This window comes from Klebsiella sp. KTE92 (assembly GCF_000398905.1).
Lineage (GTDB): Bacteria > Pseudomonadota > Gammaproteobacteria > Enterobacterales > Enterobacteriaceae > Klebsiella > Klebsiella variicola.
Genome location: NZ_KB976100.1, coordinates 1,755,278 through 1,798,957 on the forward strand (window position 1 = coordinate 1,755,278; position 43,680 = coordinate 1,798,957).

Sequence of the window (43,680 nt, forward strand, 5' to 3'; positions counted from 1 at the left end):
CGAGCGCGCCGTCGGAAGATGAGCTCTACAACATCTTCTGCCAGGCGCTGGAACCCGCTGCCGGGCGCAGCATTATCGTGCGGACTATGGATATCGGCGGTGATAAGCCGGTGGCCTATCTCAACATCCCTGCGGAAAACAATCCGTTCCTCGGCTACCGCGCGGTGCGCATCTATGAAGAGTATCAGGCGCTGTTTCACACTCAGCTACGGGCGATTTTACGCGCCTCGGCGCACGGCTCGCTGAAGATTATGATCCCCATGATTTCATCAATGGAAGAGATCCTGTGGGTGAAAGAGCGACTGGCGGAGGCCAAACAGTCGCTGCGCGCCGAGCAGATCCCGTTTGATGAAAAGATCCCGCTCGGCATCATGCTGGAAGTGCCGTCGGTGATGTTTATCATCGATCAGTGTTGTGAAGAGGTGGATTTCTTTAGCATCGGCAGCAACGACTTAACGCAGTATCTGCTGGCGGTCGATCGTGATAATGCGAAAGTGACGCGCCATTATAACAGCCTGAATCCCGCCTTCCTGCGCGCGCTGGACTATGCGGTACAGGCGGTGCATCGGCAGGGGAAATGGATCGGTCTGTGCGGCGAACTGGGGGCCAAAGGATCGGTGCTACCGCTGCTGGTAGGCCTCGGTTTAGATGAATTGAGCATGAGCGCGCCGGCGATCCCGGCGACCAAATCGCGCCTGGCGCAACTGGATAGCCGCGCCTGCCGCCAGCTGCTGAATCAGGCCATGCAGTGCCGTACCTCACTGGAAGTGGAGCATCTGCTGGCCCAGTTCCGCATGCGTCAGCAGGATGTGCCGCTGGTGAGCGCCGAGTGCATTACGCTCAATAGCGACTGGCGCAGCAAGGAGGAGGTGCTGAAAGGGATGACGGATAACCTGCTGCTGGCCGGACGCTGCCGCTATCCGCGAAAGCTGGAGGCTGACCTGTGGGCCCGCGAGGCGGTGTTCTCCACCGGTCTGGGCTTTAGCTTCGCCATTCCGCACAGTAAATCCGAGCATATCGAGCAGTCGACCATCAGCGTCGCCCGCCTGGCGCAGCCGGTGGTGTGGGGCGATGAAGAGGCGCAGTTTGTGATTATGCTGACGCTGAATAAGCACTCGGCGGGCGATCAGCATATGCGTATCTTCTCGCGGCTGGCGCGGCGCATTATGCACGCGGAGTTCCGTCAATCTCTGGTATCCGCGGAGAGCAGCGAGGATATTGCCGACCTGCTGCGCCGCGAGCTGGAACTGTGATCTGCACACCGGCCAGCGGCGCTGGCCGGAGAGCGAGCTATAAATCCAGCACTAACCGGCCGCCTTTGGCGCGCGAGCAGCAGATCAGCATACTCTGCTGGCTGGCTTTCTCTTCCTCGCTGTAATACTGATCGCGGTGGTCCGCTTCCCCTTCAAGAATCATCGTTTCGCAGGTGCCGCACACCCCTTCGCGGCACAGGCATTCCACCTTCGCCGCTTTGTTATTCTCAATAACCTGCAAAATGGTCATGTCCTGCGGTACGGTAAATTCGCGTCCGGAACGCGCCAGCACCAGGGTAAACGCCTCTCCGCCTTTATCCTCAACGATAAACTGCTCAAAGTGCAGCTGACTGGCGGGCACCTGATGGCGTTCGGCGGCGGCTTTCACCGCCTCGTTAAGCGCCGCCGGGCCGCAGGTATACACGTGGGTTCCGGGCTCGAGGTCGGCGAACAGGCGCGGCAGGTCGAGACGGCTGCCGAGCGCTGATACATGAACATTGACCCGCTCTCGCCACGGCGCGGCGCTGAGCGCATCGACGAAAGCATTATTGTCGGCGTCGTGGAAACAGTAGTGCAGCTGCCAGTTGGCCTGCTGTTGTTCCAGTTCCGGAATATGGGACAAGAATGGCGTGATGCCGATACCGCCGGCGATCAGCAGATGTTTTCGCGCCTGTGGTTCGATGGCGAACAGGTTGTTGGGCGTGGACACCGTCAGGGTATCGCCCGGGCGCACCTGCTGGTGCATAAAGCGCGAGCCGCCTTTGGAAGGCGACTCAAGACGCACCGCAATCTGCCAACTGGTGGTATCCAGCGGCGAGCTCATCAGCGAATAGGCATTGCTGTAGCGCTGCTCGCCATCCTGCATCTGGACGATAATATGGCTGCCGCCGCTGAATCCCGGCAGCGGGGCGCCGGTCGGCGACACTAGCGTAAAACGCTTCACCTGGGCGGTGATCTGTTCAACATCGCGAACGATCGCCTCAAACATTTGATAATCAGACATCGCTGAACTCCATCAAAAATCCCGGCGTGGCCAGCGCCGCCGCCGGGAGAGGACATTTACAACCCCTGGCAGAGATACTTCATCTCCAGGTAATCTTCGATTCCGTGTTCCGACCCTTCGCGGCCAAGGCCGGACTGCTTCACTCCGCCAAATGGCGCGACTTCGTTGGAAATCAGCCCGGTATTGATGCCGACCATCCCGTATTCCAGCTGCTCGGAGACGCGCCAGATACGGGCGGCATCGCTGCTGTAAAAATAGGAGGCGAGGCCGTAGATAGTGTCATTTGCCTGTTCGATGACCTGCTGCTCATCGTCAAATTTCACCAGCGCGGCCACCGGGCCGAAAATCTCTTCCTGCAGCAGCAGTGACCCCGGCTGTACGTCGCCGATAACCGTAGGGGTGAAGAAATTACCGCCCAGTGGGTGCGCTTTACCGCCGGTTAACAGCGTTGCGCCGCGGGTCAGGGCGTCGTCGAGCAGGGACTGGACTTTGCGCCCGGCGTCGGCGTTGATAAGCGGGCCAATCTGTACATCGGACTCGCTGCCATCGCCAACTTTCAGGGCGGCGACGCGGGCCACGAACTTATCGCAGAATTGGTCGTAGACGGCGCGATGAATATAGAAGCGGTTAACGCAGACGCAGGTTTGCCCGGCGTTGCGGAACTTGGCGATCAGCGCTCCCTCGACCGCTTTATCGATATCGGCGTCGTCAAAGACGATAAACGGCGCGTTACCGCCGAGCTCTAAAGAGAGCTTTTTGATGGATTCCGCGCACTGGCGCATCAGCACGCGGCCAACTTCGGTCGAGCCGGTAAAGGAGAGTTTACGCACCCGCTCATCGCCGGTGAACACCGCGCCAATTTCGCGCGACTGGCCGGTAACGACGTTAATAACGCCCTGCGGGATCCCGGCCTGAATCGCCAGTTCCGCCATCGCCAGCGCGGTAAACGGCGTTTCGTTAGCCGGCTTAATCACCATCGTGCAGCCAGCGGCCAGCGCCGGGCCAGCCTTGCGGGTGATCATCGCCGCCGGGAAGTTCCACGGGGTGATCGCCGCGCAGACGCCCACGCCCTGGCGGATCACCATCAGGCGTTTATCCGCGCCAGGGGAGGGGATTATTTCGCCGTTGGTGCGTTTGCCCTGTTCGGCAAACCACTCGATAAACGAGGCGGCATAGGCGATTTCGCCTTCGGCCTCCGCCAGCGGCTTGCCCTGCTCGGCGGTCATGATCTGCGCCAGCGCGGTTTTGTTTTCGAGGATCAGGCGGTGCCAGTTTTTCAATTGCGTGGCGCGCTGAGCGGCGGTTAATGCGCGCCAGGCCGGCAGCGCGGCCGCGGCGGCATCCACCGCCTGCTGCGCTTCCGCCCGACCCATATTAGGGATCTGGCCGAGCGTCGCGCCGGTGGAAGGGTTGCTGACGGCAAGCGTCGTGCCGTCGGCGGCGTCGCGCCAGCTTCCGGCAATCAGCGCCTGCTGGCGAAACAGATCTGAGTGAAACACGGACATGGCTAACTCCTTCAATGATTACGGCTGGAACACCTGGGCCACCAGATTGTGGAAATGGGCGATCCCGTGCTCGGAGATCCCGCTGCCGCTGTTATCCGCCATAATGCGCCCCTGGCCGCGATAGCCGCGGGACTTCAGCCCCTTCTGCACGCTTTCCACCAGGCGTAAATCTTCCGGGCGGAACACGTCGCGATACCACTCAATCAGCGCTTTCTGATCGTCAGTCAGCTCTTCGTTGGTGAAATAGATGTCGTAATTCTGCAGAGTGGTCTCTTCATCCACCGGGAATTCATAGATCACGGTCATCATGCCCTTGATCGGCGTCACGTTGAACATGGTGCACGGCCACAGCCAGAAACCGTGGAACGCGGCGTCGGTACCTTCTTCGAATTTAAACGACTGCTCGGACGGCTTGGCGAAGCCATACTGCAGCGTCCATTTGCCGTGCATGGTGTGCCAGTAACGGTCAACCTGTACGGAATCCGAGAAGCCCGGGTGCGCCGGGCCGCAGTGGTAACATTCCAGATAGTTATCGACGATATTTTTCCAGTTCGCCGGGGTGAGAGTGGTAAAGCGCGCCGCCAGTTTCAGATCATGTACGTCCGGGCAGGCTTCCAGCACTTTGTCCTGCAGGCCCGGCAGCTGCGTTTCCACGCTCTCCGCTTGCGGGTTCATATTGATAAACACAAAGCCGGCATACTCTTCCAGGCGAACCGGCACCAGCGTTGCCTTTTCGCTATCGAAATTCGCCACGTTTTCGCAGTTGCGGGCGTGGGCGAGATTGCCGTCAAGCTTGAAGGCCCAGGCGTGATAGGGGCAGGTAATCACGTTTTTGGCTTTACCTTCACCGCTCAGCAGCTGGTGGCCGCGGTGCGGGCAGACGTTATAGAAAGCGCGCAGAATGTTGTCGCGGCCGCGGACGATAACGATATTTTCGCCAATGATCTCCCGGGTGATGTAGTCGTTCGGCCGGGCGACCTCGCTGCCGTGGGCGACGCAAATCCAGCTATTGGCGAAGATGCGCTCTTTCTCGTGCTCAAACGCCTGGCTGTCGGTATAAAAACGGGCCGGAATGGTCCAGGCATCCTGCGGATTGGCGCAAAAGTTAATCGGCAGAGTAAAGTCAGGGCTCAAATTGCTCATGTAAGGTCACCTTGTGATTATTGTCAGTAAGAGGTTTTACAGCGACTGGCCGTCGCCTTTGAGTACCGTGCCAACCGGTAGCGTCTCGGCTTTAATCATTGGCTCGGGCGTATGGGTTTCTATCTGATTGACCGGCACGTGGGCGTAGTCCTGTTTTAGCCAGCGCACGAAGCCGCCGGTTTTAATCAGTAAAATGGCCAGGAACGGTAGGGCGGTCAGCACCACGGTGGTTTTCATGGTCTCAAGCGAAGCGCCGGTAAACAGAATCGATAGCGGGATGAGGGTGATCACCACGCACCAGAACAGGCGCATGCCGCGATCCGGATCGTCGCCTTCGCGCAGGTTGCGGGTGCTGGTCGCCGCCATGGTGTAGGCCACCGCATCCATGTGCGAGGCGAGGAAAACAATCATCACGAACAGATAGGCGGCGAGGAACAGCTTACCTGCCGGCAGCGACATCAGGACCTGCTGGACGGCGGTTTCGCCGCCAAGAGTCTGCATCACCTGCGGTACGTTAATCACGCCGTTAACGAACTGGTGCATGGCGTAGCTTTCCATCACCCCAAAGAAGAACCAGCAGCCGGCGGTGCTACCAAGGAGCAGTCCCCATATCACCTCTTTGATTTTGCGCCCGCGGGAGACGCGGGTGACGAACATCGCCACGCCCGGGGTATAGGAGATCCACCACAGCCAGTAGAAGACGGTCCAGTTGCGGGTAAAGGCGCCGTCGCCGAGGGGATCGGTAAACAGGCTCATCTGCAGGAAGTTCTGAGTCGTCAGGCCGACGGCGTTAATGATGTTATTGGTGATGAATTCGGTCGGACCAACCAGTAATACCACCAACGGCAGCAGAAACGCCCCCCAGCCGACCATTTTGCTCAGGCGCTGCAGGCCGTTGTTGATGCCAATCCACGAGCTCATGCAGAAAATACCGCCGGAGAGCAGGATCACAAACGCCTGCACGGTGAAGTTATCCGGCAACCCGGTCAGCGCTGACAGGCCGCGGGTGAAGGTGGCGGCAGTGACCACCAGCGAAATGGTTAACGCGCCGACGGTAGCGATCAGGAACATCAGATCGACCAGACGGCCCCAGAAGCCCTGCGGACTCACTCCGGTGATCGCTGAAATGATCCCGGAGAGGCTGAGGCCTTTATTTTTCCGCACGTGGAAGTGATAGGCCATGATCAGCGAAGCGAGAGTGTAGGTCGCCCAGGCGCTAACCCCCCAGTGGAAGAAAGAATAAGGGATGCTGTATTCCAGCGCTTTCGGCGATTGCGGAGCAATGTTCAGGCCCGGGGTCTGGTAGTAATAAGCCCATTCGGCAACGCCCCAGTACAGCGTGGAGGAGCCGAGCCCGGCGCAGATAAACATAAACAGCCATGAGAGGGTACTGTATTCGACTTTACCTTCGCCGAGACGGATATTGCCGTATTTGCTGGTCGCCAGATAGAGCACCAGTCCCAGCGCCAGCAGCACCAGTACCTGTACCGTGGAACCCAGCAGCCGGGTCACGCCGTTAAAAATCGAATCAGCCGCCTGCGCGGTTTGCTGCGGGAAGAGACTTAATGTAGCGGCGATGAAAACAATGGCCGCCAGGCTGATGGCAATCAGCGGCACATCTTTTTTCTTTACGTTGCTCAACATGGGTGATCTCCTGGGCATGATTGCCCGTCGGTGGCTTTAGCCTGTCGTTGTTATCACGCTGTAGGGTCAAGGTTCGTAGCAAAAGCTATTAACAATCGGATTATTTCTTCGTTACATGAATTAAACAATTGGCCGTTTCGTGAAGCAATAAAACACGGAACGGAAATAATAAAAGGTGAATTGGCGCAGGTTCTGTCCTTTCAGGAATTAATAAAGTTCACCGCTGTGATGCGGTCCACTTGTCAATCGTGGGGGATTCTGCATAGCGAAAAGAGAGGGGAGTTGGAGGACCAGGCGCGCGGGTTTTCCCGGGTAGCGGCTGCGCCTTACCCGTGCTTGCTACTCGCGGTGTCGTTTTTTGTCGGGTGGCGGCTAACGCCTTACCCGACCTACGGTCCGTGCCATTGCGAGCTTAAGATCTCTACCTTGTCCCTATGGCTACTGAAACTGCCGGTGTTGGCGGCCTCAACATCGCTGAGACGTTCCCTGCAGGCCGGGGCAGCCCGCAGGGATGCGGGCTGAGGGCCGTGTTTTTACATTATCGTGCCTTTTGTAGCCCCGGTAAGCGCCGCGCCGCCGGGGAGCGGCGGGGTAATTACGCCAAAATGGCCTTGCAGATGGCGTCGCTGACCTGTTGCGTTGACGCGCTGCCTTTCATATCCGGGGTTTTCGGCCCGCTGGCAATCACCTGCTCAATCGCCGCCAGGATGCCGTTGTGCGCGGCGTGATAGCGCTCATCGCCGTTGCCGAGGAAATCGAGCATCATCGCCCCGGCCCACACGGTGGCGATCGGGTTGGCGATATTTTTACCGTAGATATCCGGCGCGGATCCGTGAACCGGCTCGAACAGCGACGGGAAGGTGCGCTCCGGATTGAGATTGGCCGACGGCGCAATACCGATTGTGCCGGTACAGGCCGGGCCGAGATCGGAGAGAATATCGCCGAACAGGTTGGAGCCGACCACCACATCAAAACGCTCCGGCTGCAGCACGAAGCGGGCGCACAGGATATCGATATGCTGCTTGTCCCAGCGAATATCCGGATAGTTTTTGGCCATCTCTTCCACCCGCTCATCCCAGTAGGGCATGCTGATCGCCAGACCGTTGGATTTGGTCGCCGAAGTCAGCGTTTTGCGTGGGCGGCTTTGCGCCAGTTCGAAGGCGTAGCGCAGGATCCGGTCCACGCCGCGGCGGGTAAAGACCGACTCCTGAATCACCACTTCATGCTCGGTGCCTTCATTGGCGCGCCCGCCGAGGGCGGAATATTCGCCTTCGGTATTTTCGCGCACCACGTAAAAATCGATATCGCCGGCCTTTTTACCCGCCAGCGGGCAGGGGACGCCGGGGAACAGACGCACCGGACGCAGGTTGACGTATTGGTCAAACTCACGGCGGAACTTCAGCAGCGACCCCCACAGCGAAATGTGGTCGGGAACGGTATCCGGCCAGCCGACGGCGCCGAAGTAGATGGCATCGAAGCCCTGCAGCTGCTCGCGCCAGTCGTCCGGCATCATCTTGCCGTGATGGGCATAATATTCGCAGCTTGCCCACTCCATCTGCTCGAAGCTCAATGACAGATCCCAACGCTGTGCGGCGGCTTGCAGCACGCGAATCCCTTCAGGCAGAACTTCTTTGCCAATTCCGTCACCCGGGATGGCGGTAATACGATAGGTTTTTTTCATTCCGGTTCTCACTTTTTAGCGATGATGTTTGACCACCTGCCTATCCTATAATTGACTGGTTCATAATTAATCACGCTAACTGGTGAAACATAAAACACAGATCATGAATAATCTGCCGCTGCTAAATGATTTACGCGTCTTTATGCTGGTCGCTCGCCGGGCCGGGTTCGCCGCCGCCGCCGAAGAGCTTGGCGTATCACCGGCGTTCATCAGCAAGCGGGTTTCGCTGCTGGAGCAAACCCTGAATGTGGTGTTGCTGCACCGGACTACCCGCCGGGTCACCATTACCGAGGAGGGGGAGCGGATCTACGAATGGGCGCAGCGCATTTTGCAGGATGTCGATGAGATGATGGACGAGCTTTCCGACGTACGTCAGGTGCCGCAGGGAACGCTGCGTATTATCAGTAGCTTCGGCTTTGGTCGCCGGGTGGTGGCCCAGGCGCTGTCGGCGCTGGCCCTTCAGTACCCGCAGCTGGAACTGCGTTTCGATGTCCAGGACCGGCTGGTGGATTTAGTCAATGAAGGGGTGGATCTCGATATTCGCGTGGGCGATGATATCGCGCCGAATCTGATTGCCCGCCAGCTGGCGGCCAACCACCGCGTGCTCTGCGCCTCGCCGCAATTCCTTGCCCGCCATCCACCGCCGAAACAGCTGAGCGATCTGGCCGCCTTACCCTGCCTGGTGATTAAAGAACGCGATCATCCGTTTGGCATCTGGCAGTTGCACAGCAAAGAGGGGCAGCATGCGATCAAGGTGACCGGGCCGCTGTCGTCCAACCATGGTGAAATTGTGCATCAGTGGTGTCTTGACGGGCAGGGGATTGCGTTACGTTCATGGTGGGACGTCCGGGAGAATATCGCCAGCGGCCATCTGGTGCATGTGCTGCCGGAATTCTTTCAGCCTGCCAACGTCTGGGCAGTCTATGTCTCCCGGTTGGCGACGTCGGCTAAAATTCGCACCACCGTGGAGTTTCTGCGCCACTACTTTCAGCAGCACTATCCGCAGCATGAGCCGACGGCCAGCGCCGTCGGCAGAGGCGATTAAACCCCAAGGCGGTCGCGCAGGCTGTAGTAGGCGGCGCCCATGGCGGTAAAAGGAATGCGCAGGCTGCGGCCGCCCGGGAACGGGTAGTGCGGCAGTTTGGCGAAGGCGTCGAACCGCTCGGCGTCGCCGCGCAGCAGCTCTGAAATCAAGCGTCCGGCAAGGTGGGTACAGGTCACGCCGTGGCCGCTGTAGCCCTGCATGTAGTAAATATTGTTATCGAGACGGCCGAACTGCGGCATCCGCGACAGGGTCAGCAGGAAGTTGCCGGTCCAGCGGTAGTCAATTTTCACCCCCTGCAGCTGCGGGAAGGTTTTCAGCAGCTTCGGCATAATCAGCCGCTCCACGTCGTCCGGATCGCGCGCGCCGTAGACCACGCCGCCGCCGTACAGCAGACGGTTGTCGCCGGTCAGACGGTAGTAGTCCAGCAGGTAGTTACAATCTTCCACACAGTAGTTTTTCGGGATCAGCGAGCGGGCGACCTCTTCCGACAGCGGAGCGGTAGTGACCACCTGGGTGCCACACGGCATGCTGCGTTTCGCCAGCTCCGGCTCCAGTTTATCGCCAAGATAGGCGTTGCCGGCGACGATCACGTAGCGCGCGGTGACCTGGCCGCGCGCGGTGCTGACCACCGCCGGGCTGCTGTGCTGGATGCGGGTGACCGGCGACTGCTCATACACCCGGCCGCCGTTCAGACGAATGGCGTCCGCTTCGCCGATGGCGAGGTTCAGCGGGTGAATATGGCCGCCGCTGTGGTCAAGCAGGGCGCCGACGTAGCGGTCGCTGTCCACTTCACGACGAATGGCCTCTCTGTCCAGCAGCTCCAGTTGGGTGTTGCCGTAGCGTTCCCAGTTGGCTTTCTGCTCTTCCAGGGTTTCCAGCTGCTTATGGTTCATCGCCACGAACAGGCCGCCCGGGCGGTAATCGCACTGGATCTGGTAGCGCTGGATGCGCTCGCGAATAATATCGCCGCCTTCGAACATCATGCTGCCGAGCATTTTGGCCGCATCCGGGCCGTAGTTCTTCTCAATGACGTCGATATCGCGGCTATAGGAGTTGACCAGCTGACCGCCGTTGCGGCCGCTGGCGCCGAAGCCGATGCGCGCCCCTTCCAGCACCACCACGTCGTAGCCCATTTCGGCCAGATGCAGAGCTGAGGAGAGGCCGGTGTAGCCGCCGCCGACAACGCAGACGTCACAGTTGATGGAGCCCTCCAGCGTCGGGAACGGTTCATACTTATTGGCGCTGGCGGCGTAGTAGCTAGTGGTATGTTCAGTCATGATCAAGACTCCAGGGCAATCCAGATGGTTTTCAGTTCGGTGAATTTTTCCAGCGCGTGCAGCGATTTATCGCGCCCGTTGCCGCTCTGCTTGTAGCCGCCGAACGGAACGGTCATATCACCATCGTTATAGTTGTTGACGAAGACCGAGCCAGCCTTCAGGCGACGGCTCATGCGGTGGGCGCGTGACAGATCGCGGGTCCACACGGCGGCGCCGAGACCGTAGTCGCTGTCATTGGCAAGCAGCAGCGCCTGTTCTTCGCTTTTGAAGCGCGTGACCACCAGTACCGGGCCGAAGATCTCTTCCCGGCTGAGGGTCGATGCCGGGTCGACGTCAACGAAAATGGTCGGGCCGACGGCGGCAGGCCACGGATTTTTCCGTCCGTCGAGGAACAGCGTGCTTTTGGCTTCGCCACCGCGGATAAAACTGTGCACGTTGTCGGCATGGGCGTTATCAATCAACATGCCCATGGTGGTGTCCGGATCGAGCGGGTTACCCGGCTGCCAGTGTTGCGCCTGCGCTTTCAGCAATGTCAGAAACTCGTCAGCGATGCTCTCCTCCAGCAGCAGACGGGTCCCGGCGATGCACACCTGGCCCTGGTTATAGAAGATGCCGCCGGCGGTGGCGCTGACCGCTTGTTGCAGATCCGGGCAGTCGGCAAAGACGATGTTGGCGCTCTTGCCGCCCGCTTCCAGCCACACGCGCTTCATATTGCTGTCGCCGGCGTCTTTCAGCAGCTGCTTGCCGGTGCGGGTGGAGCCGGTAAAGGTAATGACTTCAACATCAGGATGCAGGGCCAGCGCCTGCCCGGCCTCGCGGCCAAAGCCGCTGACCACGTTCAACACGCCGTCCGGCAGGCCGGCCTCTTTCGCCAGCCCGGCCAGACGCAGGGCGGTGAGCGGCGATTTTTCTGAGGGTTTGAGGATCACGCTGTTGCCCGCCGCCAGCGCCGGACCGAGTTTCCAGCAGGCCAGCAGTAGCGGGAAGTTCCACGGCACCACCGCGGCGATCACGCCAATTGGTTCGCGAACGATCATCGCCAGCTCGTTGCTGCCGGTGGGGGCCACTTCGCCATAGACTTTATCCAGCGCTTCGGCATACCAGCGAATGGCGCGGGCGGCGCCGGGAATATCGTCGCGCAGGCTGTGGCGAATCGGTTTGCCGGTATCCAGCGTTTCCAGCAGCGCCAGCTCTTCACGATGGGCCTCCATCAGATCAGCAAAGCGAGTGAGGATCGCTTTACGCTGTGCGGGGGAGGCCTGCGACCAGTCGCCATTATCAAAAGCCTGGCGCGCGGCCTTCACCGCCCGTTCGACGTCGGCTTTTTTACCGCGGGCGACCTGCGCTAATGTCTGCTGCGCGGCAGGGTCGATCGTTTCAAAGGTGGTATTATCGGCCGCGGCGCAATATTCGCCGTTAATAAATAAGCGCGTTTCAATGGCCAGGTTTTTCGCTTTTTCCTGCCAGTAAGCCAGGTGCTGAAAATTCATCATGACTCCTTAAAAACATTATCGGCACATTAATCAGTTCGGCGTTTTCAGGCTGCACGGGGGCACTGCGCCGGGCGCAGGGCATAACGTATCCCCGGAGTTGAATACCGTTTAATTCCCCTGAATGGCGACAGGTTGTTTGCAACCCGAATTATTCAGGAGCGAGTCGCCATTCACTGGCGTTAATTATTTCGGGGCCAACAGGAAATAATATTCCGTACGGCGCAGGCGTAATTACTACGATTTCTTCACCGCGACGAAAATAGATTTTCCGCCGCGACAGGCCTGAAGAAAGCCTGAACCTCGTTCAGGCTAAATAATCAGAATGTGGTGGGGGTGTGGGCACTGATGATGCGGCAGATGCCTGCCGAGGTGTTGCTGAAGCTGTGCGGGATGCCGGTATTAATGGCATAGCTCTGTCCAGCCACCAGGTGATACGACTGACCGTTAATGGTCAGCACGATCTCACCTTCCAGTATGGTGCCTATCTCCTCACCCTGATGCTTAATTCTCTCCCCGGTCGTGGTTCCAGGCTGGTAAGTTTCAAAAATCATCGCCAGCGTACGGTTCGGATTTCCGTTATGAACCAGCTTCATGGAAACGCCCTGACTTCCCATCTCAATCAGGTCATCCTGATTAATGACCACCTGGGGTTCGTCCGGCTTTTCGGGTTCAGAAAAGAATTCCGAGAGCGACAGCCCATAGACTTTCAGCAGCTTTTGCAGCGTACTGATGGCAGGACTGACTTTGTCCTGCTCTATGGTGCTGATGGCACTATGTGTCAACCCAGACAGTTCGGCGGCACGACGCTGTGAGAGACCCAGCTGTTGGCGGATCTCTGACAGACGTTTCCCTGGCGCCAGTCCGTCATCGCTCATATTTGCATTTCCTTAACGGTAGTGGTCAGCGCCGCCGCTTTTCAGCATGATGGCCCTGACAGGCGGTGATAAAACCATCAAACAACATACGCGACAGGGCGTATTCGCTACTGTTCCATTCAGGATGCCACTGTACGCCCAACGCGAAAGGATGATCGTTCACGCTGACCGCTTCCACCAGTCCATCCGGCGCTCGCGCCTCCACGCGCAGCTGCGGACTCAGGGTTTTTGCCCCTTGCCCATGTAGCGAGTTTACCCAAAACGTGTTGCAGCCCGGTATCAATTGCGACAGCAATCCTCCTTCCTGAACCTCAACCTGATGGGACGGCGCATACTGCTGCTCGACGGGCAGTTCAGGATCTTCACGATGTTCAAGGAGCTCAGGCTGCTCGAACAGACGACGATACAGAGTCCCGCCGGTGGCGACAACCAGTTCCTGCAGTCCACGACAGATGGCGAAAATGGGGATGCGCCTTTCGAGCGCGGCGTTAATCAGCGCCATGCTCAGAAGATCACGCCCGGGGTCGGCGTCAGGCTCATCGCCGTTTTCACCATAAAGGTGCGGCTGCACATTACTGGGGCTGCCTGGCAGGTAAATCCCGTCCAGTTTATCGACTAACGCGTTCAGCAGCTCCGGCTCCGCCAGCGCATGCGGCAGGGCGATCGGCAGTCCGCCGTGGTTAACAATGGCATTCAGGTACTTTTCTTGCAGAGTCTGGGTCTGGTGACCCTTAAGCCTGTTTCTACACATCACGACGCCAATAACTGGCTTGTACATTATATTTTCCATGATCGCCCTCACAAAGTGGACTAAATTATGACCGCTATAGCGGGTTTAACGGCCATATCGTTCAATATTTTCTCAATCTAGCAGTGGAAATAGCCCTTTGCAAACTTAATTTAACATTTGACAAACAATTTATTTGCATACACAGTCGATGGGGTGGACATTATATTTAACGGTCTGAGCACAGGACCGAAACCCAACCAACGGCGGTGAATCATGGAAACCAATATCGTAGAAGTTGAGAACTTTGTTCAGCAGACGGAAGAGAGACGGGTCAGCGCGTTCGCGAAAGAAGTGAAGCGCTACCTCGAAACCTACCCCGATACCCAGTATGTCGATGTCCTCCTTACCGACCTGAACGGCTGCTTCCGCGGCAAGCGCATTCCGGTTGCCGGCCTGAGCAAACTGGAGAAAGGCTGTTATTTCCCGGCCTCGGTGTTTGCAATGGATATTCTTGGCAATGTGGTGGAAGAGGCCGGCCTGGGTCAGGATATGGGCGAACCGGATCGCAGCTGCATTCCGGTACCCGGCACCTTAACGCCTTCGGCGGCTGACCCACAATCGATAGCCCAGGTACAGCTGACCATGGTTGATGAAGATGGCGCTCCCTTTGACGTTGAGCCGCGGAACGTACTCAACCGCCTCTGGCAGCAGTTGCGCCAGCGCGGGCTGTTCCCCGTGGTAGCGGTAGAGCTGGAGTTCTATTTACTGGACCGCAAACGCGACGCCGAAGGCTACCTCCAGCCGCCGTGCGCGCCGGGCACCGACGATCGCAACACCCAAAGCCAGGTCTACTCCGTCGATAACCTGAACCACTTTGCCGACGTGCTTTATGACATCGACGAGCTGGCCAAACTGCAGCTGATCCCCGCCGACGGCGCGGTGGCGGAAGCCTCGCCGGGCCAGTTTGAAATCAACCTTCACCATACCGATAACGTGCTGGATGCCTGCGATGATGCGCTGGCGTTAAAACGTCTCGTGCGTTTAATGGCGGAGAAGCATAAGATGCACGCCACTTTTATGGCGAAGCCTTATGAAGAGCATGCGGGCAGCGGGATGCACATCCACATCAGCATGCTGAACAATAAAGGGGAAAACGTGCTGGTGGACGGCGACGGGGAAGACTCTGTGCTGCTCAAACGCGCGCTGGCCGGGATGATCGATCTGATGCCGGCCTCGATGGCGCTGCTGGCGCCGAACGTGAACTCGTATCGCCGCTTCCAGCCGGGGATGTACGTCCCGACGCAGGCTTCGTGGGGGCATAACAACCGCACCGTGGCCTTGCGTATTCCGTGCGGCGAGCGGCAGAACCACCGCGTCGAGTATCGCGTGGCGGGGGCGGACGCCAACCCGTATCTGGTGATGGCGGCGATTTTTGCCGGCATTCTGCACGGGCTGGATAACCCCCAGCTGCCTTTGCAGGAAGAGGTGGAAGGTAACGGTCTGGAACAAGAGGGCCTGCCGTTCCCGATCCGCCAGAGCGATGCGCTGTGGGAGTTTATGCAGAACGATCATCTGCGCGAGCGCCTCGGTGAGCGTTTCTGCCACGTTTTCCATGCCTGTAAGCATGATGAATTACTGCAGTTTGAGCGTCTTATCACAGAAACCGAAATTGAGTGGATGTTGAAAAACGCCTGATGGTCGCCCCGCGAGGGGCCCATGAGTTTGGTAATCAGTAGCATCATACGGCCTGAGCGGAGCCTGGTCGTCCTTTTTGCTGGGAGCCCAGCCATTTCCCGGATGTCGCGTTAAGGAGCGCAGGCGGCAACGGGGCTTCAGTTAACGACACAGTGTGTGACGAGGAAATGAGATGATGCAGATGTTCAAATATCCGCAGGGAGAGGGAGGCCGCTCAGGCCGCATGGAATGCCAGCCAGCTACCGCTCACCGGTCCGTCTTACCCTTTTATCTATGCCTTACCCCTTTGCTAAGCAGGTTTGTCACGCGGACGTTGGGTCCGCAAACTGTTAACAGCAAGGGGGGAATGGGCGATGGCTATTAATCTTCCTGCGCATAACGCCGCTCAGGCGGGCAGACCACGCCTGCGTAAATCCCTCAAACTCTGGCAAGTGGTGATGATGGGGCTGGCCTATCTGACGCCGATGACGGTGTTTGATACCTTCGGCATCGTCTCCGGCATCAGCAATGGCCACGTACCGGCGTCTTATCTGTTGGCGCTGGCCGGGGTGCTGTTCACCGCCATCAGCTACGGCAAACTGGTGCGTCAGTTCCCGGAAGCCGGTTCCGCCTATACCTACGCGCAAAAATCCATCAGTCCGCACGTCGGTTTTATGGTCGGCTGGTCGTCGCTGCTCGATTATCTGTTTCTGCCGATGATCAACGTCCTGCTGGCGAAGATCTATCTCTCGGCGCTGTTCCCGGAGGTGCCGCCATGGGTGTGGGTGGTCACCTTTGTCGCCATTCTGACCGCCGCGAACCTGAAAAGCGTTAACCTGGTGGCCAACTTCAACACCCTGTTCGTGCTCGTGCAGATTTCGATCATGGTGGTGTTTGTCATTCTGGTGGTGCAGGGGCTGCACAAAGGCGAGGGGGTGGGGACCGTCTGGTCGCTGCAGCCGTTTATCAGCCAGAATGCGCATCTGATCCCGATTATTACCGGCGCGACGATTGTCTGCTTCTCGTTTCTCGGCTTCGACGCGGTGACCACGCTGTCGGAAGAGACCCCTGACGCCGCACGGGTGATCCCGAAAGCGATTTTTCTTACTGCGATGTACGGCGGCATTATTTTCATCGTCGCGTCGTTCTTTATGCAGCTGTTCTTCCCGGATATTCATCGCTTTAAAGACCCAGATGCCGCGCTGCCGGAGATTGCGCTGTACGTGGGCGGCAAGCTGTTCCAGTCGATTTTCCTCTGCACCACCTTTGTTAACACCCTGGCATCGGGCCTGGCCTCGCATGCCAGCGTCTCCCGTCTGCTGTACGTGATGGGCCGCGACAACGTCTTCCCGGAGCGCATTTTTGGCTATGTGCATCCGAAATGGCGTACCCCGGCGCTGAACGTGATTATGGTGGGTATTGTCGCGCTGTCGGCGCTGTTCTTCGACCTGGTGACCGCCACGGCGTTGATCAACTTCGGCGCGCTGGTGGCGTTCACTTTCGTAAATCTGTCGGTGTTCAACCACTTCTGGCGGCGCAAGGGGTATAACAAAACCTGGAAGGATCGGCTGCACTATCTGCTGTTGCCGATGGTCGGCGCGTTGACGGTGGGCGTGCTGTGGATCAACCTCGAGGCCACCTCGCTAACGCTTGGTCTGGTGTGGGCGGCGCTTGGCCTGCTGTACCTGGCTTACCTGACCCGACGCTTCCGTAAACCGCCGCCGCAGTTCGATGCCACCAAAGCGGAGCAGGCCTGGGAGTCATAAACGTTTGATACTGCGCTTGAGCGAAGGCAGGCCCACAGGCCTGCCTTGGTTTTTGGTTCGGTAAGGGACAGTACAGGACGGTAAAGAAATCAGCAGAAAACGGCGGGGAACGGAAGGTATTATTTCTTCTTTTTATGGACAGGTAACTGACTGGCGCGCCGCTCTTTGAGGTACGACACCAGGCTGTAGATGGCGACGCCCAGCAGCGCCACCGCGACGATAAAGAGAATAAGACCCGACATAGACCAACCTAATATTCTGTTTAGAAAGGGAAAAAGATACAGGGCTCTGTTTGAAGATAACATCGGGATATGTCTGAAAGATGACGCCTCATCGCGAGAATATCCGGCGGCGGGGTTGTGATAAAGTATTTCCCGCAGGAATGTGACCGCCCGGGTTTCACCTGAAAGGATGTAACACTCCGTTAAGTGATTTTACAGAAGTGCGGCGTACAGCGGGTTACGCTGACCGCGAATAAGAACGATCTGAGAGTCAGTCATGTATAAGAAATCCCTCAGCCTGCTGGGCGTGGTGCTGGCGCTGTCTGCCTTTGCCAGCCAGGCTGAAAGTGAACGTCAGGCGAGCCGCGAGCAGATCGTGGAGCAGGTCCTCAAGCCGTGTGAAGGCAAAAAAGCGGGCGATAAGGTGGTGATCACCGATCGCCGCGGCGGCGAGCACGAGGCCATTTGTACCCTGACGGCGGTTCCGCTACCGGAGTAATGCCCGCCGCAAGGTGCCGCTTAGCGATACCGCGGCGCAGGCTGTCCGGTTCGTGCGCTGGTAAACAGCGCCAGTCTGGACTGCTCAAAAGCCTCCCACAGTCCCAGGTCATGAACCGGTGGTAAGGTGACCTGTTCCCCCATCTCCAGCCCCCTGAGAGCGGCGTCCACCAGATCCTCTGTGGTCATCACCGTGCCGGTGGGCAGGGCGTTCAACGCCACGCCGGAGGTCGGCCAGAGATCGGTGGCGGTCGCCGCCGGCAATACCGCCTGAATACGCACGCCGCTGTCGGCAAACTCATCCTGCAGACCGCGGGTGAAGCTCAACACCCAGGCTTTACTGGCGCTGTAGACCGCGCTACCTGGCAGCGTATGTAGCGCGAGGATGGAGGCAATATTAATGAGCGTTCCCCGGCGTCGTGGGATGAAAGCGGCCAGCGCGGCATAGCTCAGGCGCAGCAGCGCCGTGGTATTGAGCGTATGAATCGCCTGGTGCTCCCGCGGCGTACTGGCGAGAAAACCCGCCATTTTCGCGGTGCCGGCGTTGTTAATGAACAGGTCGATGGCGGGATCCTGCTGCAGACGCTGCTCTACGGCGGCAATCCCGTGCTCTTCGCTAAGATCGGCTTTGAGGATGCTGGCCTGGATGGCGTAGCGCGCCTGCAGCTGGTCGGCGAGCGCCAGCAGCCGGTCTTCACGACGGGCGGCGAGGATCAGGTTGTAGCCGCGGGCGGCGAGTCGTTCGGCATAGATCGCGCCGATACCTGAGGACGCGCCAGTGATAAAAGCAGTGTGCGATGGTTGGGTCATGAGAATTGCCTCGTAAAAGGTTGCATTATTAAACCAAATTCAGCATGAGATATTAGGTTTAATAATGCAACAATTTTGTCCGGACTTTTTCATTTTTGCCTGCCGCGGGCAGCGTTTAGTCGTTCAGCGGAATAGCGATGGTGATGTCTGCCGGGGCCAGCTCACGGCCATCCGCCGCCTGCAGGACCAGCTTACGCAGGGGCTGGCGCTGCTGACGGTCAATGAGCCGGGTCGCCGGTTCGTCGGGCTCGAACAGATAGTCGTCTGCCCACTGGGAGAGGGCGACCAGCACCGTCTGCAGGGCACGGCCCTTGTCGGTCAGGACATACTCCTGCCAGGCGCTGCCATCGGAGGCCGGCTGCAGGCGCAGGATGCCTTCATCCACCAGCATTTTCAGCCGCCCGGCGAGCATGTTTTTGGCAATACCGAGGTTTTTCTGGAATTCGCTAAACCGGCGCACCCCGCGCAGAGCATCGCGGACGATCAGCAGCGACCACCAGTCGCCGATAACATCAAGGGAGCGGGCGATAGGGCAACAGCTTTTTTCCAGACGGGTACGTTTCACGAAAGCCTCCAGGTTAATTGTTTCATTATAAAACTCTTTGCCCGGCAGGGGAAATTTTCGGCTACGGTCTAAGTTTGCGAGCGATTACCAGGAAAAATGTCATAAATCCGTCACAATTAACGCGATGATAATAAATGACTAAGGATGAAGGGATGAAAAAACGTCTACTTGCCGCCGCCGTTGCCGGCGCGGTGATGTTATCCGCTGGCGCTCAGGCGCAGGACTCGGCCGCCCCGGAGGGGTATCAGCTGCAGCAGGTGCTGATCATGAGCCGTCACAACCTGCGTGCGCCGCTGGCCAATAACGGCAGCGTGCTCGAGCAGTCCACCGCCAAGGCCTGGCCGCAGTGGGATGTGCCGGGCGGCCAGCTGACCACCAAAGGCGGCGTGCTGGAGGTGTATATGGGCCACTATATGCGCGAATGGCTGGCGCAGCAGAAGCTGGTGACCAGCGGCGAGTGCCCACCGGAAAACGCGGTTTACGCCTATGCCAACAGCCTGCAGCGTACCGTCGCCACCGCGCAGTTCTTTATCACCGGCGCGTTCCCTGGCTGCGGCATTGCAGTGCATCACCAGCCGCAGATGGGCACCATGGACCCGACCTTCAACCCGGTTATTACCGACGACTCTCCGGCGTTTCGCGAGAAAGCGCTGCAGGCGATGGAAAAAGAGCGTCAAGGGATGCAACTGACCGAGAGCTATAAGCTGCTGGAGACGATGATCGATTACCGCAACTCGCCCTCCTGCAAAGAGAAGCAGGTCTGCTCGCTGAGCGAGGGTAAGGATACCTTTAGCGCCGGTTATCAACAGGAGCCGGGGGTTTCCGGCCCGCTGAAGGTGGGCAACTCGCTGGTGGACGCCTTCACCCTGCAATATTATGAAGGCTTCCCGAAAGACCAGGTGGCGTGGGGGGAAATCACCAGCGATAAGCAATGGCAGGTGCTGTCGAAGCTGAAAAACGGCTACCAGGATAGTCTGTTTACCTCGGTAGCGGTGGCACAAAACGTCGCCAAACCGTTGGTTAAATATATCGATAACGCGCTGGTGGGCGAGGAGGCCAACAAGGCGAAAGTCACGCTGCTGGTGGGGCACGACTCGAACATCGCCTCGCTGCTGACGGCCCTGGACTTTAAGCCTTATCAACTACCTGGCCAGTACGAGCGCACGCCCATTGGCGGCAAACTGCTGTTTCAGCGCTGGCATGACAGCGCCGGTAATCGCGATCTGATGAAGATTGAGTATGTCTATCAAAGTACTGAACAGCTGCGTAACGCCGACGCGTTAACCCTGCAGGCCCCGCCGCAGCGGGTCACCCTGGCGCTTAACGGCTGCCCGGTTGACGATCAGGGATTCTGTCCGCTGGAGACCTTTAAAAAGGTGATCAACGAGGCGGCGAAATAATGTAAAAAACCCGGAGCAATCCGGGTTTTTTAGCAGGTTAGGGCGAGACCTGGCGGAAATAAACGTTCTAGACGTTTTTACGCTCAATCGTCTGTTCACCCCAGAACAGCGCATCTTTATCGGTTTTGGCAAAGGCCAGCGCCAGCACTTCGTCGCTGCCTTCCTCCCAGATTTGCTCCGCCAGTTTTTCATCGTAGTGGGCGACTTCGAAAATCGCCTCGGCGATCTCCGGCGAGGTGTTACGTAAACTTGCCCATTCGCCGACGCGATGTGCTTTTGCTTCTTGAGTTGGCATGTTACTCCTCCTGCAGAAGATTAGCCGTGGACTTTAACGGCCAGTTTGGCGACATGTTCGCCCTGATAGCGGGCGATGGCTAACTCTTCCTCGCTCGGCTGACGCGAGCCGTCTCCGCCGGCGATGGTGGTCGCGCCATAAGGGGTACCGCCGCGGACCTGGGAAATATCAAACAGCTCCTGGGCGCCGTAGCCGATCGGGACGATGATCATGCCGTGGTGGGCCAGCGTCGTCCAGGTCGAGGTAATGGTTTGTTCCTGTCCGCCGCCGGTGCCGGTTGAGCTGAATACGCTGGCGATCTTGCCGTACAGGGCGCCGGACGCCCACAGACCGCCGGTTTGATCGAGGAAGGTGCGCATCTGACCGGACATGTTGCCGAAACGAGTTGGGGTACCAAAGATGATGGCGTCATACTCTGCCAGCTCCTGCGGCGTGGCGACGGGCGCGTTTTGCGTTTTCCCGCCTGCTTTGGCAAATGCTTCAGCCTGCATGGTTTCCGGCACGCGCTTCACAACCACCTCAACGCCATCCACCCGGTTTGCCCCATCGGCGACGGCGTGAGCCATGGTTTCAATGTGTCCATACATGGAATAATAAAGCACCAGAATTTTAGCCATTTCCATCACTCCTCGGTTGCGTTATAAGCCAGCCAAATGGCTGGTTACCTTTAAAGATAAAGCCTCCGCCGGAGAGTGCAAATCCAACGGGCATTTATTTGATTTATAACAAAATGACAAAGCATTATTTACTTTTCCTTGCACCGCGCGGCCTGAAAGGGAGAGAAGGAGGAAGCGTTGTGCCTGCTATTTTGGCCGGTGTGGCAAGGGTGTAGCATCAGGATACATTTTTGCCGACTATTTTTTCTCCGCCAGCAGAGCAGGTTAGAACCCGTACGCGCCGCGAGGGGGCTTTTTTCGCCCGGGTTTGTTTCTGGATATTTCATTTGCCGCCGTCAGCGGCAGTCATTCACTAACCTTATAGATACGCGGTAAGACAGCGGCGTCGCCGCTCCCGCGTAATGCACTATGATGTCTAACCTAATGGAGGTCAGTAATGGCAAACCATCGTGGCGGTTCTGGCAACTTTGCTGAAGACCGTGAAAGAGCATCAGAAGCAGGACGTAAAGGTGGCCAGCATAGCGGGGGGAATTTTAAAAATGACCCTCAGCGCGCCTCAGAGGCTGGCAAAAAAGGGGGTAAAAACAGTCACGGTAGTCGTGAAAGTTAACGCGCGACTCGCACTGTTCTCTTTGATGCGGTGTTAATCTCCCCGACCCAACCGCATCGCCCTCGCCGCCGGCATCTGCCGGCGGTTTTTTTATCTGTCGGTGGTTGCGCTCCCGCCGGGCGGATTGCACACTGGTCGCCCGTTAATCGTCATGGCTGTCTTATGTCTTCGTTAAAATTCTCCATTACCCGCCAGGAAGCTCTTCTCATCATGATCACCATGTTCTGGGGAGGGACGTTCCTTGCCGTGCAGTATGCGGTGAGCCTCAGCGGGCCGCTGTTTTTTGTCGGTCTGCGTTTCGCGACCGCCGCGCTGGCGGTGGGCCTGCTCTCACTGCGCACCCTGCAGGGGCTGACGTGGCTGGAGGTGAAGGCGGGGGTGGCGATTGGCGTGGCGATTGCGCTGGGGTATGGCCTGCAGACCTGGGGACTGCAGTCGATCTCCAGCAGTAAATCTGCCTTTATCACGGCGATGTATGTGCCGCTGGTACCGCTGCTGCAGTGGCTGTGCCTGGGCCGTATGCCGGGGGTGATGTCCTGCGTGGGGATTGTGCTGGCGTTTATCGGTTTGATCCTGCTGGCCGGGCCGGAAAATAATCTGCTGGCGCTTGGCGTGGGGGAGATGATTACTCTGGCGAGCGCGCTGGCGATCGCGGCGGAGATTATCCTTATCAGCGCCTGGGCCGGGAAAGTCGATGTCCGCCGGGTGACGGTCGTGCAGCTGGCGACCGCGTCGCTGGTGGCTTTCGCCGCCATGAAGCCGGCGGGTGAGGCGGTTCCGCCGTTGACGCCGGCCCTGCTCGGCGTCGCGCTGGGGCTGGGGATTTTCAGCGCGATCATTCAGGTGACCATGAACTGGGCGCAACGCAGCGTCTCGCCGACGCGGGCCACCCTTATCTATACTGGTGAACCGGTATGGGCCGGTATTTTTGGCCGGCTGGCCGGTGAGCGTCTGCCGCTGCTGGCTCTGCTCGGCTGCGTCTTGATCCTCGCGGGGGTGCTGGTGAGCGAGCTGAAGTGGAAGCGCAAGTCGCCGCCGCAGGTTTCCACAAACGACGATGCGCAGCCGCTCACGGACCTGGCCGATCGCCGCGAGCCATAATTTTACGCTTCTGATCCTACAGCGGCGCTTATCCTGGCTGGCCTACTCGTCCGGCTCTGATTGTCTCCAGGCCCGCGCCAGCGCAGCGCTGCCGGGCGATGACATCAGGCACGGCGTCGCTTTTATGCCGGGTGGCGGCTGCGCCTTACCCGGCCTACAACCCCAACTCACCGCTGGCGTAGGGGCTGCTGAAACTGCCGTTGTTGGCGGCCTCAAAATCGCTGAGACGTTCCCGGAAGGCCGGGGCAGCCCGCATGGATGCGGGCTGAGGGCCGTGTTTTGCACGGACGCTGCCTCGGCCCGACCCGAAGCCTGCAGGGATAAGTCGAAGGTACCACGCAGTGGCGATTTTGCTGGCCGGAGCCCGGGGGTACAGGGGGCGGCGGCGACTGGCCGCCCCCTGTGCGCTCCCTGCGCCAGGAGAGGCATAACGCAGAAGACCTATCGGGAGCGCCATCTGCCCGGAAATAACACAGAACAACCGTTTTGCCGGGGCGAAACCGTTGCAAACCGATAACCGTATCAAATTATCCAGCCCTGACGGTCAGTCGGCCCGCGTCAGCGCAGCGCCGCCGGGCGGTCAGGCTCCGTACCTGCGGCGGTGCCGGATGGCGGCATAAATGCCTTATCCGGCCTACAGGCTCACACCACCCAGGCCCACGCGCCAACACCGCGCTAATGTGGCTTACACCGGCGTTACCCTGGCCTCCTTCGCCTCGCGCGTCCCGCGATGAAGCAGCGCGTGCAGCAGGATCGCCCCGAAGGTGGCCGTACCAATTCCGCCCAGCGTAAAGCCGCCCAGCGACAGCGCGAAATCGCCGGCGCCCAGCACCAGGGTCACCGACACCATGATCAAATTGCTGTTCTGGCTGAGGTCGACGCGGTTTTGCACCCAGATCCGCGCCCCGGCGACCGCGATCAGGCCAAAGACCACGATCGAGGCGCCGCCGATCACCGGCCCGGGAATGGTGTGGATTAATGCGCCAAACTTCGGCGAGAAGCCGAGCAGCATCGCGATCAGCGCCGCGGCGACAAAGACCAGCGTCGAATAAACCTTGGTCACCGCCATGACGCCAATGTTCTCCGCATAGGTCGTGACCCCGCTGCCGCCCACCGAGCCGGAGAGCATGGTCGCCAGCCCGTCGCCGACGAAGGCGCGCCCCATGTACGGGTCCATATTGCGCCCGGTCATCCCGGCGACGGCCTTCAGGTGCCCGAGGTTCTCGGCCACCAGGATCACCGCGACCGGCGCAATCAACATCATCGCCTGACCGTTAAAGGATGGGGTGGTAAAGTGCGGCAGCCCGAACCACGCCGCCTGGGCGAGGGGGGAGAAGTCCAGCGGCTTGCCAAGGCCAAAGCCGTTAGCCAGCAGGGCGTACAGTGCGCAGGCGACGATCAGGCCGACCAGGATCAGCAGACGCTGCAGCATCCCGCGGGTAAATACCGCGACTATGCCGATGCAGAGCACGGTCAACACCGCCATCCAGCTGTCGAAGGCGCTGGCGGAGACGCTGCGCACGGCAATCGGCGCCAGGTTCAGGCCGATTGCCATCACCACCGCGCCGGTCACCACCGGCGGCATCAGGCGCTCGATCCAGCGGGTGCCGATCTTCATCACCACCAGACCAATCAGGGTGTAAACCAGCCCGCAGGCGATGATCCCGCCAAGGGCGACGCTCAGATGAGGGTTCAGCCCCTGGCCGTTAAAGCCGGTAATGGCGATCACCACCCCGACAAAAGCGGCGCTGGAGCCGAGATAGCTCGGCACCCGTCCGCCGGTGACGACAAAGAACAGCAGAGTGCCGACGCCCGACATCAGAATCGACAGGTTGGGGTCGAGCCCCATCAACAACGGCATCAGCACCGTCGCACCGAACATCGCAACGGCGTGCTGCACGCCCATCACCAGCGTTTGCCCGGCCGACAAGCGTTCATCGGGGGCGACAACGCCGGACTCAGCGGCGGGGGAGGTCAACTTCCAGCGAGGAAAATCGAAGAGTGCCATGATGATATCCCGGGTTAAAGGTTAACAAGCGGGTCGCATAAGCGTGTGATAACCGCGGTCAAACCACATCAGTCCCCGGGGCTCCGGGTGACGGGTAATGGCCACGACGTGACAAAACAGAATGTCGTGCGTCCCGACGCTGACGCGCTGGTCGATGCGGCAGTCAAAGCTGACCAGCGCCGCCTCCAGCCGCGGACAGCCGGTGGCGCCGGTCTGCCAGTCGGCGGCGGCAAAACGCTCGTCCATTGCCGTTTTACCGCCAAACAGCGTCGACAGGGCCTCCTGTCCCGCCGCCAGGGTATTGACGCACAGCGTGTGGTGTTCGCTGAACACCGGCCACACCGAGGCTGAGCGGTTCAGGCAGACCAGCAGGGTCGGCGGCGTATCGGTGACGCTGCAGACCGCGCTGGCGGTGAACCCCGCCCGGCCCGCCGGGCCATCGGTGGTAATAATGTTAACCGCGGCGCCGACGTGGGCCATGGCGTCACGAAAACTCGCTTTGTCCGCTAACTCCATCGCCAACTCCTTATGCCAGCAGGCAGGCTTCATCAAAGGACAGACGCGGCAGGCGACCATACAGCTTGCCGGGGTCGCCATAGCCGATGTTCACCAGCAGGTTGCTTTTCCAGCCGTTGTCGGCAAAAAACGCCGCGTCGACTTTTTCCCGGTCAAAACCGGACATCGGCCCGGTGTCGAGGCCCAGCGCGCGGCAGGCGAAAATCAGGTACGCCGCCTGCAGCGAGCTGTTGCGAAACGCGGTCTCTTCCGCCAGCTGCGGGCTGGAGGTAAACCAGCTGCGGGCGTCACCGTGGGGAAACAGGGTCGGCAGCCGGTCGTAGAAGGCGCTATCCCATGCCACGATGGCGGTCACCGGCGCCTGCATGGTTTTCTGCAGATTGCCGCTGGAGAGCGTTGGGCGGAGCTTCTCTTTGCCTTCCGCGCTGCGGACGAACACGATGCGCGCTGGCGAACAGTTGGCGGAGGTGGGCCCCATTTTCATCAGGTCCCAGATGGCCTGCAGTTGCGCGTCGCTCACCGGCTTATCCAGCCAGCCGTTGTGGGTCCGGGCCTGGGTAAACAGCGTCTCGCAGGCCGTGTGGTTTATCGCATCGTTCATTAGATCTCCCTGGCGACCGGCAGCATAGCGGCCAGCCCGTCGCATAAAATGGTATTAAAGGTATCGGCGTCGGTGACGTTACATGCATGGCCGCCCCACGGCATCTCCACACGCTGGCTGCCGGGGATCGCCGCCTGCAGCACGCGGGAGCATGAGGCCGGGACCAGCAGGTCGTCAGCGGCGCTGACAATCAGCGTCGGGCAGGCGATGGCCGCAGCACGGCGTGAAAAATCAGCCTGCTTCAGGGCCTGCAGCCGCTTCAGCAGATTCTCTTTGCCCTGAAAATGGCTGATGGCAAGCGCATCTTCCGCTTCGAGGCGCGGCAGGCGCGCGGCCATCCATTCCGCCGGGTAGAGAAACAGTGGTTGCGCTTCAACCCACGCCTGCGCGCCGCCGGCATGCAGCAGACGCTCGCGCACCAGGAAGCAGCGGCGGGTGTGCGGCGACAGCGTCAGCCAGCCGTTGACCAGCACCAGGGCGCTCACCGCCTCGGGGCGATCGAGCGCCAGCTGCAGGCCAATCAGCGCCCCCAGGGCGTGGCCCACCAGCGCAAAGCGGGTGATCCCCGCCGCCTGCAGGGCGCTGAGCAGCTCCTGGGCCATCGTCGCCATGCTGTAGTCGGCGGGCAGCGGGCCGGCGTTTTCCCCGGTCCCGTTATGGTCATAACTCACCAGCTGATACTGTGCCTCCAGCGCCGCGCGCTGCGCCAGCCAGTAGCCGCCGCCGCCGCCCAGACCGGCGCTGAGGACCACCACTGGCGCGCCGGGCCATGGGGCTGGAGCAATATTGAGCCTCATCATGTCGGGGCGCCGATATGGGCGACGCTGGCGATTTCCACCAGCGCATCAGGCTTCACCAGTCCGCACTGAATGCAGAAGCGGGCCGGTTTATCGCCGGGGAAGAACTCGGCGTAGACCTCGTTAATCGCGGCGTAATTTGTCCAGTCGGTGATAAAGATGCTGTTGAAAGTCACATCCGCCATACTCCCGCCCGCCGTTTCGATAACGCTCTTGATGGTCTCCAGCACGTGGCGGGTTTGCGCCTTTGGGTCGCCGATGTGCACCACATTGTTTTGCTTATCAAACGGCAGGGTGCCCGAGACGTAGACCACCCCGTCGGCGAGCGTTCCCGGAACAAAGGGGGCAATCGGCGTGGTGGTGCCTGGCGGAATAATCACCTGTTTAGGCATAACGTTTCTCCTTGGCTAAAGACAGCGGGGTGGCGGGGGACAGCGCGTGGCAGAAGCTCTCGACGTCGCTGACCCAGCCGAAAAAGGTTTCAATATTGAACAGCGCCGCCTGCTGGGCGAAGGCCGGGCCGGCCTGATGGGTGGCATCCTCCAGCACGATGCCGAAGTATTCGAGAAAGAAGCCATCGCGCAGCGTCGATTCGACGCAGACGTTGGTGGCGATCCCGGTGAACACCAGGTGGCGTATACCGCGGCAGCGTAAAATGCTGTCGAGCGGGGTGTTAAAGAAGCCGCTATAACGCGGTTTCGGCAACACGATATCGCCTTCCTGCGGCGTCAGCTCGTCCACCAGCTGATAATCCCAGCCGCCTTTCGCCAGCAGCTTGCCCTGCAGCTCCGGACGCTGACGCATCGTTTTCAGCGCGTTGGATTTGTGATAGTTCGGCGAGCCCGGGCCGCCAGCTTCAACATACTGGTCATCCCAGCCATTCTGGAACCAGATAATCAGCATGCCTGCGGCGCGGGCGGCGGCGACGGCGGTATTAATATTGTCGATAACCGGCCGGGTGGCGGAGACGTCAAAGCCGGCGAGATCCAGATAACCGCCCTGACTGGCGTAGGCATTCTGCATATCGACCACAATCAGCGCGCTCTGCTGCGGCGCGAAGGTCAGGGATTCCGGGCGAGCGGGAAGGGTAATCATCAGGCCACCTCACGGGTAACAGGAGCAATGTGGTCCCGGCAGTGCATCAGCGGCTGAATGCGTTCGCCAAAGGCGTCGATGCCGGCAAGAAAATCATCAAAGGTCAGCAGCACGCCGTCGGTGCCGGGCACGCTCGCCACTTCATCGAGCATCCGCGCGACGCTGGCATACGATCCGACAAGGGTGCCCATGTTAATGTTGACCGCCGAGGTGGGGTCGGCCATCTGGCGCACGTTGGTATCGCTGCCGGAGCGGGTGTCTTTCTGACTCTGCTCGGTGAGCCACGCCAGCGCTTCTTCATCGGCGCCCGCTTTGTAATGTTCCCATTTGGCGCGCGCCGCCTCGTCGGTTTCGTCGGCGATCACCATAAACAGCACATAGGACCCCACGTCGCGGCCGGTTTTTTCCGCCGCCTGCATCATGCGTGCGGCGGTTGGGGCAAAGGCCGTTGGCGTGTTGACTCCTTTGCCAAAGCAGAAGTTGTAGTCCGCGTGCTGGGCGGAGAAGGCCATACCGGCATCGCTCTGCCCGGCGCAGATCACCTTCATCGGCTGCGAAGGGCGCGGGCTGACCCGGCAGTCGTTCATGGTGAAGTAATCACCTTTGAAATCGCTGCGCCCGGTGCCCCACAGGTCACGGAGCACCTGGACGTATTCGGTGAGATAGTCATAGCGGCTGGCGAAATAGTCATCTCCCGGCCACATGCCCATCTGGTCATATTCCGGTTTTTGCCAGCCGGTCACCAGATTGACGCCAAACCGGCCGCCGGAGATGGAGTCGATAGTGGAGGCCATTCGGGCGACAATCGCCGGCGGCAGCGTCAGGGTGGCGGCGGTGGCGTAGATCTGGATCTTCGAGGTCACCGCCGCCAGGCCGGCCATCAGGGTGAAGGACTCCAGGTTGTGATCCCAGAACTCGGTTTTCCCGCCGAAGCCGCGCAGCTTGATCATGGAGAGCGCGAAGTCGAAATGGTAGTGCTCGGCCTTCTGCACGATAGCCTTATTCAGTTCGAAGGTCGGCATATACTGCGGGGCATGGGTGGAGATCAGCCAGCCGTTGTTGCCAATGGGAACGAAAACACCAATTTTCATACCTACCTCTCTGCAGTCATGGAAGATGGGTTGCGATGGTGCGGCATCCTGCCTCTCCCTGGACCACCTCGCAGAAAAGGTAAAGCAAAGGCAATGCCAGTTTTATAAATGCTAATGTTATTAATGTGTTACTTTTGAGTTGCTAAAAAGGACGATAAAAAAGTGGACTGGATGGTCAAAATCAGTGCACGAAAAAACGGCAGTCATGCGCAATCAGGGTGCATGGGGTCGTGTCGGCGCGGGGCTTTTGCTATGCTGGTGGCGTCAACTGAAGGAGAGGATGTATGGCACAGGGCGCGGTGAAGAAAAGCGGCAAACGTTCACAAGCGGTCAGCGCCAAAAAGGAGGCCATCCTGGCCGCCGCGCTGGAGGCATTTTCGCAATTTGGTATTCACGGTACGCGACTGGAGCAGGTGGCTGAGCGCGCCGGGGTATCGAAAACCAATCTGCTCTATTACTACCCTTCGAAAGAGGCGCTGTATGTGGCTGTCCTGCAGCAGATCCTCGCCATCTGGCTGGCGCCGCTGAAGGCGTTTCGCGAGGATATCAGCCCGCTGGTGGCGATCCGCGAATATATTCGCCTGAAGCTGGAGGTGTCCCGCGATCACCCCCAGGCCTCGAAGCTGTTCTGCCTCGAGATGCTGCAGGGGGCGCCGCTGCTGATGGGCGAACTGACCGGGGACCTGAAAGCGCTGGTCGATGAGAAATCGGCGATTGTCTCCGGCTGGATCGACCGCGGCAAGCTGGCGCCGGTCGATCCGCAGCATTTAATCTTTATGATCTGGGCCACCACCCAGCATTACGCCGACTTTGCCACCCAGGTGGAGGCGGTCACCGGCGCCACGCTGCAGGACGCGGCCTTTTTTGAACAAACGGTCGATAATGTCCAGCGGATGATTATCGAAGGCATTCGCGTCCGTTAATTGGCCGGCGGCAGCGGGCAGCTTTGATCGCCATCCTCGCACTGCAGCAGCGAGGCGAGGAAAGACTCCCGCTCCACGCTCTTATCGGTCATGCACTGGCTTACCAGCATCGGCTGCATGCTGCCGCCTTCGGCGCCGGACGCGAGAAAGGCGCAATCGGCGTCGCGCAGGGCGATCCATGCCTGCTGCGCCTGCTTCAGTAATGTTTGTTGTTTACCCACCGCCCGCTGCAGGGCCTGCTGCCAGGTGTCATTCAGTTTTTTGTCGGCCGCCTGATACTGCGCGGCCGCGCACTGATTCATTTCGGTTTGGGTATTGGCGTTGCTGCACTCGTCCGCCAGCGCCGCGCCGCTGGCCAGCAGGGCCATCACGGCAAATAACGTGCGTTTCATTGTTCTGCTCCCATAAAAAAGGCTCCCGTCCGGGAGCCTTAATTAAACACAGCTGACGTCGGCTGTCATTAGCTGATCACAGCGCCGATTTCGCGGAGGACGGCGCATAGCGCCTTATCCGGGCTACTCTTTGGCGGTGTTATGTAGCCCCGGTAAGCGCAGCGCCACCGGGGGAGCCTGTTTTAGCCGATGGTCATCAGGCTGGCGTTACCGCCTGCCGCGGCGGTGTTAACGCTCAGCGAGCGCTCGATATACAGCCGCTCCAGCAGCAGGTTGGTTTCGCCGCGGGCGAAGCCCTGCACGGAGACTATCGCCCCGTCGCGCGCCGCCACCTGCTCGCACAGCTCGCGCAGCTGGTCGGAATCGCCGTGGTAGATAACCGCGTCGAAGGCCTGGCCAGGTAACTGCTCCGCTTTGGCAAAGCGAATGCGCTCGCTGACCTCCCGAGGCAGCTTCTTCGCCAGATCGCGCTGCAGGGCGCTGTCCGGCCACAGTACTTCACAACCCACCGCCAGCACAGCCGCCAGCTGGATCAGCGCATCCTGTTCGTTATCCGCCACGCACAGCACACGGTCGCGCGGCATCAGCGTCAGGGTATTGCGCTCGCCGGTTGGCCCCGGCAGCAGGCGTTGGGTGCCGCTTTGCGCCTGCTCGCTGTACTGCTGGCACAGCGCCTGCAGCTCAGGACGGCCCGCCGCCCACTGCTGCAGCGCCTGCAGCGGTTTTTCCAGCAGCGTTTTCAGCTGGGCGTCCAGCGGGCGCTCCGCATCCTGGCGGGCGAAGGTCACGCCAACCGCGTCCTGCGGGCGACTGGAGAGCAGACGATACAGGTACAGCGGGCCGCCGGCTTTCGGACCGGTACCGGACAACCCTTCGCCGCCGAACGGCTGCACGCCGACCACCGCGCCAACCATATTGCGGTTGACGTACAGGTTGCCCACCTTCGCGCTGCCGGTGACCTGGGCGATGGTCTCGTCGATGCGGGTATGCACGCCGAGCGTCAGGCCGTAGCCAGAGGCGTTAATCTGCTCCACCAGTTTGTCCAGCTCGTTACGGTTATAGCGCACCACGTGCAGCACCGGGCCGAAGACCTCTTTTTTCAGCTCGTCGAAGCTGTCGAGTTCGATAAGCGTCGGCGGCACGAAGGTTCCGTGGCGCCATTCGCGGGCGTCTTCGCTATTCTCGCGCACAGCCTGGTAGACGGTGCGGCCTTTGGCGCGCATCGTCTGAATATGGCGTTCAATATTCTCTTTCGCTTCCGTGTCGATAACCGGGCCGATATCGGTGGTCAGCCGACCCGGGTTACCCATCCGGCACTCGCTCATGGCGCCGCGCAGCATGGTCAAGGTATGGTCGGCGACTTCCTCCTGCAGGCAGAGGACGCGCAGGGCGGAGCAGCGCTGGCCGGCGCTGTCGAACGCAGAGGCCAGGACGTCGATCACCACCTGCTCGGTCAGCGCCGACGAGTCGACGATCATCGCGTTCATCCCGCCGGTTTCGGCGATCAGCGGCGTCGGGCGACCCTGGGGGTCGAGGCGGCTGGCAATATTGCGCTGCAGCAGCGTCGCCACTTCGGTGGAGCCGGTGAACATCACGCCGCGTACGCGCTCATCGGAGGTTAGCGCGGCGCCCACGGTCTCTCCGCGGCCCGGCAGCAGTTGAATAACGCCCGGCGGCACGCCGGCCTCCAGCAGAATCGCCACGCCCTGGGCGGCGATAAGCGGCGTCTGCTCGGCTGGTTTCGCCAGCACGCTGTTGCCGGCCGCCAGCGCGGCGGCAATCTGGCCGGTGAAGATCGCCAGCGGGAAGTTCCACGGGCTGATACAGACCACCGGGCCCAGCGGGCGGTGGGTTTCATTATCGAAATCGTCGCGCACCTGGCCGGCATAATAGTGCAGGAAGTCGACGGCTTCGCGTACTTCGGCGATGGCGTTGCTGAAGGTTTTACCCGCCTCGCGCACCAGGATCCCCATCAGGGTCGGCATCTGGCTTTCCATCAGCACCGCGGCGCGCTCAAGAATGGCGGCGCGCTCCTGCGGCGGGGTGGCGAACCAGATCGGCGCATTGTTGATAGCGCTGGTCAGCGCCTGCTGCACTTCGGCGTCGCTGGCTTCGCGGACGTAGCCGACGATATCTTTCGGCTCTGCCGGGTTAACCACCGGCTGCATTTCGCCTTCGGCCACCGGCTGCTCCAGCATCGGCAATGCCTGCCATTTATGCAGGGCGCTGTTGAGCAGGGAAGAGGAGAGGGAGGCCAGACGGTGCTCGTTCGCCAGATCGAGACCGGCGGAGTTGCTGCGGCCGCTACCGTAGAGATCGCGCGGCAGTGGGATTTTCGGATGCGGCAGGCCGGCCTGGCCTTCCTGCTGCGCCAGTTTTTCTACTGCGCTGACCGGGTCGGCCACCAGCTCGTCCAGCGGCAGGGTATTGTCCGCGATACGGTTGACGAAAGAGGTATTGGCGCCGTTTTCCAGCAGACGGCGCACCAGATACGCCAGCAGCGTTTCGTGGGTGCCCACCGGGGCGTAGATCCGGCACGGCCGGTTCAGTTTGCCGTCGGCGACTTTGCCCACCACCTGCTCGTACAGCGGTTCGCCCATGCCGTGCAGGCACTGGAACTCATACTGGCCCGGGTAGTAGTTCTGGCCCGCCAGCTGGTAGATAGCCGCCAGGGTATGGGCGTTGTGGGTAGCGAACTGCGGGTAAATCAGGTTCGGCACCGCCAGTAGCTTCTTCGCGCAGGCGAGGTAGGAGACGTCGGTGTAAACCTTGCGGTTATAGACCGGATAGCCTTCGAGGCCTTCCATCTGCGCGCGTTTGATTTCGCTATCCCAGTAGGCGCCTTTCACCAGACGGATCATCAGGCGACGGCGGCTGCGGGTGGCGAGGTCAATCAGGTAATCAATAACAAACGGACAGCGCTTCTGGTAGGCCTGAATAACAAAACCGATGCCGTTCCAGCCGGCCAGCTCTGGCTCGAAGCACAGTTTTTCCAGCAGATCGAGGGAGATCTCCAGGCGATCGGCCTCTTCGGCGTCGATGTTGATGCCGATATCGTACTGGCGCGCCAGCAGGGTCAGCGATTTCAGACGCGGGTAAAGCTCTTCCATCACCCGGTCATACTGCGCGCGGCTGTAGCGCGGGTGCAGCGCGGAGAGCTTAATGGAGATGCCCGGCCCTTCATAAATGCCGCGACCGTTGGAGGCTTTGCCGATGGCGTGGATCGCCTGCTGATAAGAGACCATATAGGCCTGAGCGTCGGCAGCGGTCAGCGCCGCTTCGCCGAGCATATCGTAGGAGTAGCGGAACCCTTTTTCTTCCAGCTTACGGGCGTTAGCCAGCGCTTCGGCGATGGTTTCGCCGGTGACGAACTGCTCGCCCATCAGGCGCATCGCCATATCCACGCCCTTGCGGATCAGCGGTTCGCCGCTCTTACCGATGATGCGGTTCAGGGAGCGGGAGAGGCTGGTCTCGTTATGGGTCGACACCAGTTTCCCGGTAAACAGCAGCCCCCAGGTGGCGGCGTTGACGAACAACGACGGGCTGCGGCCGATGTGCGACTGCCAGTTGCCGTTGCTGATTTTGTCGCGGATCAGCGCATCGCGGGTGGCTTTATCCGGAATACGCAGCAGGGCTTCCGCCAGGCACATCAGCGCCACCCCTTCCTGTGAGGAGAGGGAGAACTCCTGCAGAAGACTCTGCACCATGCCGGCGCGGCCGCTGGCGGTCTTCTGGTTGCGCAGTTTTTCCGCCAGCTGATACGCCAGCTTGTGCGCCTGTTCGCCCAGCGACTGCGGCAGTCGGGCCTGTTCCAGCAGCATCGGTACCGCGTCGGTTTCCGGACGTCGCCAGGCGGCGGTGATCGCTGCGCGGCTTACCGACTGCGGCAGGATCTGCTCGGCAAATTCGAGGAACGGTTGATACGGCTCTTCCGCCGGTGAACCCGCTTCATCGCTTTCATTGGCGGCGCCGTTCAGAAGCGCCGGCAGCTCAGGCAGCGTCTCATCGTTTTCCAGCTTTTCCAGATAATTGAAGATGGCCTGTTTAATCAGCCAGTGCGGCGTGCGGTCAATACGGCTCGCGGCGGACTTAATGCGCTCGCGAGTTGCGTCGTCAAGCTTAACACCCATGGTGGTGGTGCCCATGCTCAAAACTCCTGTCATTTATCGTTAGGCTTATGCGGTTGCATGGAAATATCCACTATGTTGCAACTTTGTGCAACCTTGTTAATTATGGCTTGTGACGCAAGCCGTGAAATGGCGGATTTGTTAAAAATAATGCCTAAAATAGCAGAATTTTAACCCCGTGCTCATAGGGTATTTGTATGCGTGAGTTAACACTTTTGTTTGGTGCAACCTTTAAAAACGTGAGAGAGTGCAACCTCTAAAAAAATGACGTTTTGCGCTGTCGGGTTTTCGTGTAAATGCTGTGTTAAATCATTTGTGAAAAACCGAAGCTTCCGTCAGGATACGGTCGCCCAATTAAACAACGCACCATTACCCCGTTCCGGTAGTGGAAAAAAACGACGAAGCGGGATGCTGTCGATAAAAATTCTGGAGACTTTGCATGGCTATTAGCACACCGATGCTGGTGACATTTATTGTTTATATTTTTGGTATGGTTTTAATAGGGTTTATAGCCTGGCGTTCGACCAAAAACTTTGATGATTATATTCTCGGGGGGCGGAGTCTGGGGCCATTTGTGACCGCGCTTTCCGCCGGTGCCTCGGATATGAGCGGCTGGCTGCTGATGGGCCTGCCGGGCGCCATTTTTCTCTCCGGGATTTCCGAAAGCTGGATTGCCATTGGCTTAACGCTGGGGGCGTGGATTAACTGGAAGCTGGTAGCCGGGCGCCTGCGCGTGCATACCGAGGTGAATAATAACGCCCTGACGCTGCCCGATTATTTTACCGGCCGTTTTGAAGATAAAAGCCGGGTGCTGAGAATTATTTCAGCGCTGGTTATTCTGCTGTTCTTTACCATCTATTGCGCCTCGGGAATTGTGGCGGGGGCGCGTCTGTTTGAAAGCACCTTCGGCATGAGTTATGAAACCGCACTGTGGGCCGGGGCGGCGGCGACGATTATCTATACCTTCGTCGGCGGTTTCCTCGCCGTCAGCTGGACCGACACCGTGCAGGCCAGCCTGATGATTTTTGCCCTGATCCTCACCCCGGTGATCGTGATTATTTCCGTCGGCGGCTTTGGGGATTCGCTGGAAGTCATTAAGCAAAAGAGCATCGAAAATATCGACATGCTCAAGGGGCTGAACTTCGTGGCGATTATTTCGCTGATGGGCTGGGGGCTGGGCTATTTCGGTCAGCCGCATATTCTGGCGCGCTTTATGGCGGCGGATTCGCACCACAGTATCGTTCATGCTCGTCGCATCAGTATGACCTGGATGATCCTGTGCCTGGCGGGCGCGGTGGCGGTCGGCTTCTTTGGTATCGCCTACTTCAATAACAACCCGAGCCTGGCGGGCGCGGTGAACCAGAACGCCGAGCGCGTGTTTATCGAACTGGCGCAAATCCTGTTTAACCCGTGGATTGCCGGGATCCTGTTGTCGGCGATTCTGGCGGCGGTGATGTCCACCCTGAGCTGTCAGTTGCTGGTCTGCTCCAGCGCAATCACTGAAGATTTGTATAAAGCCTTCCTGCGTAAAAACGCCGGCCAGAAAGAGCTGGTGTGGGTGGGCCGTATGATGGTGCTGGTGGTTGCCCTGGTGGCGATTGCCCTGGCGGCCAATCCGGAAAACCGCGTGCTGGGACTGGTGAGCTACGCCTGGGCTGGCTTCGGCGCCGCCTTTGGTCCGGTGGTGCTGTTCTCGGTGATGTGGTCGCGCATGACCCGTAACGGCGCGCTGGCCGGGATGGTGATTGGCGCCCTGACCGTGATCGTCTGGAAGCAGTTTGGCTGGCTGGGCCTGTATGAAATTATTCCGGGCTTTATCTTCGGTAGCCTGGGGATTGTGGTCTTTAGCCTGCTGGATAAAGCGCCGTCGGCCAGCATGCAGCAGCGCTTCGCCGAAGCGGATGCCCATTATCATACGCCGCCGCCGGTACGCGCCACGGCTGAGTAAGGTCATCTGACGCTCACGAGCCCGCCGTTGGCGGGCTTTTTTTTGTCTGTTGCCGGGCCGGAATATTATAACCCTTGCTAATTATTTGAAAATCCGCTGATATTTCCTGACTAATAACAATGAGGATAGCAAAGATGACGTTCAGACAGGGTGCAATGGCGCTGGTGCTGGCAGGGTTACTCAGCGGCTGCGTGGCGGGTGGAAGTTCGTCGACCCGCGCGCCGAAGCCCGGCGCCTGCCCGGCGGATCGGTCCATGGTGCAAACCACGCTTTATTTCGGCCTGAGCCGCCCGGCGGGGAAAGACATCACTGCTGAAGAGTGGCAACAGTTTGTCGACCGCGACGTCACGCCGCGCTTTCGCGATGGGCTGACGGTGTTTGATGCCCGCGGCCAGTGGCTTGGCCAGAATGGTCAGGTGGTGCGGGAGCAGAGTAAAGCGCTGATGGTGATCCATGGCAACGATGCGCAGAGCGAGGCCGGTATTGAAGCCCTGCGCCAGGGCTATAAATCACGCTTCGCGCAGGAGTCGGTGATGCGTGTCGACCAGCCGGTCTGCGTGCAGTTCTGAGTAAACGGCGGGGGCAGCCCCGCCGTTTGTCTTACAGCACCAGCCCGGCGAAGCTGGCGGAAAGCAGGCTCACCAGCGTGGCGCTATACACCAGCCGCAGGCCGAAGCGGGAGACGATATTGCCCTGCGGTTCATTCAGGCCTTTGATCGCCCCGGCGATAATGCCGATCGAGGCAAAGTTGGCAAACGACACCAGGAAGACCGAGAGAATGCCGAGCCCGCGCGGCGTCATGCTGGCGGCAATCTTTTGCAGCTCAATCATCGCCACAAATTCGTTAGCGACCAGTTTGGTGGCCATGATGCTGCCGGCGTTCAGCGCATCGCTCAGCGGGATGCCGATAAGCCAGGCCAGCGGATAAAAGACGTAGCCGAGGATCTGCTGGAAGCTGAGACCAAACAGGGTAGCGAACAGCGCGTTAATGGCGCTGATCAGGGCGATAAAGCCGATCAGCATCGCCAGAATAATCATCGCCACTTTAAAGCCGGCCAGAATATATTCCCCGAGCATTTCAAAGAAACTCTGCGATTCATGCAGCTTCTCGAGTTTTATTTCCTGCTCGCTGTCCGGCCGCGTCGGGTTAATCACCGACAGCACGATAAAGGTACTGAACATATTCAGGATCAGCGCCGCGACGACATATTTGGCATCCAGCATGGTCATATAGGCGCCGACAATCGACAGCGATACGGTCGACATGGCCGTCGCCGCCATGGTGAACAGACGCCGTGAGGAGAGGTCGCCCAGTACGCCCTTGTAGGCGATGAAGTTCTCCGACTGGCCGAGGATCAGCGAGCTGACGGCGTTGAAAGATTCCAGCTTACCCATGCCGTTTACCTTCGACAGCAGGGTGCCGATGACACGAATGAAAATCGGCAGGATCCGCCAGTGCTGAAGAATACCAATCAGCGCGGAAATAAACACAATCGGACACAGGACGCCAAGAAAAATAAAGGCTAACCCTTTTTCGCTCATGCCGCCAAAGACGAAATTGGTCCCTTCAGCGGCAAAGCCTAACAGTGAAGCAAAAAAGCCGGAGATATTTTTCACCAGCCACAGGCCGCTTTCTGCGTGCAGGAAAAAGAAGGCGAGCGCTATTTCGATAATAATCAACTGGAGAATGTAACGAATACGAATTTTTTGTCTGTCGTAGCTGACAAGCCAGGCCAGGGCGAGGATCACCACCAGCGCCAGCAGGAAATGAAAAAATGCAGTCATGTTGTTCTTTTCGCAGGTCAATAAGGCCGCCATTTAGCCATAGCCGCCGCCACGGGTAAATATCTGGCGTAAAAAATCCTTTGCTTATTCTTTTCCCTCATAACAGGCGAATATTTTCGTAAGTCATTATTTGCCAGCGATTTATTTACAGATAGTCATCATTCTCTAAACATTTCGCTTGTGTTTCTGAGTATTGTAATGATAATCACTATCATAAATATTACCTGTTTTTGCATTCGTTGACGGTGCTTTACATTTAAGGGTATTGGCATGTTTGTCCCATTTCTCATTATGTTACGCGAAGGCCTTGAGGCGGCGCTGATTGTCAGCCTGATCGCCAGCTATCTGAAACGCACCCAGCGCGGCAACTGGATTGGCGTGATGTGGATTGGCGTGATCCTCGCGGCGGCGCTGTGTCTTGGCTTAGGCATTTTTATCAACGAAACCACCGGGGAATTTCCTCAGCGCGAACAGGAGTTGTTCGAGGGGATCGTCGCGGTCATCGCGGTGGTGATCCTGACGTGGATGGTCTTCTGGATGCGCAATGTCTCGCGCAACGTTAAACAGCAACTGGAGCAGGCCGTGGACAAGGCGCTGCAGCGCGGTAATCACCATGGCTGGGCGCTGGTGATGATGGTCTTTTTCGCCGTTGCCCGTGAGGGGCTGGAGTCGGTCTTCTTTCTGCTGGCGGCATTCCAGCAGGATGTCGGCATCTGGCCGCCGCTGGGGGCGCTGCTGGGCCTGGCCACGGCAATCGTGCTGGGCTTCCTGCTCTACTGGGGCGGTATCCGCCTTAACCTCGGCGTGTTCTTCAAATGGACCAGCCTGTTTATTTTGCTGGTGGCCGCTGGCCTGGCCGCGGGGGCGATCCGCGCCTTCCACGAGGCTGGCCTGTGGAACCTGTTCCAGGATACGGCCTTCGATCTGAGCAACGTGCTGTCGACGCATACGCTGTTCGGCACACTGCTTGAAGGGATCTTCGGCTACCAGGAGACCCCGAGCGTTAGCGAAGTGGCGGTCTATCTGCTTTATCTGATCCCGGCGCTGGTGCTGTTTGCCCTGCCGCCGCGGAATAATACCACTGCCTCGCGGGCTGCCTGACCGGGCGCTGCGAGCTTATAAGCGACACTCTACTTACCGAAAGGGATGATCATGATGATTCATTTTCGCCGTAATGCGCTGCGGGCGACCGTGGCCGCGCTGCTCAGCTCTGCATTGGGTGCTCAGGCTGCGGATATCCCGCAGGTCAAAGTCACCGTCAACGACAAGCAGTGCGAGCCGATGCAGGTGACCGTTAAAGCGGGTAAAACCCAGTTTATTATTCAGAACCATAGCCAGAAAGCGCTGGAGTGGGAAATTCTGAAAGGGGTCATGGTGGTGGAAGAGCGTGAGAACATCGCGCCGGGCTTTACCCAAAAGCTCACCGCTAACCTGCAGCCAGGCGAATATGATATGACCTGCGGCCTGCTCACCAACCCGAAAGGGAAACTGATTGTCACCGGCGAAGCAACCAAAGACGCGGCGAAAGCGGATGCGGTGTTGAGCCTCGGCGACGCGATCACCGCTTATAAGGCCTATGTGACGGCGGAAACCGCGCAGCTGGTCAGCGGCACCAAAGCCTTTACCGACGCGGTGAAAGCGGGCGACATCGAAAAAGCGAAAGCGCTGTACGCCCCGACGCGCCAGCATTACGAGCGCATTGAGCCGATTGCCGAGCTGTTCTCTGACCTTGACGGCAGCATCGACGCCCGCGAAGACGACTTCGAGAAAAAAGCGGAAGATCCGAAATTCACCGGTTTCCACCGTCTGGAAAAGGCGCTGTTTGGCGATAACAGCGTCAAGGGCATGGAAAAATATGCCGATCAGCTGAACAGCGATGTGCTGGAGCTGCAAAAACGCATCAGCGAGCTGGCGTTCCCGCCGTCAAAAGTGGTGGGCGGGGCGGCAGGATTAATTGAGGAAGTCGCAGCCAGCAAGATCAGCGGCGAAGAAGATCGTTACAGCCACACCGACCTGTGGGACTTCCAGGCCAACATTGACGGCGCACAGAAAATCGTCGACCTGCTGCGTCCGCAGCTGCAAAAAGAGAACAGCGCGCTGCTGGCGAAAGTGGACGCCAACTTTAAGAAAGTGGACAGCATCCTCAGCAAATATCGCACCAAAGACGGTTTCGAGACCTACGATAAGCTGACCACCGCTGACCGTAATGCGCTGAAAGGGCCGATCACCACCCTGGCGGAAGATCTGGCTCAGCTGCGCGGGATCCTGGGTCTGGACTAAGTCGATGGCACAACAGAAACCACACGACGTGAACGAGCCGTCACGTCGTCGCTTACTGAAAGGGATCGGCGCGCTTGGCGGCGCGCTGGCCATCACCGGCGGCTGCCCGGTGGCGCATGCGGCAAAAGCAGAAAGTTCCCCCGGGACGCTCACACCCGACGCCCGTCAGGAAAAACAGCCCTTCTACGGCCCGCATCAGGCGGGCATCCTAACGCCGCAGCAGGCTTCGATGATGCTGGTGGCGTTCGATGTGCTGGCGTCAGATAAAGCCGACCTCGAGCGTCTGTTTCGGCTGCTGACCCAGCGTATCGCCTTTTTAACCCAGGGCGGCCCGGCGCCGGATACGCCGAATCCCCGGCTGCCGCCGATGGATTCCGGCATCTTAGGGGCGTGGATTGCACCGGATAACCTGACCATGACCGTCTCGGTTGGCCATTCACTGTTTGATGAGCATTTTGGCCTGGCGGATAAAGCGCCGAAAAAACTGCAGCCGATGACCCGCTTCCCCAACGATTCACTGGATGCCGCCCTGTGTCATGGCGACCTGCTGCTGCAGATCTGCGCCAATACTCAGGATACGGTGATCCACGCCCTGCGCGATGTCATCAAACATACGCCGGATCTGCTGAGCGTGCGCTGGAAGCGGGAAGGGTTTATCTCCGACAGCGCGGCGCGCAGTAAAGGCAAAGAGACCCCGATCAACCTGCTGGGATTCAAGGACGGCACCGCTAACCCGCCGAGCCACGACAGCGCGCTGATGGATAAAGTCGTGTGGGTGACAGCCGATCAGGACGAGCCGGCCTGGACCGTGGGCGGCAGCTATCAGGCGGCGCGAATTATCCAGTTTCACGTGGAGTTCTGGGATCGGACGCCGCTCAATGAGCAGCAGACGATCTTTGGCCGCGACAAGCACAGCGGTGCGCCGCTGGGGATGAAAAACGAACACGATACCCCGGATTACAGTAAAGATCCTGGCGGCGAAGTCATTGCGCTGGATAGCCATATTCGTCTGGCCAATCCTCGCACGCCGGAAACCCAGTCCAGCCTGATGATGCGCCGCGGCTACAGCTATTCGCTGGGCGTCACTAACGCCGGACAACTGGATATGGGGCTGTTATTCGTTTGCTATCAGCACGATCTGGAAAAGGGTTTTCTGACGGTGCAGAAACGGCTTAACGGCGAGGCGCTGGAGGAGTACGTCAAACCCATCGGCGGGGGCTACTTCTTTGTTTTACCCGGCGTAGTGGATGAAAAACACTATCTGGGAGAGTCGCTGCTGCAGGCCTGATACCGACCCTGTCCGTGAGGGCAGGGCGTTTTCTGCTGTTTTTCTCTTTTTTATTATATTTCCTGCCATGTGTTATATTTCTGTAATACAAATGACCGATAGTCTCCTACACTTGCTTAAGAACTATTTGTTGCGTCATTGTGAAAAATAAGTTGCATTAAGAATCTTTTTTGATGTACTTATTACATACGCGGTAGTTCCCGGCAGTGTGACGTTTCACTATGGAGATCGCGAATGGTAAGGTCCCGTACCGGACAACGTAAAACCACAGACCGTACTCTTCAGCACGGAAGCCCCGCTTCCGGCAGCGATTTTCTTACCCTTTCTCCTTCCGCTTCGAATTATTACCACCTTGGCAGGGTACGCGGTGCGCGTAGCCGCGACTCGTTGTCAGTTCTACCGGCAAGCAATGGCTTACAAGGAAGCCAAACCTCAATCGTTCGTGCGCATAGTCGCGTCGATGTTGACGCGTGTGATGTAAACCTACAACGCAAGGTGCTATCCATGGGAAGACAAAAAGCAGTGATCAAAGCTCGTCGTGAAGCAAAACGTGTGCTGAGACGGGATTCACGTAGCCATAAACAGCGTGAAGAAGAATCGGTCACATCGCTTGTGCAAATGAGTGGCGTAGAAGCAATTGGCATGGCGCGGGACAGCCGTGATACTTCCCCAATTGAGGCGCGCAATGAAGCTCAGGCGCATTATCTGAATGCCATCGACAATAAACAGCTGATTTTCGCCACCGGCGAAGCCGGATGCGGCAAGACCTGGATCAGTGCGGCGAAGGCAGCTGAAGCACTGATCCATAAGGATGTGGACAGAATTATTGTTACCCGTCCCGTTCTGCAGGCCGATGAAGATCTTGGCTTCTTACCGGGAGATATCGCCGAGAAGTTCGCGCCCTATTTCCGACCGGTTTACGACGTGCTGGTGAAAAGGTTGGGGGCTTCCTTTATGCAGTACTGCCTGCGTCCGGAAATCGGCAAGGTGGAAATCGCGCCGTTCGCCTATATGCGCGGACGTACCTTTGAAAATGCGGTGGTGATTCTGGACGAGGCCCAGAACGTGACCGCAGCGCAAATGAAGATGTTTTTAACCCGCCTCGGGGAGAACGTGACGGTCATCGTCAATGGCGATATCACCCAGTGCGATTTGCCCTCTGGTGTGAGATCTGGCCTGAGTGATGCGCTGGCGCGTTTTGAGGAAGACGAGATGATCGGCATCGTGCGTTTCACCACCGATGACTGCGTGCGCTCGGCTCTCTGCCAGCGGACGCTGAAAGCCTATTATTAATCGTCATACTGTGAGCAAGGCCCGGGCTAGCCCGGGCTTTGTTGTTTTTGGGCATCCTCCCGGCGGCGCTGCGCTTAGCCGGGCTACCTGGCGGGTACGGTCTGGTAGCCGGGGGAGGCATTGCTGCCGACCCCGGGGATGTCTGCGGTGCCACAAGCGAAAAAAAAGCCCGTACATGCGTACGAGCTCTTCTTAAAATATGGCGGTGAGGGGGGATTGACTCGCTTCGCTCGCCGTTACTCGGCCCATCCATGGGCCTCGCCCCTGCGGGGCCAACGCAGGCGTTGTTCAAAAACGCTCCCGGCGTTTTTGTCGGGGCAGCCCGCTCGC

General features: G+C 59.1%; 40 protein-coding genes (1 of these 40 running past the window's edge). 15 read left to right on the forward strand and 25 right to left on the reverse strand.

Annotated features, from left to right (window positions below; translation table 11 throughout):
- Window positions 1-1,253, forward strand: partial view of a phosphoenolpyruvate--protein phosphotransferase gene (gene ptsP / locus A1WC_RS16995; protein WP_016160592.1) — the 3' portion only. Its footprint begins 1,249 nt before the window's first position; the window shows 1,253 of its 2,502 coding nt (coding positions 1,250-2,502); its start codon lies off the left edge, out of view; it ends in the stop codon at window positions 1,251-1,253.
- 37 nt (window positions 1,254-1,290) lie between these two features.
- Here ptsP and A1WC_RS16990 read toward each other — a convergent pair whose 3' ends face one another.
- The 5 genes from A1WC_RS16990 to A1WC_RS16970 form a co-directional block, all read right to left on the reverse strand.
- Window positions 1,291-2,256, reverse strand: coding sequence for a PDR/VanB family oxidoreductase (locus A1WC_RS16990; RefSeq protein WP_016160593.1), 966 nt, complete (start codon window positions 2,254-2,256; stop codon window positions 1,291-1,293).
- Between the two features lie 56 nt (window positions 2,257-2,312).
- The gene (locus A1WC_RS16985; RefSeq protein WP_016160594.1) at window positions 2,313-3,761 is read right to left on the reverse strand and encodes an NAD-dependent succinate-semialdehyde dehydrogenase; all 1,449 of its coding nucleotides are present in this window, start codon (window positions 3,759-3,761) and stop codon (window positions 2,313-2,315) included.
- 18 nt (window positions 3,762-3,779) lie between these two features.
- Window positions 3,780-4,904: a carnitine monooxygenase, oxygenase subunit YeaW gene (gene yeaW / locus A1WC_RS16980; protein ID WP_008805921.1), complete on the reverse strand. Its 1,125-nt coding sequence runs from the start codon at window positions 4,902-4,904 to the stop codon at window positions 3,780-3,782.
- 36 nt (window positions 4,905-4,940) lie between these two features.
- Window positions 4,941-6,548, reverse strand: coding sequence for a BCCT family transporter (locus A1WC_RS16975; protein WP_004201469.1), 1,608 nt, complete (start codon window positions 6,546-6,548; stop codon window positions 4,941-4,943).
- 595 nt (window positions 6,549-7,143) lie between these two features.
- Entirely contained in the window at window positions 7,144-8,229 is a 1,086-nt protein-coding gene (locus tag A1WC_RS16970; protein WP_016160595.1) for a tartrate dehydrogenase, read from the reverse strand.
- 82 nt (window positions 8,230-8,311) lie between these two features.
- On the opposite strand from A1WC_RS16970, the gene A1WC_RS16965 reads away from it, so the two are divergent.
- Window positions 8,312-9,274 carry a LysR substrate-binding domain-containing protein gene (locus A1WC_RS16965; RefSeq protein ID WP_187079210.1) on the forward strand — a complete coding sequence of 321 codons (963 nt, stop codon included), beginning with the start codon at window positions 8,312-8,314 and terminating at the stop codon, window positions 9,272-9,274.
- Here the strand turns inward: A1WC_RS16965 and A1WC_RS16960 are convergent.
- The 4 genes from A1WC_RS16960 to puuD all read right to left on the reverse strand — a co-directional run bounded on the left by A1WC_RS16960 (window position 9,271) and on the right by puuD (window position 13,697).
- A complete protein-coding gene (locus A1WC_RS16960) occupies window positions 9,271-10,551 on the reverse strand; it encodes an NAD(P)/FAD-dependent oxidoreductase (RefSeq protein WP_008805924.1) in 1,281 nt (426 codons plus the stop codon). The genes A1WC_RS16965 and A1WC_RS16960 overlap by 4 nt on opposite strands.
- A gap of 2 nt (window positions 10,552-10,553) precedes the next feature.
- On the reverse strand, window positions 10,554-12,041 hold the full coding sequence (puuC, locus tag A1WC_RS16955; RefSeq protein WP_016160597.1) for an aldehyde dehydrogenase PuuC: 1,488 nt from the start codon (window positions 12,039-12,041) through the stop codon (window positions 10,554-10,556).
- A gap of 320 nt (window positions 12,042-12,361) precedes the next feature.
- Window positions 12,362-12,919, reverse strand: a complete 558-nt coding sequence (gene puuR, locus A1WC_RS16950; protein ID WP_002898590.1) for an HTH-type transcriptional regulator PuuR — start codon at window positions 12,917-12,919, stop codon at window positions 12,362-12,364.
- A 25-nt stretch (window positions 12,920-12,944) separates the two neighbouring features.
- Window positions 12,945-13,697 (reverse strand): gamma-glutamyl-gamma-aminobutyrate hydrolase, encoded by a 753-nt coding sequence (gene puuD / locus A1WC_RS16945; protein ID WP_162494428.1) that lies wholly within the window; start codon window positions 13,695-13,697, stop codon window positions 12,945-12,947.
- A gap of 225 nt (window positions 13,698-13,922) precedes the next feature.
- Between puuD and A1WC_RS16940 the strand changes: the two genes are divergently transcribed.
- Both A1WC_RS16940 and A1WC_RS16935 read left to right on the forward strand, forming a co-directional pair.
- On the forward strand, window positions 13,923-15,344 hold the full coding sequence (locus tag A1WC_RS16940; RefSeq protein WP_008805927.1) for a glutamine synthetase family protein: 1,422 nt from the start codon (window positions 13,923-13,925) through the stop codon (window positions 15,342-15,344).
- A gap of 353 nt (window positions 15,345-15,697) precedes the next feature.
- The gene (locus A1WC_RS16935) at window positions 15,698-17,089 is read left to right on the forward strand and encodes an APC family permease (protein ID WP_008805929.1); all 1,392 of its coding nucleotides are present in this window, start codon (window positions 15,698-15,700) and stop codon (window positions 17,087-17,089) included.
- 119 nt (window positions 17,090-17,208) lie between these two features.
- Here the strand turns inward: A1WC_RS16935 and A1WC_RS27155 are convergent, their stop codons facing one another.
- A complete protein-coding gene (locus A1WC_RS27155; RefSeq protein WP_002898600.1) occupies window positions 17,209-17,331 on the reverse strand; it encodes a small membrane protein in 123 nt (40 codons plus the stop codon).
- Window positions 17,332-17,587: 256 nt separating this feature from the next.
- Here A1WC_RS27155 and A1WC_RS16930 point away from each other — a divergent pair, with 256 nt between their 5' ends.
- Window positions 17,588-17,809, forward strand: a complete 222-nt coding sequence (locus A1WC_RS16930; protein WP_008805930.1) for a hypothetical protein — start codon at window positions 17,588-17,590, stop codon at window positions 17,807-17,809.
- Window positions 17,810-17,829: 20 nt separating this feature from the next.
- Here the strand turns inward: A1WC_RS16930 and A1WC_RS16925 are convergent, their stop codons facing one another.
- The gene (locus A1WC_RS16925; RefSeq protein WP_008805931.1) at window positions 17,830-18,618 is read right to left on the reverse strand and encodes an SDR family NAD(P)-dependent oxidoreductase; all 789 of its coding nucleotides are present in this window, start codon (window positions 18,616-18,618) and stop codon (window positions 17,830-17,832) included.
- A gap of 115 nt (window positions 18,619-18,733) precedes the next feature.
- Window positions 18,734-19,183 (reverse strand): winged helix-turn-helix transcriptional regulator, encoded by a 450-nt coding sequence (locus tag A1WC_RS16920; RefSeq protein WP_016160598.1) that lies wholly within the window; start codon window positions 19,181-19,183, stop codon window positions 18,734-18,736.
- 152 nt (window positions 19,184-19,335) lie between these two features.
- Here A1WC_RS16920 and agp point away from each other — a divergent pair, with 152 nt between their 5' ends.
- Window positions 19,336-20,583: a bifunctional glucose-1-phosphatase/inositol phosphatase gene (agp, locus tag A1WC_RS16915; protein WP_016160599.1), complete on the forward strand. Its 1,248-nt coding sequence runs from the start codon at window positions 19,336-19,338 to the stop codon at window positions 20,581-20,583.
- 67 nt (window positions 20,584-20,650) lie between these two features.
- Here agp and A1WC_RS16910 read toward each other — a convergent pair whose 3' ends face one another.
- The 3 genes from A1WC_RS16910 to A1WC_RS27850 form a co-directional block, all read right to left on the reverse strand.
- On the reverse strand, window positions 20,651-20,878 hold the full coding sequence (locus tag A1WC_RS16910) for a YccJ family protein (protein WP_008805934.1): 228 nt from the start codon (window positions 20,876-20,878) through the stop codon (window positions 20,651-20,653).
- Between the two features lie 20 nt (window positions 20,879-20,898).
- On the reverse strand, window positions 20,899-21,495 hold the full coding sequence (gene wrbA, locus A1WC_RS16905) for an NAD(P)H:quinone oxidoreductase (protein ID WP_008805935.1): 597 nt from the start codon (window positions 21,493-21,495) through the stop codon (window positions 20,899-20,901).
- A gap of 217 nt (window positions 21,496-21,712) precedes the next feature.
- A complete protein-coding gene (locus A1WC_RS27850; protein ID WP_224224868.1) occupies window positions 21,713-21,814 on the reverse strand; it encodes a hypothetical protein in 102 nt (33 codons plus the stop codon).
- A 117-nt stretch (window positions 21,815-21,931) separates the two neighbouring features.
- Between A1WC_RS27850 and A1WC_RS0124950 the strand changes: the two genes are divergently transcribed.
- Both A1WC_RS0124950 and A1WC_RS16900 read left to right on the forward strand, forming a co-directional pair.
- Entirely contained in the window at window positions 21,932-22,105 is a 174-nt protein-coding gene (locus tag A1WC_RS0124950) for a general stress protein (RefSeq protein ID WP_002898708.1), read from the forward strand.
- Between the two features lie 162 nt (window positions 22,106-22,267).
- Window positions 22,268-23,206, forward strand: coding sequence for a DMT family transporter (locus A1WC_RS16900; RefSeq protein ID WP_032691149.1), 939 nt, complete (start codon window positions 22,268-22,270; stop codon window positions 23,204-23,206).
- A gap of 685 nt (window positions 23,207-23,891) precedes the next feature.
- Here the strand turns inward: A1WC_RS16900 and rutG are convergent.
- From rutG to rutA, 7 genes are read right to left on the reverse strand one after another with little or no spacing between them, the layout of a single operon-like run.
- The gene (rutG, locus tag A1WC_RS16895) at window positions 23,892-25,214 is read right to left on the reverse strand and encodes a pyrimidine utilization transport protein G (RefSeq protein WP_008805937.1); all 1,323 of its coding nucleotides are present in this window, start codon (window positions 25,212-25,214) and stop codon (window positions 23,892-23,894) included.
- Window positions 25,215-25,235: 21 nt separating this feature from the next.
- Window positions 25,236-25,730 carry an NADH-dependent FMN reductase RutF gene (rutF, locus tag A1WC_RS16890; RefSeq protein ID WP_012968592.1) on the reverse strand — a complete coding sequence of 165 codons (495 nt, stop codon included), beginning with the start codon at window positions 25,728-25,730 and terminating at the stop codon, window positions 25,236-25,238.
- A 10-nt stretch (window positions 25,731-25,740) separates the two neighbouring features.
- Window positions 25,741-26,331: a malonic semialdehyde reductase gene (locus A1WC_RS16885; protein ID WP_008805939.1), complete on the reverse strand. Its 591-nt coding sequence runs from the start codon at window positions 26,329-26,331 to the stop codon at window positions 25,741-25,743.
- Entirely contained in the window at window positions 26,331-27,131 is an 801-nt protein-coding gene (rutD, locus tag A1WC_RS16880; protein WP_012968590.1) for a pyrimidine utilization protein D, read from the reverse strand. The genes A1WC_RS16885 and rutD overlap by 1 nt, the downstream gene beginning before the upstream one ends.
- Window positions 27,128-27,520, reverse strand: coding sequence for a pyrimidine utilization protein C (gene rutC / locus A1WC_RS16875; protein WP_012542267.1), 393 nt, complete (start codon window positions 27,518-27,520; stop codon window positions 27,128-27,130). Before rutC ends, rutD begins: the two co-directional genes overlap by 4 nt.
- Window positions 27,513-28,223: a pyrimidine utilization protein B gene (gene rutB / locus A1WC_RS16870; RefSeq protein WP_016160602.1), complete on the reverse strand. Its 711-nt coding sequence runs from the start codon at window positions 28,221-28,223 to the stop codon at window positions 27,513-27,515. The genes rutC and rutB overlap by 8 nt, the downstream gene beginning before the upstream one ends.
- Complete coding sequence (rutA, locus tag A1WC_RS16865; RefSeq protein ID WP_016160603.1) at window positions 28,223-29,314, reverse strand: pyrimidine utilization protein A; 1,092 nt, start codon at window positions 29,312-29,314, stop codon at window positions 28,223-28,225. The genes rutB and rutA overlap by 1 nt, the downstream gene beginning before the upstream one ends.
- A gap of 284 nt (window positions 29,315-29,598) precedes the next feature.
- Here rutA and rutR point away from each other — a divergent pair, with 284 nt between their 5' ends.
- Complete coding sequence (gene rutR, locus A1WC_RS16860; protein WP_002898883.1) at window positions 29,599-30,237, forward strand: HTH-type transcriptional regulator RutR; 639 nt, start codon at window positions 29,599-29,601, stop codon at window positions 30,235-30,237.
- Here rutR and A1WC_RS16855 read toward each other — a convergent pair.
- Both A1WC_RS16855 and putA read right to left on the reverse strand, forming a co-directional pair.
- Entirely contained in the window at window positions 30,234-30,629 is a 396-nt protein-coding gene (locus A1WC_RS16855) for a lysozyme inhibitor LprI family protein (RefSeq protein ID WP_008805943.1), read from the reverse strand. The two genes, rutR and A1WC_RS16855, sit on opposite strands and share 4 nt — an antisense overlap.
- Before the next feature lie 182 nt (window positions 30,630-30,811).
- Window positions 30,812-34,774, reverse strand: coding sequence for a trifunctional transcriptional regulator/proline dehydrogenase/L-glutamate gamma-semialdehyde dehydrogenase (gene putA, locus A1WC_RS16850; protein ID WP_016160604.1), 3,963 nt, complete (start codon window positions 34,772-34,774; stop codon window positions 30,812-30,814).
- Window positions 34,775-35,195: 421 nt separating this feature from the next.
- Between putA and putP the strand changes: the two genes are divergently transcribed.
- Both putP and A1WC_RS16840 read left to right on the forward strand, forming a co-directional pair.
- Entirely contained in the window at window positions 35,196-36,704 is a 1,509-nt protein-coding gene (gene putP / locus A1WC_RS16845) for a sodium/proline symporter PutP (RefSeq protein WP_008805945.1), read from the forward strand.
- 134 nt (window positions 36,705-36,838) lie between these two features.
- A complete protein-coding gene (locus A1WC_RS16840; RefSeq protein WP_008805946.1) occupies window positions 36,839-37,273 on the forward strand; it encodes a DUF3574 domain-containing protein in 435 nt (144 codons plus the stop codon).
- Between the two features lie 31 nt (window positions 37,274-37,304).
- Here A1WC_RS16840 and A1WC_RS16835 read toward each other — a convergent pair whose 3' ends face one another.
- On the reverse strand, window positions 37,305-38,489 hold the full coding sequence (locus A1WC_RS16835; protein WP_032691350.1) for a NupC/NupG family nucleoside CNT transporter: 1,185 nt from the start codon (window positions 38,487-38,489) through the stop codon (window positions 37,305-37,307).
- 270 nt (window positions 38,490-38,759) lie between these two features.
- Between A1WC_RS16835 and efeU the strand changes: the two genes are divergently transcribed.
- The 4 genes from efeU to phoH all read left to right on the forward strand — a co-directional run bounded on the left by efeU (window position 38,760) and on the right by phoH (window position 43,350).
- Window positions 38,760-39,590, forward strand: a complete 831-nt coding sequence (efeU, locus tag A1WC_RS16830; RefSeq protein ID WP_008805948.1) for an iron uptake transporter permease EfeU — start codon at window positions 38,760-38,762, stop codon at window positions 39,588-39,590.
- A 51-nt stretch (window positions 39,591-39,641) separates the two neighbouring features.
- Window positions 39,642-40,769: an iron uptake system protein EfeO gene (gene efeO / locus A1WC_RS16825; RefSeq protein ID WP_008805949.1), complete on the forward strand. Its 1,128-nt coding sequence runs from the start codon at window positions 39,642-39,644 to the stop codon at window positions 40,767-40,769.
- Between the two features lie 4 nt (window positions 40,770-40,773).
- Window positions 40,774-42,057, forward strand: a complete 1,284-nt coding sequence (gene efeB / locus A1WC_RS16820) for an iron uptake transporter deferrochelatase/peroxidase subunit (RefSeq protein ID WP_016160606.1) — start codon at window positions 40,774-40,776, stop codon at window positions 42,055-42,057.
- A gap of 504 nt (window positions 42,058-42,561) precedes the next feature.
- Complete coding sequence (phoH, locus tag A1WC_RS16815) at window positions 42,562-43,350, forward strand: phosphate starvation-inducible protein PhoH (protein WP_002898923.1); 789 nt, start codon at window positions 42,562-42,564, stop codon at window positions 43,348-43,350.
- Window positions 43,351-43,680: the final 330 nt, after the last annotated feature.

Bases quoted from the DNA above. Each gene is read 5' to 3' on its own strand.
- rutA (WP_016160603.1), bottom strand. From the start codon at position 29,314: ATGAAAATTGGTGTTTTCGTTCCCATTGGCAACAACGGCTGGCTGATC.
- puuD (WP_162494428.1), bottom strand. From the start codon at position 13,697: ATGTACAAGCCAGTTATTGGCGTCGTGATGTGTAGAAACAGGCTTAAG.
- putA (WP_016160604.1), bottom strand. From the start codon at position 34,774: ATGGGCACCACCACCATGGGTGTTAAGCTTGACGACGCAACTCGCGAG.
- A1WC_RS16925 (WP_008805931.1), bottom strand. From the start codon at position 18,618: ATGACCCAACCATCGCACACTGCTTTTATCACTGGCGCGTCCTCAGGT.
- A1WC_RS16975 (WP_004201469.1), bottom strand. From the start codon at position 6,548: ATGTTGAGCAACGTAAAGAAAAAAGATGTGCCGCTGATTGCCATCAGC.
- rutR (WP_002898883.1), top strand. From the start codon at position 29,599: ATGGCACAGGGCGCGGTGAAGAAAAGCGGCAAACGTTCACAAGCGGTC.
- A1WC_RS27155 (WP_002898600.1), bottom strand. From the start codon at position 17,331: ATGTCGGGTCTTATTCTCTTTATCGTCGCGGTGGCGCTGCTGGGCGTC.
- A1WC_RS16900 (WP_032691149.1), top strand. From the start codon at position 22,268: ATGTCTTCGTTAAAATTCTCCATTACCCGCCAGGAAGCTCTTCTCATC.
- A1WC_RS16985 (WP_016160594.1), bottom strand. From the start codon at position 3,761: ATGTCCGTGTTTCACTCAGATCTGTTTCGCCAGCAGGCGCTGATTGCC.
- puuR (WP_002898590.1), bottom strand. From the start codon at position 12,919: ATGAGCGATGACGGACTGGCGCCAGGGAAACGTCTGTCAGAGATCCGC.
- A1WC_RS16970 (WP_016160595.1), bottom strand. From the start codon at position 8,229: ATGAAAAAAACCTATCGTATTACCGCCATCCCGGGTGACGGAATTGGC.
- A1WC_RS16940 (WP_008805927.1), top strand. From the start codon at position 13,923: ATGGAAACCAATATCGTAGAAGTTGAGAACTTTGTTCAGCAGACGGAA.
- efeB (WP_016160606.1), top strand. From the start codon at position 40,774: ATGGCACAACAGAAACCACACGACGTGAACGAGCCGTCACGTCGTCGC.
- A1WC_RS16990 (WP_016160593.1), bottom strand. From the start codon at position 2,256: ATGTCTGATTATCAAATGTTTGAGGCGATCGTTCGCGATGTTGAACAG.
- A1WC_RS16835 (WP_032691350.1), bottom strand. From the start codon at position 38,489: ATGACTGCATTTTTTCATTTCCTGCTGGCGCTGGTGGTGATCCTCGCC.
- putP (WP_008805945.1), top strand. From the start codon at position 35,196: ATGGCTATTAGCACACCGATGCTGGTGACATTTATTGTTTATATTTTT.
- rutB (WP_016160602.1), bottom strand. From the start codon at position 28,223: ATGATTACCCTTCCCGCTCGCCCGGAATCCCTGACCTTCGCGCCGCAG.
- A1WC_RS16930 (WP_008805930.1), top strand. From the start codon at position 17,588: ATGTATAAGAAATCCCTCAGCCTGCTGGGCGTGGTGCTGGCGCTGTCT.
- A1WC_RS16840 (WP_008805946.1), top strand. From the start codon at position 36,839: ATGACGTTCAGACAGGGTGCAATGGCGCTGGTGCTGGCAGGGTTACTC.
- A1WC_RS0124950 (WP_002898708.1), top strand. From the start codon at position 21,932: ATGGCAAACCATCGTGGCGGTTCTGGCAACTTTGCTGAAGACCGTGAA.
- A1WC_RS16855 (WP_008805943.1), bottom strand. From the start codon at position 30,629: ATGAAACGCACGTTATTTGCCGTGATGGCCCTGCTGGCCAGCGGCGCG.
- yeaW (WP_008805921.1), bottom strand. From the start codon at position 4,904: ATGAGCAATTTGAGCCCTGACTTTACTCTGCCGATTAACTTTTGCGCC.
- efeO (WP_008805949.1), top strand. From the start codon at position 39,642: ATGATGATTCATTTTCGCCGTAATGCGCTGCGGGCGACCGTGGCCGCG.
- rutG (WP_008805937.1), bottom strand. From the start codon at position 25,214: ATGGCACTCTTCGATTTTCCTCGCTGGAAGTTGACCTCCCCCGCCGCT.
- phoH (WP_002898923.1), top strand. From the start codon at position 42,562: ATGGGAAGACAAAAAGCAGTGATCAAAGCTCGTCGTGAAGCAAAACGT.
- puuC (WP_016160597.1), bottom strand. From the start codon at position 12,041: ATGAATTTTCAGCACCTGGCTTACTGGCAGGAAAAAGCGAAAAACCTG.
- A1WC_RS16885 (WP_008805939.1), bottom strand. From the start codon at position 26,331: ATGAACGATGCGATAAACCACACGGCCTGCGAGACGCTGTTTACCCAG.
- A1WC_RS16960 (WP_008805924.1), bottom strand. From the start codon at position 10,551: ATGACTGAACATACCACTAGCTACTACGCCGCCAGCGCCAATAAGTAT.
- rutC (WP_012542267.1), bottom strand. From the start codon at position 27,520: ATGCCTAAACAGGTGATTATTCCGCCAGGCACCACCACGCCGATTGCC.
- A1WC_RS16935 (WP_008805929.1), top strand. From the start codon at position 15,698: ATGGCTATTAATCTTCCTGCGCATAACGCCGCTCAGGCGGGCAGACCA.
- rutF (WP_012968592.1), bottom strand. From the start codon at position 25,730: ATGGAGTTAGCGGACAAAGCGAGTTTTCGTGACGCCATGGCCCACGTC.
- efeU (WP_008805948.1), top strand. From the start codon at position 38,760: ATGTTTGTCCCATTTCTCATTATGTTACGCGAAGGCCTTGAGGCGGCG.
- rutD (WP_012968590.1), bottom strand. From the start codon at position 27,131: ATGATGAGGCTCAATATTGCTCCAGCCCCATGGCCCGGCGCGCCAGTG.
- agp (WP_016160599.1), top strand. From the start codon at position 19,336: ATGAAAAAACGTCTACTTGCCGCCGCCGTTGCCGGCGCGGTGATGTTA.
- wrbA (WP_008805935.1), bottom strand. From the start codon at position 21,495: ATGGCTAAAATTCTGGTGCTTTATTATTCCATGTATGGACACATTGAA.
- A1WC_RS16910 (WP_008805934.1), bottom strand. From the start codon at position 20,878: ATGCCAACTCAAGAAGCAAAAGCACATCGCGTCGGCGAATGGGCAAGT.